Here is a 50,108-nt window from a genome sequence, read left to right as displayed (position 1 = left end):
CTCGTTGATGGCTGCGACCAGCACGGTCGCTTCGTAGCGGACGGCGAGCTTGTCGTATCTCGTGGCGACAGCGCGGTGGCGTTTGAGGCGGTTGATTCCGCACTCCACCGCGTGGCGCTCTTCGTAGTCGGCCTTGTCGAACGTGGGTGGCCGGCCCCCGTGGGAACCGCGCTTCTTGCGGTTGGCGATCTGGTCGCGTTTCTCCGGGATCGTGCAGCGGATACCGCGCTTGCGCAGGTAGGCGCGGTTCGCGCGGGAGCTGTACGCCTTGTCGGCGCGAACCCTGTCCGGCCGGGTGCGGGGGCGGCCGGGCCCGGGGACGACGCCTGCGCCTGGGCCGGGGGAGCGGCGGGCGCGGCGACGGGGGGCGCGGGAGGCGCAGCGGGAGCGGCGGACACAGTGTCAGCGGGCGGCTGCGTCGGCAGCGCCGCCGGGACCGGGCCGACCTCGTTCTCGGTGCTCACGGCTGTTCTCCTCGGATATGCGTTGTATGCCGTGCGTACGGTTACGGCTACGGTACGTACGACGACCGTCATGATGGACACAGCTTTTCCCACCGGGTGTCAGGCCGCCGTAAGCAGCGGCCGTTCCCGGCCCGGCGGATGGCACGATAGCCCGGTGACCGATCTCCGCGCGATCCAGGTCGTGGCTCACCGGGGAGCGTCCGAGGACGCCCCGGAGCACACGCTCGCCGCCTACCGGAAAGCCATCGAGGACGGCGCGGACGCCCTGGAGTGCGACGTACGCCTCACCGCCGACGGCACGCTGGTCTGCGTGCACGACCGCCGGGTGAACCGCACCTCCAACGGCCGCGGCGCGGTCTCCGCGCTGGAGCTGGCCGACCTCAGGACCCTGGACTTCGGCAGCTGGAAGGCGGAACCGGGAGCCGGACGCGCCGGCGGGGCGCGGCGGCGCCCGTCCGCGGAGCTGCGCTCCCTCCTCGACGCGGACGCCGAGGCCCCCGACCGCTTCGACGGCGACCCGGACGAGCTCAGCCGCGTCCTGACCCTGGAGCGGCTGCTGGAACTGGTCGCCGACACCGGCCGCCGGGTGGAGCTGGCGATCGAGACCAAGCACCCCACGCGCTGGGCGGGCCAGGTCGAGGAGCGCCTGGTGGAGCTGCTGGACCGGTTCGGGATGCTGTGGCCCGAGCCGGGCGAGCCGTCCCGGGTCCGCGTCATGAGCTTCTCCTCGCGTTCGCTGCGCCGGATCCGGATGGCCTCGCGCGATCTGCCGACCGTGTTCCTGATGCAGTACGTCCTGCCCCGGCACCGCGACGGCCGGCTGCCGGCCGGGGTGGGGATCGCCGGTCCGGGCATCCGCATCCTGCGCGCCAACCCGGGGTACGTGGAGCGACTGCACGAGGCCGGGCACCGGGTGCACGTGTGGACGGTGAACGAACCCGAGGACGTCGAACTGTGCGTACGGCTGGGCGTCGACGCCGTCATCACCAACCGCCCGCGGCAGGTACTGGCCCAACTCGGGCGCTGCTGAAGGGAATAGGGGCGATCGCCCGTCCCGGGCGGTGTGCACCGGCGCGTTCGGAACCTGTCCGATCGTTGTGTGTGCCCCAAGAGATCGCAGTTGGCCGGTTTCCGGCCCAGAACCAGAGGGCATCCATCCCGTGGCGTGGGGTGAAGGAGGTCTCGGGGGTGGCGTTGGTGGTGGCCCAGGAGGTGCCGACGTCCTCGACCATGGCCTTGCCTCATGGTCCGGCGGGCGTGGCCGAGGCGCGGCGCAGGCTGCGCAAGGAACTGTGCGCGCACGGGGTCGCGGACCCGGCCGTCGACGACGCGGTGCTCATCCTGTCGGAACTGCTCAGCAACTCCTGCCGGCACGCCCGGCCGCTGGGCGAGGACGCGCCGTCCTCGGGCGGCAGCGGCATCAGGGCCGCCTGGCGGATCGACGAGGACGGCCTGCTGACGGTGGAGGTCACCGACGGCGGCGGGCCGACCCGCCCGCTCCCGGCCAGTCCCTCGCTCACCGCCCGCGGCGGCCGCGGGCTGGGCATCGTACGGAACCTGTCGCTGCGCTGGGGCGTGCGCGACGCCCCCGGCGAGGTCACGGTGTGGGCGATGCTCGCGGTGCGCAGCCGGCACGCGCGACGCCACGACCTCGCTCCCCAGCTCGACATCCCGATCGACTTCGCGGACCCCTTCGACGACCTCCCGTAGGCCCCACCGGGCAGTTGCCCGGCCCGCACGGGCGCGACCTCCGATGAGGGCGGACGGCGTGGCGCTAGGCTCACGGCCGGAACACCGCCGTTACCGGGAGAGATCGAGCCATGGCGAAGAAGCGCCCGACGAAGACGAAGGCCCCCGCCCGTCCGCAGATCACCGACGGGGAGATCCCCGCGGTCGGTGCCCGGGAGCCCTGCCCGTGCGGCTCGGGGCGGCGTTACAAGGCGTGCCACGGCCGTGAGGCGGCACACGCGGTGACGGAGCTGGTGCGGCGTCCGTTCGAGGGCCTGCCGGGCGAGTGCGACTGGGTGGCGCTGCGCGAGCTGGTGCCCGCCGCCACGGCCGAGTTGACGCTCAAGGACCCGCTGCCCGAGGGCGTGCCGTCCGTCACGCTGGCGACCGTGCTGCCGATGGCCTGGCCGGGGCTGCGCCGCGACACGGGCGCGGTGCTGCTGGGCCTGCAGAACGACACCGCCTCCGGGGACATCAGCCGGGACCTGGCCGACACCCTGCTCCGCTCGCTGCGGGCCGAGCCGGGCAACCCGGTGGGCGGCGAGCGCCCGGCGCCCGACGGTCCGCGGCTGCAGGATCTGCTGGACCTGGGCGCAGCGTTCGAGCCCGTGGTGCACACCGGCTTCGAGTTCTGGCTGGAGCACGCGGAGTCCGCCACCGGTGAGGTCGCCGCCTCGCTGGAGCGGGCGAACGCCGCCGTGATCCCGACCGTTCGGCTGACCGGCGTCGACGCGGCGTACTGGTGCGAGACCCCGGAGAAGAACCACCTGCGCTGGGTCATGCCGCACCCTGAGGAGCAGTTGCTCGACGCGCTGGCCCGGCTGCACGCCGCGGGTGCCTCGTCGCTGGGCGAGGACACGCGGCTGGTGGGCTCGTTCCGGGCGCACGGGCTGGTCGTCCCGGTGTGGGACCTGCCGACGGGCGTTTCGGCGGACGAGGTGGAGAAGCCCGCGGCGGCCTTCGGCGAGCGGCTGGCCGAGGTGCTGGAGCGGACGGCCCCGCTCACGGCGGACGAACGGCGGGCGCGCAACGGTTTCACCAACCGGCAGATCACTTTGAGCTGACCGGTCTCCCGCGCCGGCAGCCGCAGTTCGGGCCGTGGTCCCGGCCGGACGATCCCGTCGGGTGATCCTGGTCACAGCCGCTGCCGGCCGGGCCCGGAACCCGGGCCTGAACCCGTACCCCGGATTTGCGTACGGGCGAAGTCTTGTTACCGTTTGAACAGTCCGGTCGCTGGTGCATCCCCCGTCGCCAGCGACCGGACGTTTCCATGTCCGGGTCAGTGCGCGGATCCGCTGCGCAGCAGCGGGTGTTCCCCGTCCCGCTCGGCGATCTCCGCCACGGCCGTGTACGGCTCCGCCGCCCCCTCCACCGTCGGCTCGCGCGGCGTCTCGCAGTTCCCGCTCCCCCGGTCCGCGGTGATGGCGCACCGCACCTGCACCGTGCGGCCGTCGGGCAGCATGAGGGTCAGCACACCGTCCAGGGGCCGGCCCGTGGCGTTGCTGTAGTACGTGCGCGCCCAGGTGTCGCCGTCCTCGCCGATGGTGCAGGTCTGCGCCTCCAGGCCCTGCGGTGAGGTGAGTTGGGGACCGCAGGATGCGGTCTGGCGTCCTGATCCGGCCAGCTTCGGCAGGCTGTCGAAGACACTGGAGTCGCTTGACAGCGGCTTGCCGTCGCTGATGGCCGTCGTCACGTCCACGGGCACGGCGGGGAGGACGGGCCCGGCGGTGGCGCCGGTCAGGGGCAGCATCGCGGCGACCGCCACGACCGTGGCGAGGGTGGCCATCCGCAGTTTCGGCGCACGCATCATGCACAGAACATAGCGGGAGAAACGGACATGGAGCGGGGGCCGTTGCCCGTTCCCAGGGCAACGGCCCCCGCTCTTACCCGAACGAGTGACGACCGACCGCGGCGAGGCCGTCACGCACCTCCTACGGGCCCCGCCACGGGGCACCGCTCAGTACGAGAGCCGACTGCCGTCCGGCGCCGTGCGCCCCGCCTGCACCAGGGTGTCGACGACCACCCGCACACTGGGCAGCCACGGTGCCCGGTCGCCCGGGTCCACCACCGGCCGCCGGACCCAGCGCGCCCCCGCGGTGCCGCCGGATCCGGCGGGGGAGGGCGGCAGGAGCAGGTAGCCGCCCTCGCCGTGGTACCGCAGCGAGGTCGGGACCCATTCGTGGCGGTCGAGCAACTCGCCCAGTTCCTCAAGGGAGTACGGCTCCACCAGTACCGCGAGGCGCGTGGGGGTGGCCACGACCGGGCCGGTGCGCACCCCCAGCTTGTCGAAGACGCCCAGCGCCCGTGCCCCCGCGACGGCCGGCAGGCTCACCGCCGAGACCCGGTCGCCCGTGGCGAGCACCAGCGGCTGGTCCGGCCGCCGCGTCCACCACCAGCGGACCATCCGTGGATCGCGGGTCGCCGCGAGCAGGCCCGGATCGTGCGGATGGGCGCCCGGCACCGGACAGTCGGGACGCAGACAGGCGCATTCGCCGCCCGCGTCCGTACCGGCTCCGGGTACCACGGGCCAGTGCCACCGTTCGGCGCAAGTGAGCGCCGCACGCAGCAGCTCGGGACTGCTCTTGCGTCGCTTTCCGAGGATCTCGCGCATCTGCGCTCGTTCCTTTCCGTTAGCGCTCAGGGATCTGCCCATGACACAACGTAATCTGGAACACACCGCTTACAAGGCAGCGCATCACGTCTCGAGCCGAGCGTGGAACCTGGCGGGGGGTGGCGCACACTGGCGCTTGTTCGTCCTGCGGAGTGCTGGGAACTGCTGCGTGTGCTTGCGTTTGCTGCTCTGTGCGGTCCCGCCGGCCGTGCAACAACCCCGCCACGGGGAGGGAGGGTCGGCCGTCTCCATCTACGACGCCCTGGCAGGGCGCCGGGTTCCTGAGGCCGCCAACTCCCATCCCGTACGTACCCACTGCGACGGATATGACGCGCTGTCGAACCCCTTCAGTCGACAACTAATTGTGGCACGCGGTGCCCTTTTTCGGCCATAGTCCAGCATCTCCTCGGACTCGCCGACACCAGCCCATCTACCTGGGCAATCCTGGACACACCCACGAGTAGGCGGTAGAAGGGAATCCCTTGACAGCGGCGCAGCACGAGCTTGGGGGTTTGCAATGCTATTGACGGAAATGCGCTGCTCTGCGGAGGCGTCGCCGCGTCACGACGAAGAGCGTGAAAGCCGGCGGCCATGAGCGCGGCGCGCCTACCGAAAGTGGCCGGAATCGACCCACCCATTCCGGCACCGGCGCACACTGCCTCCCCCACGGTCGAACAGCAATGCCCTCCGGGTGACCCGAACGCGCATCCCGGGACGCCGGATCCGGCCGACCGGCCCGCGGCCGCCCAGGACAGGCTGGCCTCCTGGGTCTCCGATCTGAGCACCCTGCACGAGCTCACCGGGCGGCTGGCCGGGACGGCGACGCTGCAGGACGCGCTGCGGGAACTGCTGCGCGCCGGCGGCGCCTTGGTCGGCGCCCGGCGCGGTCTGGCCGCCGTTTCCCCCGTCGACCGGCTGGGTCCGGCCACCGTCGTCGGTCTCGGTCTCGGACCGGCCGAGCTCGGCGCGCTGGAGACCGTCCCGCTGCCCGCCGTACCCGAGGCGGTGCCCGCGGAGGAGATCCACACCGACCTGTGCCGCGAGCCCGGGATCGGCCGGCGCCACCGCGAGGTCGCCCTGCGCCTCGGCTTCGGCGCCAGCTACGCCCTGCGCCTGTCCGCCGGCTCCACCGGCCGGCTGGGCTCGGCGCTGTGGTTCTTCGACGAGCCCGCCGAGCCCGCCGAGCGCCGGCGCCGCCTCATCGGCCTGTACTGCCAATACGCCGCCGAGCATCTCGCCCGGCTGCTCGAACTCGACCGAAGCCGCGCCACCGTCGCCACGCTCCGCGAGGAGCTGCTGCCGACCCGCCTGCCGCGGGTGCCGGGGGTCCGGCTGGCCGTGCGGCACCGCCCGGCCGCCGGAGGCGGCGGCGACTGGTACGACGCCCTCCCGCTGCCCGAGGGGGCACTGGGGCTGTCGGTCGGCGGGGTGAGCGGCGGCGGCATGAGCGCGGTCGCCGCGATGGGACGGCTGCGGGCCTCGCTGCGGGCGTACGCGGTGATGGAGGGCGAGGACCCGGTCGCGGTCCTCTCCGACCTGGAGCTGCTGCTGCGGCTGACCGAGCCCGCCCGGTCGGCGACGGCGCTGTTCGCCTACGCCGAGCCGGCCGCCCGGAAGGTCGTGGTCGCCGGCGCCGGGCACTGCCCCCCGCTGGTCGTCGGCGCGCACCGGGTCGAGTACGTGGAGACCTCTCTGTCCGCGCCGCTGGGCATGCTCAGCTGCTGGGAGGCGCCCAGCGTCGAGTTCCGGGCGCTGGCCGGCGAGACCCTGCTGCTCTACACCGACGGCCTGCTGCACCGCACCGGCGATCCCGTCGACCGCGCCTCCGCCCGCCTGCACGCGGCCGCGGCGTCCGCCCCGCGGACCGCCCGGGACGACCCGGCGCAGCTGGTGGAGCACGTCCTGCACACCATGCTCCCCGACGACCACGAGGACCCCCACCCGACCGAGGACGTCGTCCTGCTCGCCGCCCGCTTCGACTGAGCCCGGGCGGGACCGCCGCCGGCCGTCTTCCGCGCCCACTTACGATGGGGTGGTCTACAGCGAGGAGGCACGACGTGGTCGAGGACCGCGCTCCGGAGACCCCGGAAGGCGACGAGCCCATCAAGCAGCGGAAGAACGGCCTGTACCCGGCCGTCTCCGACGAGCTCACCGAGGTGATGAAGTCCGGCTGGGCCGACACCGAGCTGCGCGACCTGCAGCCGATCGAGCAGGCACCGTACGCCGCCAAGCGGCGCGCGGCGCTGTCCGCCCGCTTCCCCGGCGAGCGGCTGGTGGTCCCGGCCGGCAACCTGCGCACCCGCGCCAACGACACGGACTACCCCTTCCGTGCCGCCAGCGAGTACGTGCACCTCACCGGCGACCAGACCCAGGACGCCGTCCTGGTCCTGGAGCCCAACGGTGACGGATCTCACGACGCCACCGCGTACCTGCTCCCCCGCTCCTCCCGGGAGAACGGCGAGTTCTGGCTGGACGGCCAGGGTGAGCTGTGGACGGGCCGCCGCCACAGCCTGACCGAGGGCGAGGTCCTGCTGGGCCTGCCGTGCGCCGACGTCCGCGAGGTCGCCGGTGTGCTGCGCGAGGCCACCGGCCCGGTCCGGGTCGTCCGCGGCTACGACGCCGGCATCGAGGCCGCGCTGACCGACAAGGTCACCGCCGAGCGCGACGCCGAGCTGAAGGAGTTCCTGTCCGAGCTGCGGCTGGTCAAGGACGAGTGGGAGATCGGCGAGCTGCAGAAGGCCTGCGACTCCACCGCCCGCGGCTTCGAGGACGTCGTCCGGGTGCTCGACAAGGCCGAGGCGACCTCCGAGCGCTACATCGAGGGAACGTTCTTCCTGCGCGCCCGCGTCGAAGGCAACGACGTCGGCTACGGCTCCATCTGCGCGGCCGGCCCGCACGCCTGCACCCTGCACTGGGTGCGCAACGACGGCCCGGTCCGCTCCGGCGACCTGCTGCTGCTCGACGCCGGCGTGGAGACCCACACCCTGTACACCGCCGACGTCACCCGCACGCTGCCCGTCAACGGCACGTACACCGACATCCAGCGGAAGATCTACGACGCCGTGTACGACGCCCAGGAGGCCGGCATCGCCGCCGTCCGCCCCGGCGCCGCCTACCGCGACTTCCACGACGCCGCCCAGCGCGTGCTCACCGAGCGGCTCGTCGAGTGGGGCCTGCTGGAGGGCCCGGTCGAGCGCGTCCTCGAACTCGGCCTGCAGCGCCGCTGGACCCTCCACGGCACCGGCCACATGCTGGGCCTGGACGTCCACGACTGCGCCGCCGCCCGCACGGAGACCTACGTCAACGGCACGCTGGAGCCGGGCGTGGTCCTCACCGTCGAGCCGGGCCTGTACTTCCAGGCCGACGACCTGACCGTGCCGGAGGAATACCGGGGCATCGGCGTCCGCATCGAGGACGACATCCTCGTCACCGAGGACGGCAACCGGAACCTCAGCGACGGCCTGCCGCGCCGCTCCGACGAGGTCGAGCGGTGGATGGCGGCCCTCAAGGGCTGACCCCGCCAACCAGATGGACGGCCGGGGCCGCACGGATCTCCGTGCGGCCCCGGCCTCCGTGCGTCAGGAGACCTTGAGCAGCGAGTCGTCCCGCCACTTGAGGATCTTGTCGAAACTGACCACCGCCCCGTGCCCGGGACGGTTGTGGAAGTGGACGTGGTCCACCAGGGCCTCGATCAGGAAGAGTCCGCGCCCGTGCTCGGCGTGCTGGTCCTTCTTCGCCAGCGGGCGTACGGAGTGGTGCGTACGGCGCAGGTCCGGAGCGAAGCCCGGGCCGGAGTCCGCCACCTCGATGCGGCAACGGTCGCCCTCGATGCGGGCCGTCACCCGGTACTCGCCGTGGGCGGCGTGCTCAACGGCGTTGGCACAGGCCTCGGTGAGGGCGACGGACAGGTCGTAGGAGATGTCCGGGTCCACCCCGGCCGTCTCCATCGTCCCCAGCAGGAGCCGGCGGGCGAGCGGAACGCTCGCAGCCTCGCGCCGCAAGTGGAGGGACCACCAGATGCTCATGCTCAGCCTCCTGGCTGCGGCTCGACATACCGATACGTATTGCCCCGAAACACGGTCGGTAAGCGTGGCGTTGACGTGATGCCAGCCATACGGCGGATGCCCGCGCTCCACAGGCGGGTGTAGGAACGGCACCGGACGCCATAGCACAGACCGGCGTGTTCCGGGCCCCGCCGTTCGCAAGACGGGTGCGCGGTGAGAGGATGACGCCCGTCATGTCTTCTCCCGTGCGCGCCGGCGCCGATCTGCGACTGCTGCGGGCCGCGGTGTTCACCGCGGTCTGCGTCGTGTTGTCCGCGGGCGCGCACATGCTGGCGTCGGGGCACGGGGTACCCGGCTGGACGCTGGCGGCGGGCTGGCTCGCCGTCTTCGCCTTCGCCGTCCCGCTCGCCGGGCGGGAGCGCTCGACGCCCGCCATCGCGACCGGTCTCGCCGGCGGACAGCTCGTGCTGCACGTGCTGTTCAACCTGGGCGGGATCTGCGGCGGCGGGGTGGCCGAGATCGCCGGACGGCTGCTCTGCGACGAGCGGACGACCGAGCTGCCCGCCCACGTGCACACCGCGGCCGGAGCCGGCCACATGGCGGGCATGCCCGGGATGGCCGCGATGCCCGGCATGTCCCCCGTGACCGCCGAGAGCACGATGCTCTCCTACAGCCTTCCCATGCTGCTCGGGCACGCGGTCGCCGCGGTCACCGCCGGCTGGCTGCTGCGCCGCGGCGAGGCCGCGCTGTGGCGGCTGGTCGCGCTGTCGGTCCGGGGGCTGGCCGAGCTGTCGGGCGGCGCCCTGCGCCATGTCGTCGCGCTCGTACGCCTGCTGCTGACGGGCAGCCCGGCCGCGCCCTGCGCCGTCCCCGGCGCGGGCCGCACCGACGGCTCCGCCCCCGTGCCGCACACGGTGCTGCTACGGCACAGCCTGGCCCGGCGCGGTCCGCCGGCGCACGCCCTCGCGGCCTGAACGCGACCCGCTCCACCGACGTACGAGGGCGGGGTCGCGCGCGCCGCACGCGTGCCATCCGCCACTTTTCCTCCGTCACCGTGGAGTCTCCGCATCATGAACACCGTCATGCGCCGCGCCACCGCCCTCGCCGCCGTCACCGGGGCGGCCGTGCTCGCCACCGCCGTCCCCGCCTTCGCGCACGTGAGCGTCCAGCCCGGCAACGCCGCCAAGGGCGGCTACAGCACGGTCGCGTTCAAGGTCCCCAACGAGGACGACAAGGCGTCGACGATCAAGGTCGAGGTCAACCTGCCGGCCGACCACCCGCTCGCCTCCGTCTCCGTCCAGCCGGTGCCCGGCTGGACGGCGCAGATCACCAAGACCAAGCTCAAGACCCCGCTGAAGACCGGTCACGGCGACCTCACCGAGGCCGTCACGAAGATCACCTGGAGCGGCGGGAAGATCAAGCCCGGCGAGTTCCAGCAGTTCCCGGTCTCGCTGGGCCCGCTGCCCGAGGACACCGACCAGCTGGTCTTCAAGGCCCTCCAGACGTACGACGACAAGGAGGTCGTGCGCTGGATCGAGGAGCAGCAGAAGGGTGAGGAGGAGCCGGAGCACCCGGCGCCCGTGCTGACCCTGGCCGACGCCGCGGACGACGGCCACGGCCACGACGCCTCCACCTCGGACGACAAGAAGGACGACGCCAAGGCCGAGCCCGTCTCGGCCACCGGCGACGCCGCCACCGAGAAGGCCGCCTCCGCCGACGCCAGTGACACCACGGCCCGGGTGCTCGGCATCGCCGGCATCGTCGTGGGCGTGCTCGGCGTCGCCTTCGGCGTGGTGGCCGGCCGCCGTCGCGGCACCGGAACCCCGTCCGCCTGACGCACCATCGCCGGGGGGCCGCGCCGCGTACGCGCCGCGGTCCCCCGGCGCCGCACCGAATTCCTGGGGAACCCCTGATGCGTACCACCCTCAGGGCGGCAGTCTCGGCCGCCGCCGTCGCCGCCCTCGCCCTGACCCTCGCCGCCTGCGGCGGCTCGGACGGCGGAACGGACGCCTCCGGTGCCGGGCCCGTCGTCTCCGTCGACGCGACACCGAAGGCCGCCACCGTCCTCGACACGCCGTTCGAGAAGCCCGACATGATCCTCACGGACACACACGGCAGGACGTACGACTTCACCGAGCGGACCAAGGGCCGGCCGACCCTGCTCTTCTTCGGCTACACCCACTGCCCGGACGTCTGCCCGACGACGATGAGCGACATCGCCATCGCCAAGTCGAAGCTGCCCGCGGCCGAGCAGGACCGGCTCGTCGTCGTGTTCGTCACCACCGACCCCGAGCGCGACACCCCGAGGCGGCTCGGCAAGTGGCTGGGCGCGCAGGACACGTCCTTCGTCGGTCTCACCGGCGACTTCGCCACCATCCAGGCGGGCGCGCGCTCGCTCGGCGTGGACGTGGAGAAGCCGGTGAAGGAGAAGGACGGCAGCATCACCGTGACGCACGGCGCCCAGGTGATCGCGTACTCGCCGAAGGACGACAAGGCGCACGCGCTCTACATGTCGGGCACGACGTCCGAGGAGTTCGCCGCCGACCTGCCGAAGATCATCGCGGGACGGACCCCGTGACCCGTTCCCTGCGGCGGATCCCCGTGGCGGCGGCCCTGGTGCTGCTCGGCGCGACGGCCTGCTCCGGCCCGCCCGCCGGTCCCGAACTGAAGGTGAGCGGCGCCTACATCCCCCAGCCCGCGCTCGCGGACATGGCCGCCGGCTACTTCACCGTCGCCAACACCGGCGGCCGGGACGCCCGGCTGACCTCCGTCACCAGCGACCTGTCCGGCGACATCACCCTGCACAGCACCGAGGGCAACCGGATGCGCCGGGTGACGTCCTTCACCGTCCCCGCGGGCGGGCGGCTCACACTCGCGCTCGGCGGCAGCCACCTGATGCTGACGGACCTGGAGCACAAACCCGTGCCCGGCGAGCGGGTGTCGCTGCGGCTGCATTTCGACGACGCCGACACCATCGACGTACGGGTACCGGTCAAGCCCGCGGGCTACCGCCCGGGGGACTGAGGAGAGCGCCATGAGGGTGATGACGAAGTCCGCGCTGCGCCTGCTGGCCGTGCCGCTCGCCGTGCTCGGCCTGCTGTTCGGCACCGCGGCGCCGGCGTCCGCGCACGCCGCGCTGGTCGGCTCCGACCCGGCCCAGGGATCGGTCGTCAAGACCGCGCCGGCGCAGGTGCGGCTGACCTTCTCCGAGGGCGTGCTGCTGTCGAGGGACGCCATCCGCGTCCTCGGCCCGGACGGCGAGCGCGCGGAGACCGGCGACGCGAACGACGGCGGCCGGGGGAACACCACCGCGGCCGTCGCCCTGCGCCCGGGGCTCGGCAACGGCACGTACACCGTCGCGTGGAAGGCCGTCTCGGCCGACAGCCACCCGGTGGCGGGCGCCTTCACCTTCTCCATCGGCGCGCCCTCCAAGACCTCGGTCGCCCTGCCCGCGCAGGAGGTGGGCGGGGGCGCCGTCGGCGCCCTGTACGACATCGCCCGCTACGCCGCCTACCTCGGCTTCGCGCTGCTGGTCGGCGCCGCGTTCTTCATCGGCGTGTGCTGGCCGGACGGCGCGCGGACGCGGCCCATGCGGCGGCTGGTGGCCACCGGGTGGGCCACGATGGTCGCCGCGACGATACTGCTGCTGATGCTGCGCGCCCCCTACGCCAACGGGGGCACGCTCGGCGACGCCTTCGACCTCGGCGGCGTGCGGGACGTCCTGGACACCCGGCCCGGCGCGGCGCTGCTGTCCCGGCTGCTGCTGCTCGCGGCGGGCGCGGTGTTCATCGCGGTGCTCTTCGGCAGCTGGGCCAAGCGGGAGGACCCGGTCGAACGGCAGGACCTCGCCTGGGGCCTGGCCATCGGCGGCACGGTCGTGTCGGTCGGCCTGGCCGCGACGTGGGCGATGGCCGAGCACGCCTCGGTCGGCATCCAGGCGTCGGTGGCGATGCCCGTCGACATCGTGCACCTGCTGGCCGTGGCCGTCTGGCTCGGCGGCCTCACCGCGCTGCTGGCCGCCCTGTGGAGCGGGCAGCGGGTGGAGCGGGCCACGGTGCAGCGTTTCTCGAAGATCGCCTTCGGGGCGGTGGTGACCCTGGTCGTCACCGGCGTCTACCAGTCCTGGCGTCAGCTCGGCTCCTGGGACGCGCTGGTGTCCACCGGCTACGGGCAACTGCTGCTCGTCAAGGTCGGCCTGGTCATCGTGCTGGTGGAGCTGGCCTGGCTGTCCCGCCGCTGGACCGCGCGGCTCGGCGAGGCCGCGGTCCGCGGCAGGGCGGTCGCCGTCGCCCAGCCGGTGGCGGCGGGACGGAAGGGCGCGGGCGGCGGGGGCGGCGACGCGTCCGAGCGCGCCGGACAGCTGGCCCGGCAGGAGGCGGCGCTGGCCAAGGAGCGCGCCCGCAAGGAGCGCGACGGGGACGCCGAGCGCACCGGCCTGCGCAAGTCGGTGCTGGCGGAGGTGGCCGTCGCGGTCGTGGTGCTGGCCGTCACGACGCTGCTGACCGGCACCCAGCCGGGCAGGGCCGCCGAGGAGGGCGCCGCGCAGCAGGCCTCGGCACCGGTGGCCGAGGTGCCCGAGCCGCTGGACGTGAGGATCCCGTTCGACACCGGGGGCACCGACGGCAAGGGCGAGGCGGAGGTGACCATGGATCCCGGCGGCATCGCCGAGAACGAACTCCACCTGCTGGTCACCTCTCCCGACGGCCGGGCCTTCGACGTCCCCGAGGTGCAGATCTCCTTCACCCTGAAGTCCAAGAAGATCGGCCCCATCCCGGTGACGCTGGGGAAGGTCGACACCGGGCACTGGAGTGCCGCGAACGTCCAGATCCCGGTCCCCGGGGAGTGGACGATCGCCGTCACCGTCCGGACCTCGGACATCGACCAGGTCACCCGTACCAAGGTAGTGAAGATCGGCTCATGAACGACCGCACTCAGGACCTCTCGCGGCGCCGGCTGCTCGGCACCGCGGGCGCGGCGGGCGCCGCGGGACTGCTCGTGGGCGGCGCCTCCGGCGCCGTCACCGCGCACGCGACGCGGGACGAGGCCACCGCGCTGACCTCGGTCGGCGCCACGGCCGTCCCCTTCCACGGCACCCACCAGGCCGGCATCACCACCCCGCTGCAGGCCCGCGGCCACCTCGTCGCCTTCGACCTGGCCGCGGGGGTCGGCCGCAAGGGCGCCGCGGCCCTGCTGCGCCGCTGGTCCGCGGCGGCCGAGGCGATGACGGAGGGCAGGGCGCCCGCGGGCGACAACCAGGTCGCCCTGGACGCCGGGCCGTCCTCGCTCACCGTCACCTTCGGCTTCGGCCGCAGCTTCTTCACCAGGACCGAGCTGGCCGGACGGCTGCCGGAGGCCCTCGCCCCCCTGCCGGACTTCGCCTCCGACGCGCTCGACCGCCGGCGCAGCGACGGCGACCTGTGGATCCAGATCGGCGCGGACGACGCCCTGGTCGCCTTCCACGCGCTGCGTGTGCTGCAGAAGGAGGCCGCGGGCACGGCCTCCCTGCGCTGGCAGATGAACGGCTTCAACCGCACGCCCGGTACGACCGCCGAGCCCCGTACCGCCCGCAACCTGATGGGTCAGGTCGACGGCTCCAACAACCCCCGCCCCTCCGACCCCGACTTCGACGCGCGCGTCTTCGTCCCCGCCGGCGGTTCCCCCCGGTGGATGGCGGGCGGCTCCTACGTGGTCGTCCGGCGTATCCGCATGCTGCTGGACACGTGGGACAACCTTCCCCTGGAGCGCCAGGAGAAGGTGATCGGGCGCCGCAAGGCCGACGGCGCGCCGCTGTCCGGCGGCACCGAAGCGAGCAGGCCCGACCTCGACAAGATCGGCCCGGACGGCCGTGCCTTCGCGATCGCGGCCGACGCGCACGTCCGCGTCGCCGCCCCGGCCTCCAACGGCGGCGCGGCGATGCTGCGGCGGGGCTTCTCCTACCACGACGGCTACCGCGACGACGGCGCGCCCGACGCCGGGCTGCTCTTCGTGGCCTGGCAGGCCGACCCGCTGAAGGGATTCGTGCCGGTGCAGCGCAAACTCGACCGGGGCGACGGCCTGTCGCGCTTCCTGCGCCACGAGGCCAGCGGGCTCTTCGCGGTCCCGGGCGGCGCGGCACCGGGCGAATACGTCGGCCAGCGGCTGCTGGAGTCCTGAGGAAGGGCGCCGTCCCAGGGCCTAGGCTGACAGACATGTCGCCGGCGAGCCGTTACACCTATCTCGGCCCTGAGGGCACGTTCACCGAGGCCGCGCTCCGGACGCTTCCGGAGGCCGCCACCCGCGAGCTGGTGCCGATGGTCTCGGTGCAGGCGGCGCTCGACGCGGTGCGCTGCGGGGAGGCGGCGGCCGCCCTGGTGCCCATCGAGAACTCGATGGAGGGCGGCATCACCGCGACGCTGGACGAACTGGCGGCGGGCTCACCGCTGATGATCTACCGCGAGGTGCTGCTGCGCATCGCGTTCGCACTGCTGGTGCGACCGGGCACGGGGTTCGGCGACGTCAAGACGGTGACCGGTCACCCGGCCGCCCAGGTCCAGGTCCGCACGTGGCTGTCGGCGCACCTGCCGGACGCCGCCTGGGAGTCGGCGGCGTCGAACGCCGACGGCGCACGGCTGGTGGCGGAGGGCCGGTACGACGCGGCGTTCGCCGGTGAGTTCGCGGCGCCGACGTACGGGCTGGAGCCGCTGGCCACGGAGATCCACGACGCGGCGAACGCCGAGACCCGCTTCGTGCTGGTGGGCCGGCCGGCCCGGCCGGTCGCGCCGACCGGCGCGGACAAGACCTCGGCGGTGTTCTGGCTGGGCGACGACCACCCCGGCGCACTGCTGGAACTGCTGCAGGAGTACGCGGTGCGCGGGGTGAACCTGATCCGCATCGAGTCGCGGCCCACCGGTGAGGGGATCGGCCGGTACTGCTTCTCGGTGGACTGCGAGGGACACATCACCGAGCGCCGGGTGGGTGAGGCGCTGATGGGCCTGAAGCGGATCTGTCCGCAGGTGCGTTTCCTCGGCTCGTACCCGCGCGCGGACGAGGTGCCCCCGCAGCAGCGCAAGGGGACCACGGACGAGGAGTTCACGGCCGCGGCGGACTGGCTGGGCCGCGCCCTGGACGGGCGGGTCTGAGGCCGTTCGCGCACCGCTTCACGGGGCCTCCGGTGAACAACCGGTGGCTCCTTCGGTTGTCCACCGCGTTATCCACAGGCCCCTGCCGCAGGCTGGGGATAAGTCGACAGAACAAGTCGCCCAATGAACCGCCAGATCGACAAATCGGCACACTCATACCAAGTGGACCCACAGGACCACAGGTCATCATTCGTCATCCCAATGCATTCGAACAACTCGATAGAGGGAAGAGTTCTCACTCGAAAGTGAGTGTTAAGAGGGTTTGGACCGGGAATCCACGCCCCCGCACCCACCTCGCGGAATGATCAAGCCCATCTTCCACAGCCCATCCACACCCGCTGTGGACAAGCGACGGGGAGTCTCCTCCCCCTGTGGATAACCCTCCGCTCCGGACCTGCCCCAACTGCCCTTGTCCACAGGCCACATGCCCTCCCCGGAAGGACGCGAAGAATTCGGTTGACGGTAACCGACCCGCCATTACCGGCCGTCCGGCATTCCCCGCGGCCCTCTTTCGAAGCGGACATAATGCCTCATAAAGCACTTAAGTTGTCGCGTCGGCACCCGGCGCACCGGTAGCCTGTTCCCGTGATTGACCTTCGCCTGCTTCGTGAGGACCCCGACCGTGTGCGCGCCTCCCAGCGCGCCCGTGGAGAGGACGTCGCGCTCGTCGACGCCCTCCTCTCCGCCGACGAGCGGCGCAGGTCGTCCAGTACCCGCTTCGACGAGCTGCGCGCGGAGCAGAAGGCGATGGGCAAGCTCATCGGCAGGGCGCAGGGCGAGGAGAAGGCCGAGCTGCTCAAGAAGGCCGGCGAGCTCTCGGCCGCCGTCAAGGCCGCCGACGCCGAGCAGCACGAGGCGGCCGAGGAGGCGCAGCGCCTGCTGCTGCAGCTCGGCAACATCGTCCACCCGGACGTCCCCGTCGGCGGCGAGGAGGACTTCGTCGTCAAGGAGGTCGTCGGCAGCCCCCGCGACTTCGCCGGCGAGGGCTTCGAGCCCAGGGACCACATCGACCTCGGCGAACTGCTCGGCGCCATCGACGTCGACCGCGGCGCCAAGGTCTCCGGCTCGCGCTTCTACTACCTGACCGGCGTCGGCGCCCTGCTGGAGCTGGCCCTGGTCAACGCGGCCGTCGCGCAGGCCACCGCGGCCGGCTTCACCCCGATGCTGACCCCGACGCTGGTCAAGCCGGAGGCCATGGCCGGCACCGGCTACCTCGGCCAGGTCGAGGACGACGTGTACTACCTGGAGAAGGACGGCCTGTACCTGGTCGGCACCTCCGAGGTCCCGCTCGCCGCGTACCACATGGACGAGATCATCGAGGCGTCCAGGCTGCCGCTGCGCTACGCCGGTTTCTCGCCCTGCTACCGGCGCGAGGCGGGTTCGTACGGCAAGGACACCCGCGGCATCATCCGCGTCCACCAGTTCGACAAGGTGGAGATGTTCGTCTTCACCCGCCCCGAGGACGCCGAGGCCGAGCACGCGAGGCTGCTCGAGTGGGAGAAGCAGTGGCTGACCTCGCTCGAACTGCCCTACCGGGTGATCGAGCTGGCCTCGGGCGACCTGGGCTCCTCCGCGGCGCGCAAGTTCGACTGCGAGGCGTGGATCCCCACCCAGGGCAAGTACCGCGAGCTGACCTCCACCTCGAACACCACCGAGTTCCAGGCCCGCCGGCTGTCGGTGCGGCTGCGGGACGAGAAGGGCACCCGCCCGCTGGCCACGCTCAACGGCACGCTGTGCGCCATCCCGCGCACGATCGTCGCCATCCTGGAGAACCACCAGCAGGCCGACGGCTCGGTCCGCGTCCCCGAGGTGCTGCGCCCCTACCTGGGCGGCCGTGAGGTGCTGGAGCCGGTCGCCAAGTGACCTCCCCACTCCCCTACCGCCTGATCGCGACGGATCTCGACGGCACGCTGCTCGGCCCCGACCACACCGTCTCGGAGCGTTCCCGCAAGGCACTCGCCGCGGCCACCGCGGCGGGTGCCGCGCACATCGTCGTCACCGGGCGCCCGGTGGCCCGTACGGTGCGCGTCCTGGATGACCTCGGCTACGAGGGCCTGGCCGTCTGCATGCAGGGCGCGCAGGTCTACCACGCCGGCGAGCGCCGGCTGCTGACCTCGGTCACGCTGGACCGGCAGACCGCCCGGGCGGCGCTGGCCAAGATCGAGGCGGAGACCGGCCGGCTGGTCGTGGCGGCCGCGCTCGACGGCGTGGACGGCGACATCGTGCTCGGCCCCGGCTACCGGCTGTTCGACTCCGAGCTGCCGGTGGGCGGCACGGTGGACGACGTGGCGGGGCTGTGGGCCTCGCCCGTCAGCAAGCTCTACATCCAGTGCCCGGGGATGGGGGACGACGAGCTCGCGCAGGCCGCGACCGCGGCCGCCGGCGGCCTGGTCAGCGCCGTGATGTCCGGTACGGGCATCGTGGAGCTGCTGCCGCTGGGCCTGTCCAAGGCCCGGGGGCTCTCGCTGGCCGCGCGCCGGCTGGGCGTGACGGCCGCGGAGACCATCGCCTTCGGCGACATGCCCAACGACCTGCCGATGTTCGAGTGGGCCGGCCACGGCGTCGCGATGGGCAACGCCCACGCACTGCTCAAGGCGGCCGCCGACGAGGTCACGGCCTCCAACGGCGAGGACGGGATCGCCCTGGTCCTGGAGCGGCTCTTCCCCTGGGCGTGAGCCCGCGGCACGCGAGGCCGATCAGCAGGGCGATGACGTGCCCGAGGTCGGTGTAGGTGCGGCCCGGGGTCACCAGGGGATACGCGAGGAAGCCCGCGGCGGCGAGCAGGTAGGGCAGCCGCCAGGGCGGTCGCACACGGTGGGCGAGTACGCCGACGACCCCGGCGAGCCCGTAGCTGACCCCGATGTCGACGGTCCGGGCGAGCGAGGCCGGCAGCCGGCCGGCGTGGATGCCCAGCAGGACGGCCTGCTGGCTGAGGACGCTCGCCCCGGCATGGGCCAGGGCGGCGACACCGAGCCAGCGCCGGGTGCCCAGCCAGCGCTCGGCGGGTGCGTGGACGGCCTCGAAGCAGAGCGCGTACAGCCCGAAGGCCGCCGGCGACTCGGTCCACAGCGCGCTGCCGAGCAGCGCGCGGACCGGCCGGGAGCCCAGCTCCGCCAGGTTCGTGTTGTTCTGGTGCAGCAGGAAGGACCGCGGGTCCGGCGGGGCGGCCGCCATGACGCAGCTGGTCGCGGCGAGGACCAGCAGCCAGATGTGCGTCCCGGGGGTGGAGCGCACCCAGGCGCGCACGTCGGGGACGACGACCCGGGCCGCCGCGCCGCGCGGTGCGGAGCGGCGGCGCCCGGTGCCGGCGGGGCCGGCCGTCTCGTCCACTGCCATCCCCTCCATCGTGCGGCAGGGGAAAGGCGGCTTCAGCGGGTTCAGGCCGCCTTGATCGCGGAGATGTCGAAGGTCAGCTTGACCTTCTCGCTGATCAGGACGCCGCCACCCTCGAGGGCCGCGTTGTAGGTGAGGCCCCAGTCGGAGCGGTTGACGGTCGTGGAGCCCTCGAAGCCGACCCGGAGGTTGCCGTAGGGGTCGGTGGCCGAGCCGTTGTAGGTGAAGTCGATGGAGACCGGCTTGGTGGTGTCCTTGATCGTCAGGTCACCGTGCATGCGGTAGGTCTCGTCGTCGACCTGCTCGGCGGAGGAGCTCCGGAAGCGGATCTCCGGGTAGGTCGCGGCGTCGAAGAAGTCACCGGTGCGCAGGTGCTCGTCGCGCTGGGTCTGGTTGGTGTCGATGCTGACGACCTTGATCGTGACCTCGGCGGAGGAGTTGGCCGGCTTGCTGCCGTCCAGCTGCAGCTTGCCCTCGTACTCCGCGAACTGGCCGCGCACGGTGGTGACCATCGCGTGGCGCACGGAGAAGCCGACCTCGCTGTGGGTCGGGTCGATCGTGTACTCACCGGTCAGGTGCGCCAGGTCGGCGGACGGCGCGGTGGTGACGGCGGCGGTCGCGGTGGCTTCGCTCTTGCGGCTGAAGAGACCCATGATGAACTCCTTGGGGACGTGGTGGTTTACGATTCAACCTCCTTCACCGTAACGGCATTCCCTTGAATTTTCAAGGAGTCCTGTGACCTGGCCCACTTCCAGGGGAGGGGGACGAGGCGCCGCCGGCCCCGCACACGGGACCACAAGCGGCGGAGCCCGGCGGCGGAACGCGCGGCGACCGCGTCGACGCGGTGGGCCAGCTCCGGGCTGAACAGCGCGATGAGCAGGCCGAGGGCGGCCAGGAACACGCCCACGGCGAAGAGCAGCGGAGTCTCGGACATCACGCCGCAAATCTGACAATCCGATGTGTGGACGTCAGGGGAGCAGGGCCGCCCGGGCGGAAGAAGTCCACCCGGGCGGCTTACGGGACGACAGGCCTCAGGCCGGAACGATCACTCCTCGCCGGCCAGCGTCAGCGACCGCATCCGCTGCCCCGCGAAAGCGGTCGCGGCGAGGGTGACGCCGACGAGCAGCACCACCGCGAGCGGCAGCCCCACGTCGGAGGTCACCAGGCCCTCGCCGGCGATCTTCTGGGCCAGCGCCAGGGCCCACTGCTGCACGCTCAGCGTGCGTGCCCCCGGCACCAGGCTGCCGATCAGCGACTCCCAGATCAGCGCGTAGACCAGGCCGAAGACCACCGCCTGCCGGGTCACCACGCCCAGCAGCAGGAAGATCGCCGCGTACGTGACCGAGGCGACCGCCGCCGCCGCGGTGAACGCGAGCGCGATGCCCTGGCTGTTGCCGTTGAGGATGAACCCGGCGATCAGGGTCGGCACGGCCGAGAAGACCACCGACACCGCGATCGCGACCAGCAGCTTGGTGACGATGATCGTCGGCCGCCGCACCGGCTTGGCCAGCAGGTAGATGATCGAGCCGTCGTCGATCTCCGGCCCGATGGCGCCGGTGCCGGCGATCACGCCGACCAGCGGCACCATCGTCGCCAGCGCGAAACCGCCCAGCACCGAACTCGCGATGGAGTCGTCGGCGCCGACCAGCACCCGCACCGCCACGGAGATCAGGATCAGCAGCGCGGGCAGGGCGAACAGGACCAGGGCCCGGCGGCGGCCCAGCAGCCCCCGGTAGGTCAGCCTGGCCACGGTGGGATTGAACATCGGAGCTCCTTACAGCCGTGTGCCTACGCCGTGACCAGGTAGGAGAAGACGCTCTCCAGGGACTCGTCGGACGGCGAGACCGTGTAGAGCCGGATGCCCCGCTCCCGCGCGACGCGCGGCAGCAGCTCGGTGAAGCCGGCGAAGTCGATCGCCTGGATGCGCAGCGCCCGCTCCTTCCAGTCCAGCTCGATGGCGGCCGTGGACCCGTCGGCGATCAGCGCGGCGGCGAGCGCCCGGTCGTCGCTGGAGCGCACCAGGTAGCGGTGCGGCCGGTCCGTCATGAGCCGGCGGATCTTGCGGAAGTCGCCCGAGGCGGCGTGCCGGCCGGCGACGACCACCTCGATGTGGCTCGCCAGCTGCTCGACCTCCTCCAGGATGTGCGAGGAGAACAGCACCGTGCGGCCCTCGGCGCCCATCCGCCGCAGCAGGTCCATCAGGTGCAGCCGCTGCCGGGGGTCCATGCCGTTGAAGGGCTCGTCCAGCAGCAGCACCGACGGGTCGTGCACCAGCGCGGAGGCCATCTTGGCGCGCTGCCGCATGCCCTTGCTGTACGTGGCGACCGGACGGTCCTGGGCGAACTCCATCTCGACCGTGGCCAGGGCGCGCTGCGCCGCCGCCCCCGCGTCCGCCAGCCCGTGCAGCTCGGCGTTGGCGACCACGAACTCGCGCGCCGTCAGGAAGTCGTACATCGCCTCGCGCTCGGGGACGATGCCGATGTGCCGGTACACCTGCTCGTTGCGCCAGACCGTGGCGCCGTCGAGGGTGACCGTCCCGGCCGAGGGGGCGAGGAAGCCGCCCATCATGTTGATCAGGGTGGACTTGCCCGCGCCGTTGGGGCCGAGCAGGCCGGTGACGCCGGGACCGATCGTCATCGTCACGTCGTTGACGGCGACGACGTTGCCGAACCAGCGGGACACATGGTCGATGGACAGGGTGGTCACGACAGTACGGCCTTTCGGTAGCGGCGCATCAGCAGGCCGAAGGAGCCGGCGATCACGGCGAGGAGGACGAGGAGGTAGACCGTGCCGACGACCGCGTCCTTCGGACCCGCGCCCTCGGGGAAGCTGGAGGTCGCGCCCAGCCACCAGGTCTGCGCGCCGTCGATCAGCGTGATCGGCGAGAACAGGCCCAGCCAGCCGATCACGTCGGCGTTGCCGTTGATCGAGGCGACGCCCTGCACGCTGGTCACCGCGCCGTACGAGAGCGTGAACACCGCGATGACCGCGGCGACGCCGAAGCCCCGGCGCGGCGTCAGCGCCGCGATGACCAGGCCGATGCCCGAGAACAGCATCGACAGCAGCAGCGCGGCGAGCATCGCCTTGGCGAAGCCCGCGCTCTGGTCGCTCACGTCGAACTTGGCCAGCAGCGCCCCGATGTACATGACCAGCAGCGGCGTCCCGGTGAGGATGAACAGCGCCGTGGTCAGCGCCGCGAACTTCGACGCGACGTAGTCGACCGCCTCGATCGGACGGGAGAAGTACAGCGGGGTCGTCTTGAACCGCAGGTCCAGCGAGACGGACTGCGGGGCCTGGGCCGCCAAGTAGAGGCCGATGACCGCCTGCATGATGATCGCGTACTGGGTGTACTCGATCGGCAGCTTGGTCGCCTTGGTGCCGATCGCCACCGCGACCATGATCCCGGCCGGCACGCACATCACGGCCAGCAGGATCATCGGCAGCACCTTGGACTTCGCCGACCGGCCGAGCCCGTAGGCGCTGCGCAGGCTCTGCACGTACAGCGACTTGCGCGCGTAGCCACGGCCCAGCCGCGGGCCGTCGTAGTGCCGGTAGCCGATGTCGTGGATGACGTCGGCGGCGGGCGGCCTGCCCTCAAGCTGCGTCATGCTCGTCCCCTCCCCGGAAGATCTCGGCGATGCGGTGCCGGTGCTGCTCCATGCGCACCAGGCCCGTGCCGAGCTCCGCGACCGCGTCGCGGACCGCGTCGTACGTCTCGTCCCCGTCGATGTCGACCATGACCAGCCGGCCGTCCGCGTGCGCGTTGAGCCCGGCGGCGGTCAGCTTCTCGACCAGCTCGTCCTCGTGCTCGGTGACCTCGACGGTGAGCGAGGCGGTCGCCTGGGTGAAGTCGCTGGTCGAGGAGGAGCGCAGGAGGGAGCCGCCGTCGATGACGACGATGTGGTCGCTGGTGCGCTCCAGTTCACCGAGCAGGTGGGAGGTGACCAGCACGGAGATGCCGAACTCGGTGTGCACGCGGCGGATGAGTTCGAGCATGTCGTCGCGGCCGACGGGGTCCAGCCCGTTCGTCGGCTCGTCGAGCAGCACCAGCCGGGGATCGTGGACCAGTGCCTGGGCCAGCTTCACCCGCTGTTTCATGCCCGTGGAGTACCCGCCCATGGGGCGGTACCGCTCCTCGTACAGGCCGACGTGGCGGAGCGTGTCCGCGGTGCGCTCGCGCGCGGCGGACGGCGGCAGCCCCGAGATACGGGCCATGTGGACGACGAACTCCGTCGCCGACACGTCCGGGGGCAGGCAGTCGTGCTCCGGCATGTAGCCCACATGGGCGCGGATCGCCGCGCCCTCTGTCGCCACATCCATGCCCAGGACGGCGGCCCGGCCTTCCGTGGCCGGCGCCAACCCCAGGAGGATTTTGATCAGGGTCGACTTGCCGGCTCCGTTGGCACCGACCAACCCGGTCACGCCGGGTGCGATGTCGACGGTGAGCCGGTCCAGAGCGGTCACCCTCGGGTACCGCTTCGTCAGGCTTTCGGTAGCGATCACAGTCACGCCACGAACCTAGTGGCGCGCGCCACACCCCGTCGTCAGTCTGGGGGGCGGTTGTGCGTAGTCCTTCGGGTTGACTTCCCCGTAGGGGAGGCGGTGCGGTGCGTCCGTCTTGCCGGGATTCCTCCCGCGGGTCGCGCGGTTCAGCCGCGGCGGGGCGTCGTCCGGGAGCACGGTCGGCTCCACCGGTCCGCCCCGACGGGCCGGACCCCGCGATGGTGCCGCGTGGCGCTGCGTCGGGTCGTGGAGTGCGTGTACGGGTGCGCGTGCGGGTGCACGGGTGCGCGTGTGCCGCGCTCGCGCGGGGGGTGCGTGGGTGTGCGGTGCTCGGTCGTGGGGTGCGTCGGTGCGCGGTGCGGGCGGCGTGTACGTGTGCGGGTGCCCGCTTCGCCGTACGCGCGAACGGGGCGGTGACGACCGCCGTCGAGCACGGGCGGGCCGGCGACCGGACGGTCCGTGGCCCACGGGTGGGGCCAGGGCGGGCCGGTGGTGACCGTCACAGCCTCGGGGGTGCGGGGCGTCTCCGGCATCGTCGTCCTCGTGCTCTGGGTGGTGCTGGGGGTGGTGCTGGGGGTGGTGCCGGGGGTGGCGCTGGGCGTGGTGCCGGGGGTGGCGCCGGGGGTGGTGCTCACTGCCGTGCTCCGGCCCGGGGCCGTGAGTGCGCCCGTCGTCCGGGGCGTCCGGGCGGTTCCGCTGGAGCGGGCGCCGTGTCCGGCGCCGTGATGGTGCGTGGAATCCGGGGTCGTGGCGGCTTGACGGTCCGTCAACGGGGGCCGTGCGGCACGCCGTACCGGCTGGTCACGCGCGTCCGCGGCGGTCATGCGCAGAGCGCCCACTCGCGGCGCGGGGTACGGGCCGGGGCCTCGGTCATGTCGCTCAGCGCGGGGTCGAGGCCGGCGTCGCCGATCGGACGGGTGCGCACGCGGGCCACGGGCGAGGCGCCGTGGGCCTCGGCGCGGATGCGCTGCTTCATCGTCGGCGGCAGGGAGTGGGCGTCGGCGGCGGTGAGGCAGGGCGCCGGGACGAAGGGAACGGACGGCTCGGGCACGACGGGCTCGTTGCGGTACGGCGTGAGGGACGACGGACGCGGCGAGCGATGCGACGAGCTGCGGGACGCCTTGCGGGACGACGGGACCTCGGGTGTGCGTCCGCCGGGTTCGGCGCGAAGCCCTGGTTCGACACGCAGTCCCGGTTCGACACGCAGTCCCGGTTCGACACGCAGTCCCGGTTCGACACGCAGTCCCGGCCCGGACGCGGCGGCGCCCACGGCCACCGGTCGTGGTGCCGGTTCCGTTCGCGGAGCCGGTGCCCAGTGACGCACCGCCTCGGCGGTGGGCAGGAACCGGGTGCCGGGGAGGGCCTCCGGTCGCGGCGCGGCCGGAGCCGTGCTACGCGACACCGGGACGGCGAACCCGAAGTACGCGACCATCTTGAGCAGGAGCGTCACGAAGACGTCCCAGAACGTCCTGACATGGGTGTTGGCAGCCATGACCTCTCACTTCCTTCGGTGAGTCGGGAGCGACTAATCCGATGATGCGGAAGTGAGCACGAAATCCTCGGTGCCGCACCCCGGGGATGCCGATATTCCGATCAACACCACCCGGGTGGCCGAGCCGTGCCCCGGCCGGCCTCTTCGGCGACGACCTTTCGCCGGGGTGCTCCCCGAGTTGCGGCTCCCCACCACCGGGGGTATCGGCGCCGCAGGGAGCGACTAAGACCCGGCCGGCGGCGTCCGCGGGAGGTCCCAGGGTCCCCTGGCGTGCGGAGGCACCGGCCGGGCGGGCGCGGCTCGCCGACGGGTTTCCACCGGACGGCGGCTGCCGCCCCGATCGCCCCACCACTTCGGCCCGGGCGGCCGGAAGCCACCCCGTAGGGTGGGGAACATGCGCCTGAGCACTGTGATTCTGCCGATCTACCGCTGGCACGAGCAGGGGCGGAAGGTCTGGCGCCGGGCCGAGGAGCTCGGCTTCCACACCGCCTACACCTACGACCACCTGTCGTGGCGGAGCTTCCGGGACGGCCCGTGGTTCGGGGCGGTCCCGACGCTGACGGCGGCGGCCGCGGCGACGGAGCGGATCCGGCTGGGCACGCTCGTCACCTCACCGAACTTCCGGCACCCGGTGACGCTGGCCAAGGAGCTGATCACCCTCGACGACGTCAGCGGCGGGCGGCTGACACTCGGGATCGGCGCCGGCGGGGTGGGCTACGACGCGACCGCGCTGGGCCAGGTGGCGTGGACGCCGCGCGAACGGGCCGACCGCTTCGGGGAGTTCGTCGCCGTGCTGGACCGGTTGCTGACGGAGCCGGTGGTGAGTCAGGACGGCGAGTTCTACTCGGCGCACGAGGTGCGGAACATCCCCGGCTGCGCGCAGCGTCCGCGGGTGCCCTTCGCGGTGGCGGCGACGGGCCCGCGCGGACTGCGGCTGGCGGCCCGCTACGGCCAGGCCTGGGTGACCTACGGGGACCCGAAGGGCCCGGCGGACGTGCCGGTGGACAAGTGCCCCGAGGTCGTCTCGCGCCAGTACGACCGGCTGGAGATCGCCTGTGCCGAGATCGAGCGCGACCCGGGCGAGCTCGACCGCGTCCTGCTGACCGGGTCGACGGCCGAGCGCCCGCTGGAGTCGCTCGACGCCTTCGTCGACTTCGCGGGCCGCTACGCGGAAGCCGGCATCACGGAGATCGTGCTCCACTGGCCGGTGCCGGACTCCGTCTACGCGGCGGACGAGAAGGTCTTCGAGCGCATCGCGACCGAGGCGCCGGCCCAGCTCAGTTGAGCCGGCGGCGGGCGTTGCGCCGCCACTGGCCGAGCAGCACGGGCGACGCCGCGGGCGGCGGACCCGCGGGACAGACGTCGAAGTGGCTGATCCGGCAGGTGTCGGAGGGGACGGTGGCCCGCAGGTTGACCGCCGTGCCGTCACCCGCGACCCGCCAGCGCCGGCCGGCCGGGACGGCGCCCAGCGGCCACTCGCCGGGCTCGACCAGGATCCAGTGCCCGCCGGCGGTGCGGTGGCGGTACGCGGCGCAGGCGCACCGGCCGCAGGTCGTGGCGGTGCCGCCCGCCGGATCGGCGACGGGTATCCCGGCGCGAGCCGCCAGGCGGATGCCGTCCACGACCGTCGGCAAGGCGTCGGCCAGGAGCACCGGTTCCCGGTCGGGCTGCTCTTCACCACGCACAAGGGCCATGGCGTGATGGTGGCAGCCGGCACTGACAACGGCGACGGAGAGTGTGGCGGTCCTCGCACTCCGCACCCACCTGCTGTCATATGCATCCACATGGGGGACCATGGGTCGGTGACCTCAGCCACCCAGCATCCCCGGACCCCGGACGCCACCCTCGCGGCCCCCGCGCCGCGGCTGATCGCCACCGACCTGGACGGCACGCTCCTGCGCGACGACAAGACCGTTTCGGCCCGTACGATCGCCGCGCTGGCGGACGCGGAGGCCGCGGGCATCGAGGTCTTCTTCGTCACGGGGCGGCCCGCACGGTGGATGGACGTCGTCGCCGCGCACACCGCCGGCCACGGCATGGCGATATGCGCCAACGGCGCCGCCGTCTACGACCTGCACCGCGGCAGGCGGCTGCTGGCTGCCTACCCCCTCGACCCCCGGGACGCGCTCGCGGTCATCGCGGCCCTGCGCACCGCCGTCCCCGGCACGGCCTTCGCCGTCGAGCTGACCGGCGGCTTCGCGTACGAGCCGGACTACCCGCCGTACGCCCCCGCCCCCGACGCGGTCGTGGCCCCGGTACAGGATCTGCTCGACGGCGGGCGGCAGGGCCAGCCCGTGCTGAAGCTGCTGGCCAAGCACCCCTCCATCGACCCGGACGTCTTCCTGCGCACCGCGCGCGCGGTGGCCGGGGAGCACGCCGAGATCACCCGCTCCAGCGCGTCGGCGCTGCTGGAGATCAGCGGCGCCGGGGTCAGCAAGGCGACCACGCTCGCGCGCTGCTGCGCGGACCTCGGCATCTCCGCCGAGGAGGTGGTGGCCTTCGGGGACATGCCCAACGACCTCGCCATGCTGTCGTGGGCGGGCACCTCGTACGCCGTCGCCAACGCCCACCCCGACGTGCTGGCCGCCACGACGCACCGCACCGCGGCGAACGAGGAGGACGGCGTGGCCCGCGTCATCGAGCGGATCCTCGCCGCCCGCTGACCCCGGCGGGCCGGCTCACAGGGGCGCCTCCCAGGCGAGCACGGTGCCCTTGCCGTCAGGTCCCGGCCCGAAGGTGGACTCGCCGCCCAGCGACTCCGCGCGGCGGGCGAGGTTGCGCAGCCCGCTGCGCCGCCCGGTCTCTGGGATGCCGACGCCGTCGTCGGAGACGATGAGCCGCACACCCTCGCGGCCGTCGGAGAGCACGGCGGTGGCGTCGAGCACCACCTCGACCCAGGTGGCGCCGGCGTGCCGCTGCACGTTGGACAGCGCTTCGCGCAGCGCCGCCACGAGGTTGCGGGCGCTGAGCGCGCCGACCCGGTGGTCGACGGGTCCGACGAAGCGGACGGACGGCGGGAAGCCGAGGCCGCGGGCGGCGGAGCCGGTCTCGCGCAGCACCTGGGCGCGCAGTCCCGCGGGGGCGTCGTCCCGCGGCTCCTGCTGGAGCGCGAAGATCGCCGTCCGCACCTCCTGGATGGTGGCGTCCAGTTCCTCGACCGCGTGCGCGATGCCCTCCTCGGCGTCGGGCGGCAGCGCCTTGCGCCGCGCCGACTGGAGCATCAGGCCCGTCGCGAAGAGCCGCTGGATGACCAGGTCGTGCAGATCGCGGGCGATCCGGTCGCGCTCCTCGTACACGGCCAGCCGGTTGCGGTCCCGCTGGGCGCCGGCGAGCAGCAGGGCCAGCGCCGCCTGTGCCGCGAACTGGATGGCGACGAACCGCTCGTCCTCGGTGAAGCCCGGCACGCCGTGGGCCCTGGGCAGCGCGAGCGCCCCCATCACATGGCCGCTGCTCTGCAGCGGCAGCATCATGCAGGCCCCGAAGCGCGGGGCGATGGCCATGGTCATCCGGGCGTCGGTCGACGCGTCCTCCACGAACACCGGCTCGCCCGCCATCAGCGGCGCCACGGGCGGGCTGTCCGCCTCGAGCAGCGTGCCGACCAGGCCCGCGGGCTGTTCGGCCGAGACGGCGACCACTTCGAGACCGCCCTCGACGGTCGGCAGCAGAACCAGGCCCGCGTCGGCCCCCACGAGCGCGCGGGCCTGCTGGGCGACGACGTCGAGCGCGTCGTCGCCCGGTTGCTCGTCCGCCAGCAGCGCGCTGGTGACCGAGCCGACGGCGTCCAGCAGCCTGGCCAGTGGTTCTGCCATACGGCGAGCCTAGGACGGTGCCGCGTCCTACGCCGTGATCGACTCCGGCTCCGGCGCGTTCAGTGCGTCGGCCGCGCGCTCGCGGTCCAGGCTCCGGCGGAACGGGCCGTCGGCGGCGGCCAGCTCACGGTGCGTACCGCGCTGGACGACCCGGCCGTGGTCGAGGACGAGGATCTCGTCGACCTCCTCCAGACCGGTGAGGCGGTGGGTGATCAGCACGGTCGTCCGGCCCGTGGTCGCGGCCAGCAGATCGGCGGTCAGGGCGTCGGCGGTGGCCAGGTCGAGGTGTTCGGCCGGCTCGTCGAGCACCAGGACGGGGAAGTCGGCGAGCAGCGCGCGGGCCAGCGCCAGCCGCTGGCGCTGGCCGCCGGACAGGCGGGTGCCGTGCTCGCCGACCGGGAGGTCGAGGTCCAGGTCGAGCCGTGCGGCGGCGAGAGCCTTCCGCAGTTCCGCGTCGTCCGCGCCGGGGCGGGCCAGGCGCAGGTTCTCCCGGACCGTGCTGTCGAAGGCGTGCGCGTCCTGGGCGCACAGGCCGACCATGCGGCGCACCGCGTCGCCGTCGAGGGCCGTGGCATCGCTGCCCGCGAGGGTGTACGCGCCCTCCTCGACGTCCAGGAAGCGCAGCAGCACATGGGCGAGGGTCGTCTTGCCCGATCCGGAGGGACCGACGACGGCGATCCGGCGGCCGGGGCTCAGCTCCAGGCCGACGCCGTCCAGCGCGGGCCGGGGCTGCCCCGGATGGCGGGCGGTGAGTCCGCGCAGCACCAGGGGGTGGGGCCCGGCGGGCGCGGCCGCGGGGTGCGCGGGCTCCCGTACGGGCTCGGGGGTGTCGAGTACGTCGTACACGCGCCGCGCCGCCTGCCGGCTGCGCTGCCGGTACTGCGCCGCGAGCGGCAGGGCCGTCACCGCCTCGAAGGCGGCGAGCGGGGTGAGCACGACCACCGCGAGCGCGACCCCGGACAGGCCGCCGCCGGCCACCGCCCGCACGCCCGCCCAGGCGCAGACGGTGACGGTGAGTCCGCTGACCAGGGCGCCGAGCCCGGCCCCGAGCGCCGCGCCGGCCGCGGAGCGGGCCGCGATCCGGGTGAGCGCCCGGTCCGCCTCGGCCGCCTTGGCGCGGCGCCCGGGCAGGGCCCCGGCGACGGTCAGTTCGGCGGTACCGGTGAGCACCTCGACCACCTGGGCCGCGAGTTCGCCGCGGGCGGGGGCGAGAGCGCGTTCGGCGCGCCGGGCGAGCGCCGCGGAGGCGGCGGGCACGGCCACACCGGCGGTGAGCAGTCCCACCGCCAGGGCGGCTCCGGCACCGGGCAGCAGCCACACGGTGAACGCGGCCGCGGCGGTGCCGGAGAGTGCGGCGGCACCGGCCGGGAGCAGCCAGCGCAGGAAGTAGTCCTGCAGACCGTCCACGTCGGCGACGAGGCGGGAAAGCAGGTCCCCCCGCCGGGTGTCGCGCAGCGCGGCGGGCGCGAGCCGCTCCAGCCGCCCGTACACGGTGACCCTGAGGCCGGCGAGGGCGCGGAGGACGGCGTCGTGCGAGACCAGGCGCTCGGCGTAGCGGAAGACCGCCCGGCCGATGCCGAAGGCCCTGGTCGCGGTGACCGCGACCATCAGGTACAGGACCGGCGGCTGTTCCGAGGCCCTGGATATCAGCCAGGCCGAGGTCGCCATCAGGCCCACGGCACTCAGCAGGGCGAGGGCGCCGAGCAGCAGCGCGAGGGCGAACCGCGGCCGCAGCGGCGTGGCGATCCGGCGCACACGGGTCAGCGGCGCGGACCCCGTGGCCGACGCGGCGGACGAGGAGGACGAAGAGGACACGGCGGGGGCAGCACCGAGGGGTTCCGGGGCGGGCGTACCGGCCGCGGCCCGGGCCGGGGGCGCCGCTGCCGGCACGGCACGCGGCGGGCGGCCGTCGAGCCGCACCGTGCGGTCGGCCACGGCGAGCAGCGCGGGGCGGTGCACGACGAGCAGCACCGTGCGGCCGGCCGCGAGCCGCCGTACGGCGTCGACCACGGCCGCCTCGGTCTCGCCGTCCAGTGCCGCCGTCGGCTCGTCGAGCAGCAGCAGCGGCCGGTCGGCGAGGAACGCCCGGGCCAGCGCGACGCGTTGGCGCTGTCCGGCGGAGAGCCCGGCGCCGCCCTCCCCGAGGGCCGTCGCGGGGTCGAGGTCCGGGGCGCCGGCGTCCCGGAGCGCGGCGCGGACCTCGGCCGGGCTCGCGTCCGGCCGGGTCAGCCGTACGTTGTCGGCGATGGTCCCGGCGAACAGGTGCGGCCGCTGGGGCACCCAGGCGATCTGCCGGTGCCAGCCGGCCGGATCGTGGGCGGCGAGGTCGGCGCCGTCGGCCAGGACCCGTCCCGAGGTCGGTTCGGTGAAGCCGAGCAGTACGGAGAGCAGCGTGCTCTTGCCGATCCCGCTGGGGCCGGTGAGGGCGATCGTCTCACCGGGGGAGACCCGCAGGGAGACCGAACCGAGGCGGCCCTCGACGGCCACCTCGTCCAGTGCGACGACCGCGGTCCGCAGGTCGGGGGCCGGTGCCGTGCCGCGCCGGGGCGGCGCGGTCTCCAGGACGGCGAAGACCTCGTCGGCGGCGGCGAGCCCCTCTGCGGCCGCGTGGTACTGGGCTCCCACCTGGCGCAGCGGCAGGTACGCCTCGGGCGCCAGGACGAGGATGACCAGCCCGGTGTAGAGGTCGAGTTCACCGTGGACCAGCCGCATGCCGACGCCGACGGCGACCAGGGCGACGGAGATGGTGGAGAGCAGTTCCAGTGCGAAGGAGGAGAGGAAGGTGATGCGCAGCGTCCGCATCGTGGCGCGCCGGTGGTCGGCGGTGATGGCGCGGATGGACTCGGCCTGGGCCTTGGCCCGGCCGAAGACCTTGAGGGTGGGCAGGCCCGCGACGACGTCGAGGAAGTGGCCGGACAGCCGGGCGAGCAGCTGCCACTGACGGTCCATGCGGGTCTGGGTGGCCCAGCCGATCAGGACCATGAAGACGGGGATGAGGGGGAGGGTCAGGGCGATGGTGAGCGCCGAGATCCAGTCCTCGGTGACGATGCGGGCCAGGACGGCCGCGGGCACCACGACGGCCAGGCCCAGTTGGGGCAGGTAGCGGGCGAAGTAGCCGTCCAGGGCGTCGATGCCCCGGGTGGCGAGCGTGGTGAGCTCACCGGTCCGGCGCTCGGTGAGCCCCGCCGGGCCCAGGGCGGTGACCCGCTCCAGGAGCTGTGTGCGCAGCTGGGACTTGACTGCGGCGGAGGCGCGGTGGGCGCACAGCTCGGTGAGCCAGGAGACGGCCGCCCGGCCGGCCGCGACGCCGGCGAGCAGCAGCAGCGGTGTGCGCAGCGCCCCGGCGCCGAGACCGTCCTCGAAACCCCCGACGACGATCTCCGCGACGATCATCGCCTGCGCGATGACCAGGCCCGCGCCGACGAGGCCGAGCAGGACGGAGACGGCGAGGAACACACGGGTCGCGCGGGCGTACCGCAGCAGCCGCGGGTCGACGGGTTTCACGTGAAACAGCCCCTCGTGTCGCTCAGTGCGCTTCGGCGATGTGCTGGGTGCCGATCCGCTTGCGGAACACCCAATACGTCCAGCCCTGGTAGAGCACGACCAGGGGTGCCGCGATCCCCGCGCACCAGGTCATGATCTTCAGGGTGTAGGGGGTCGAGGACGCGTTCTCGACCGTCAGGCTCCACGCCGGGTCCAGCGACGAGGGCATGACGTCCGGGAAGAGCGTCAGGAAGAGCGTCGCCACGACGGCCACGACCGTGATCCCGGACAGGGCGAACGCCCAGCCCTCCCGTCCGCGCAGGTTCGCGCCGAGCGCCCCGAGCAGCGCCAGGACGGCGGCGATCGCGGTGGCCAGGCTCGCGGTGTCCCCGCCGTCGCCTCGCGTCCACACCAGGAACGCCGCCGCGAGCAGCGCGGTGACCGCACCGGCGCCGGTGGCGAAGCGGCGGGCCCGCGCGCGGATGTCACCGAGCGTCTTGAGCGCCGCGAAGACCGCCCCGTGGAAGGTGAAGAGGCTGAGCGTGACCAGGCCGCCGAGCAGGGCGTACGGACCGAGCAGGTCCCAGACCTGCCCGGTGTAGTCACCGGACCGGTCGATCGCCACGCCGTGCACGATGTCGGCGAAGACCACGCCCCACAGGAACGCGGGGATGAGGGAGGTCCAGAAGATGGCCCGTTCCCAGGTGGCCTGCCAGCGCTCGTCGGGGCGCTTGGCCCGGTACTCGAAGGCGACGACCCGGATGATCAGGCAGAGCAGGATCACCAGCAGCGGCAGGTAGAAGCCGGAGAAGAGGGTGGCGTACCACTCGGGGAAGGCGGCGAAGGTGGCGCCGGCGGCGGTGATCAGCCAGACCTCGTTGCCGTCCCAGACCGGGCCGATGGTGTTGATCAGCACCCGCCGCTCGGGGCGGTCGCGGGCGAGCAGCCGGGTGAGGACGCCGATGCCGAAGTCGAAGCCCTCGAGGAAGAAGTAGCCGGTCCACAGGACCGCGATGAGGACGAACCAGACGTCGTGGAGGTGCATGCCGTCTCTCCCTAGTACGAGAAGGCCATCGGGCGGTCGGCGTCGCCGCCGATCTTCGTGGGGGGATGGAGGTCGGCCTCGGTGAGCTCGGGCGGCCCGGCCTTGGCGTACTTGACCAGGAGCTTGACCTCGACGACCGCGAGGACGGCGTAGAGCGTGGTCAGGACGATCAGCGAGGTCAGCATCTCGGCGGTGGAGACACCGGGGGAGACCGCGTCCTCGGTGCGCAGCAGCCCGTACACGACCCACGGCTGACGGCCGTTCTCGGTGAAGATCCAGCCCCACGAGTTGGCGATCAGCGGGAAGCCCATGGTGAGCAGGCCGATCCGCCAGTACCAGCGGGACAGGGCCGGGGAGAGGGCGCTGTTCCTGGTGAGCATCAGGTGCGGTGGCTCGTCGTCGGCGGTGCGCCGGTCCTCGGCGAGCCAGAACCTGCGGCGGGTGAGCCACAGTCCCGCCAGGCCGACCGCGAAGGAGGTCATGCCGAAGCCGATCATCCAGCGGAAGCCCCAGTAGGCGACCGGGATGTTGGGGCGGTAGTCGCCGGGCCCGTACTTCTCCTGCTCGGCCTTGTTGACGTCGTTGATGCCGGGGACGTACGAGTCGAAGTCGTCGTGGGCGAGGAAGGACAGCAGGCCGGGGACCTCGACGGCCACGGTGTTGTGGCCCTTGTCGACGTCTCCGTAGGCGAAGATCGAGAAGGGGGCCGGGGACTCGCCGTCCCACAGGGCCTCGGCGGCGGCCATCTTCATCGGCTGCTGCTCGTACATGACCTTGCCCAGCCGGTCGCCGCTGATCGCGGTGAGCAGGCCGGCGACGACGGCGGTGACCAGGGCGAGGCGCAGCGAGGTCCGCATGACGGCGACGTGCTTGCGCCGGGCCAGGTGGTAGGCCGAGATGCCGATCATCAAGGCGGCGCCGGTCAGGAAGGCCGCCGTCAGCGTGTGGAAGACCACCACGAGGGTGGTGTTCTGGCTGAGCACCGCCCAGAAGTCGGTGAGCTCCGCGCGGCCGGTGACCTTGTTGTAGCGGTAGCCGACCGGGTGCTGCATCCAGGAGTTGGCGGCGAGGATGAAGTACGCGGAGAGGATCGTGCCCAGCGAGACCAGCCAGATGCAGGCCAGGTGGAGCTTCTGCGGGAGCTTGTCCCAGCCGAAGATCCACAGCCCGATGAAGGTCGACTCGAAGAAGAAGGCGATGAGCGACTCGAAGGCGAGCGGGGCGCCGAACACGTCGCCGACGAAGCGCGAGTAGTCCGACCAGTTCATGCCGAACTGGAACTCCTGGACCAGGCCGGTGGCCACGCCCATGGCGATGTTGATCAGGAAGAGCTTGCCCCAGAACTTGGTCGCCCGGAGGTACTTCTCCTTGCCCGTGCGCACCCAGGCCGTCTGCAGACCGGCGGTCAGGGCGGCCAGGGAGATCGTGAGGGGAACGAAGAGGTAGTGGTAGACGGTCGTGATGCCGAATTGCCATCGCGCGACGGCGACGGAGTCCAGTGCCAGGTCCACGTCACGCCTCCTAACTTGGCGAGCTTGTGAAAGTGAACGCATTCACAAGCTCAGTATGCCGCACACACTTTCGCCCCCTCACACCGGGGGGTGGAAGGGGGCGAAAGGGGGCGTGCTACGACGCCCCGTGGCACCCGGGACGCTGCGTGCGAACGGTCACAGCTCCTTGCGGAAGGCCTCCGCCGTACGGATCAGGACGTCGTTGGCGGCCTGCTCGCCGACCGTGATCCGCACGCCCTCCCCCGCGAACGGGCGGACGGTGACGCCGGCCCGCTCGCAGGCCGCGGCGAAGTCGGTCGTGCGCTCCCCCAGCCGCAGCCACACGAAGTTGGCGTGCGTCTCCGGCACCGTCCAGCCCTGCGCGGTCAGCCGGTCGAACACCCGGGTGCGCTCGGTGACCAGCGCGTCGACCCGCTCCAGCAGCGCGGCCTCCGCGCGCAGCGAGGCCACCGCCGCGTCCTGGGCGAGCTGGCTCACCCCGAAGGGGACGGCCGTCTTGCGCAGCGCCGCGGCGACCGGCTCGTGCGCGATCGCGAACCCCACGCGCAGCCCGGCGAGCCCGTACGCCTTGGAGAAGGTGCGCAGCACCGCCACGTTGGGACGGTCACGGTAGACCTCGACGCCGTCCGGGACCTCGGCGTCGCGGATGAACTCCCGGTACGCCTCGTCCAGCACGACCAGCACGTCCGGCGGGACGCGGTCCAGGAAACGCTCCAGCGCGTCCCGGCGCACCACCGTGCCGGTGGGGTTGTTGGGGTTGCAGACGAAGATCAGCCGCGTCCGGTCCGTGACCGCCGCGGCCATCGCGTCAAGGTCGTGCGTCTCGCCCGCGTCGAGCGGCACGCGCACCGAGGCCGCGCCGGTGATCTGCGTGATGATCGGATAGGCCTCGAAAGACCGCCAGGCGTAGACGACCTCGTCACCCGGGCCCGCGGTCGACTGCAGCAACTGCTGCGCGACGCCCACCGAACCGGTGCCCGTCGCGATGTGCTCCTCCGGCACGCCGAAGCGGTGCGCCAGCTCTGCGTGGAGCGCCGTGCACGCCATGTCCGGGTAGCGGTTGAAGTTCTCCGCGGCGGCGGTGGCCGCCTCCAGGACACCGGGCAGCGGCGCGTAGGGGTTCTCGTTGGAGGACAGCTTGTAAGCCGTCACTCCCTCTTCCACGGCCGGGGGTCTGCCCGGCTTGTACGTGGGGATGCCGTCCAGTTCGCGGCGCAGTTTGGGGCTCATGCCCCACACCATACGAGCGCCCGCCCGGCCGGGGGAGGGCTTGCGGCACACGGGCTCGCGGCAGGGGCTCACGGGGAAGGGGGCAGGTGGTGCGACGCACTGCGCGCCGGTGGCGCGCGCGGTGGCGCGCATCCCTCGTAGGGGTGAGTTGATGGCCGCGCGCTCCGCGCGGCGCGGGGCGGGCGGCACCCGGTAACGGGCCGGCAACCCGTGGTAGACACCCGCCACCACCTGGGCTTTCCCGGCCGCGCCCGGCGCCACGGGCGGGGAAACGTATCTGTCAACGGCTTCTCCGGCACCCCGCGAAAGGACGACCCGACCCCTACTATCACCACGCCATGACAGCAGCAGGGAAGCACCAGGCGAGCCGGCCCGTCGGACGCCGGCTGGGGCGGGCCGGCATCAGGGACGTGGCCGCCGCGGCCGGAGTCTCGATCACCACCGTCTCCGACGCGCTCAACGGCAAGGGCCGACTGCCCGACGCCACCCGCCGTCACGTCCGTGAGGTCGCCGACCGGCTGGGGTACCGCCCCTCCGCCGCCGCCCGCACGCTGCGCACCGGCAGGTCGGGGCTGATCGGCCTGACCGTGACGACGTACGGGGAAGAGCCCTTCACCTTCACCGAGTTCGCCTACTTCGCCGAGATGGCCCGGGCCGCCACCTCCGCCGCGCTCGCCCGCGGATACGCCCTGGTCATCCTGCCGGCCTCCTCCCGGCACGACGTGTGGAGCAACGTCGCGCTGGACGGCACGGTCGTGATCGACCCCTCCGACCACGACCCGATGGTGACCGAGCTGGTGCGGCAGGGCATCCCCGTGGTCAGCGACGGCCGCCCGACCGGCAGCCTGCCCGTCCAGGCCTGGGTCGACAACGACCACGAGGCCGCCGTGCTCGGCATCCTGGAGCACCTCGCCGAGGCCGGGGCCCGCAGGATCGGACTGCTCACCGGCACCAGCACCGACACCTACACCCGGCTGTCCACCTCCGCCTACCTGCACTGGTGCGAGCGGATCGGCCAGGAGCCCGTCGTCGAGGCCTACCCCGCCCACGACCCGTGCGCCGGCGCCGTCGCCGCGGACCGCCTGCTCGCCCGGCCCGACCGCCCCGACGCGGTCTACGGCCTCTTCGACCCCAACGGCACCGACCTGCTCGCCGCCGCCCGCCGCTACGGGCTGCGCGTACCCGAGGACCTCCTGCTGGTCTGCTGCAGCGAGAGCATGGTCTACGCGACGACCGAGCCGCCGATCACCACGCTCTCCCTCAAACCGGGCCGGATCGGCACCGCGGTCGTCCAGTTGCTCATCGACGCCATCGAGGGGGTGGACGCGGGCCGCCCGGTGCAGCAGGTCATGCCGACCGACCTGATCGTGCGCACGTCCTCCCAGCGGCGCCCGCCGCGCACCACCGTCAGCCCGCCCCGCGGGCCCGCGGGAAAATAGGAACGGGCGCTTCCGAGGCGAGAAGAGCCCGCCCCGGGCGGATTTGTCCGCGCGGGATGAAATCGCTATCAGCAGGTGTGTCACGCCACGACATCGTGATTCCTATGATGGGCGGATGGCGGCGCGACGGTGGAGGGGTCGATGACTCAGGGGGTAGGTCAGGGACCCATGCCCGGTACCTCGTACGGCTGGTCCCAGGACCTCGCGGAGGCGGTGGCGCACGGCGCGCCCATGACGCCGTCGGTGCACCCCGCCGACGCCGTCGGGGCTCCGCCCGGGCATCCGGCCGGGCACGAACAGACGATGATCGACGAGCACATGATGCCGCCGGAGTACACGCCCACACAGCGCGACCTCCCGGTGGTCACCGCGGCCGACACCCAGGCGCTCGGCCCGCTCTACGTCGTCGGCGACATCCACGGCTACGTGGACCGGCTGCACGAGGCCCTGTACGCGACCGGGCTGATCGACTCCGAGGGCCACTGGGCGGCTGGCAACGCCCGCCTGTGGTTCCTCGGCGACTTCACCGACCGCGGCCCCGACGGCATCGGCGTGATCGAGCTCGTCATGCAGCTGTCCGCGGAGGCCGCCGCGGCCGGCGGCTACGCCAGGGCCCTCATGGGCAACCACGAACTGCTGCTGCTCGGCGCCCACCGCTTCGGCGACACCCCGGTGAACTCCGCCGCGGGCACCGCCTCCTTCCTCGCCGCCTGGCGCCTCAACGGCGGCCAGACCAGCGACATGGAGCGGCTGCAGGACCACCACGTCGCCTGGATGTCCCGGCTGGACGCGGCCGCCCTCACCGACGGCCATCTGCTGCTGCACTCCGACACCACCGCGTACCTGGAGTACGGCACCACCATCGACGCGATGAACGACGCCGTCACCGGCATCCTGCAGCGCGGCGACGCCGACGAGTGCTGGGAGCTGTTCCGCAAGTTCACCCGGCGCTTCGCCTTCCGCGGCGAGTCCGGGCCGCAGGCCGCCCGCGAGCTGCTGGACACCTACGGCGGCCACCGCGTCGTGCACGGTCACAGCCCCATCCCGTACCTGCTCGGCGAGCCCGGCGCGGAACCCGGCACCGAGCAGCCGGACCGCTCCGCGGTCGTCGAGGGACCGCACGTGTACGCGGAGGACCTGGCGGTGGCCATGGACGGCGGGGTGACGATGGACGGCAAACTCCTGGTCGCACAGCTGCCGTTGTAGACCCCGAAACCCCCATTTTCCGGAAACACTCTGTCACCGCGTCACCTCCGCGCTCTACCATCGGGATATCCGTAGGCAGCTTCTCCTCCGCTTCCGCCCAGCCGGACCGGACCTTCGTCCTTCGTGAACCCCGGGAGGAACCGGAGACGGAGCATCGGGGGATGCACATGAACAGCGCTCCACACCTGCTGACCGAGGACCGCCCGGAATTCGAGCGCGCCCTCGACACGGCTCTGCACTCGGAGGGCACGCGGGCCGCCCTCGCCGAAGCGCGGAACCGCCTCAACGCCGAGCAGCTGCGCACCATGGCGCTCAACGCGGCCGAGCCCATCTCGGCCTGCGCCGCGCCCGAGTACGAGCAGTTCGTCAAGATCCGCGAGGCCTTCGCGGAACAGCGCCGGGAGGCACGCACCGCGACCGTGCCGGGCCTCGGCTACGCGGCCGCGGCGGCCCCGGTCGCCGCGGACGGCTCGGGGGCCGGGCTGTTCGCCGTCGTCGCCGTGCTCACACCGATCCTGGCGGGCACGGCCGCCGTCATCTTCCTCGTGCTCGGGTACGCCCTGCGCTTCGGGCACCCCGAACCGGCGATCGCCCAGCCGCTGCGGCAGGCCGGCTGGCTCTTCGCGGCCGTCGCCGTCTGCGGCATCGTCATCGGCATGGTCGGACTGCTGCTCACCGCGCTGCGCAACGGCTCGACCGCCCTCCACGACCCGCCCGGCGGCGAGCCCCGCGACGTCGCCCTCGCCCGCGAGCTGTGGCGCCGGGCCCTGGTGGAACGGGGACTGCAGCCCTTCCTCGACGACGCCCTCGCCAAGGCCGCCGGCGCGGCCCCCACCGCACCGGCCGCCCCCTCCGCGACCACCGGCGGCAACCCCCGCATGCCGCGGCTCGGTTACTCCCGCCCCGACTTCTCCAGCCCCGGCCACGAGTCCTCCCCCGAACCAGGGGACCGCTTCACCAGCCCCGACTTCACCAGCCCGGACTTCTCCAGCCCCGACTTCGGCGGCCCCGACCACAGACCGGACTGACCCGGCGGACGCGGGACGTTGTCGTACCCCGGTGCCACAGTGCGGGCATGGACACCGACCGTTTCTGGCAGCTGATCGACTCCGCGCGCTCCACGGCGGCGGCCGCCGGCGAGCCCTTCGACGAGGCGCTGGTGCGCCTGCTGACGGAACGGCCGCGTCAGGAGATCCTGGAGTACGCGGAACGCTTCGACGAACTGCACGACGCCCTGTACCGCTGGGACGTCTGGGCCGCCGCCTACCTCATAGGCGGCGGTTGCTCCGACGACTCCTTCATCGACTTCCGCGCCGGGGTGATCGCCCAGGGCCGCGACTGGTACGACCGCGTGGCGGCCGCGCCGGACAGCCTGGCCGGTCACCCCACCGTGGTCGCGGCCGCGCGGGACGGCAACGACGGCGCCCTCTTCGACGAGGACGTGAACTACGTGGCCGCCCAGGCATTCGAGCGGCTCACCGGCGACCGGGACTCCTTCTACACCGCCTGGGCCGCGCACCGCCCCGCCGGCGCCGAGGCCCAGGCGGGACCGGACATGGGCGAGGACTTCGACTTCGACGACGACACGGAGATGCAGCGCCGCCTGCCTCGCCTGGCCGGTCTGTACCTGGGCCCCGACGGCGCCTGGGGGCGGCCCGTGTAGCGGATCCCGCGGCGGCCCGCCGGTGCGGGCCGCCGCGGGATCACGGGTCAGTCGGCGATCGGGAGGTAGACGCGGTTGCCCGAGGCGGCGAACTCGCGGGACTTCTCCGCCATGCCGGCCTCGATCTCCTCGGGTGTGCCGCCGTGCCGGCGGCGGATGTCCTGGGAGATCTTCATCGAACAGAACTTCGGCCCGCACATGGAGCAGAAGTGCGCGGTCTTGGCCGGCTCCGCCGGGAGCGTCTCGTCGTGGAACGCCCGTGCCGTGTCCGGGTCGAGGGCCAGGTTGAACTGGTCCTCCCAGCGGAACTCGAAGCGTGCGTCGGAGAGCGCGTCGTCCCATTCCTGGGCGCCGGGGTGGCCCTTGGCCAGGTCGGCGGCATGGGCGGCGATCTTGTAGGTGATGACGCCGGTCTTGACGTCGTCGCGGTCGGGCAGACCCAGGTGCTCCTTGGGGGTGACGTAGCAGAGCATGGCCGTGCCCCACCAGGCGATCATCGCGGCACCGATGCCGGAGGTGATGTGGTCGTAGGCGGGCGCGATGTCGGTGGTGAGGGGGCCGAGGGTGTAGAACGGCGCCTCCTCGCAGATCTCCTGCTGGAGGTCGATGTTCTCCTTGATCTTGTGCATGGGGACGTGTCCCGGACCCTCGATCATGGTCTGCACGCCGTGCCGCTTGGCGACGGTGTTGAGTTCGCCGAGCGTGCGCAGCTCCGCGAACTGGGCCTCGTCGTTGGCGTCCGCGATGGAGCCGGGACGCAGGCCGTCGCCCAGGGAGTAGGTGACGTCGTAGGCGGCGAGGATCTCGCAGAGCTCCTCGAAGTTCTCGTAGAGGAAGCTCTCCTTGTGGTGCGCGAGGCACCAGGCGGCCATGATCGACCCGCCGCGCGAGACGATGCCGGTCTTGCGGCGCGCGGTCAGCGGGACGTACCGCAGCAGCACGCCGGCGTGCACCGTCATGTAGTCGACGCCCTGTTCGGCCTGCTCGATGACGGTGTCCTTGTAGATCTCCCAGGTCAGCTCCTCGGCCTTGCCGTCGACCTTCTCCAGGGCCTGGTAGAGGGGGACGGTGCCGATGGGGACGGGGGAGTTGCGCAGCACCCACTCGCGTGTGGTGTGGATGTTGCGCCCGGTGGACAGGTCCATGACCGTGTCGGCGCCCCAGCGGGTGGCCCAGGTCATCTTGTCGACCTCCTCCTCGATGGAGGAGGTGACCGCCGAGTTGCCGATGTTGGCGTTGACCTTCACCAGGAACCGCTTGCCGATGATCATCGGCTCGATCTCCGGGTGGTTGACGTTCGCCGGCAGGACGGCGCGTCCCGCCGCGATCTCCTCGCGCACGACCTCGGGGGAGACGTTCTCGCGGATCGCGACGTACTCCATCTCCGGGGTGGTCTCCCCCCGCCGCGCGTACGCCAGTTGGGTCACCGGCTGTCCGGGCCGGCCGCGCCGGGGGAGGCGGGGGCGTCCGGGGAAGACGGCGTCCAGGTTGCGCAGGCCGCCGCGCGGTGCGGTGTGTTTGAGGCCGTCGTCCTCGGGGCGGACGGGGCGGCCGGGGTACTCCTCGGTGTCGCCGCGGGCGACGATCCAGTTCTCGCGCAGCGGCGCAAGGCCGCGGCGGACGTCGGTGGTCACGTTCGGGTCGGTGTACGGGCCGGACGTGTCGTACAGCGTCACGTCCCGGCCGTTGGTCAGGTGCACCCGGCGGACGGGGACCTCGATGTCCGGGCGGGACCCGGTCACGTAGCCCTTGTGCCAGCCGATTTCGCGCGCGTGTGCATCCTGCATGGTCATGAGACCCACTCCCTACGCCGGCATTACCCGGTAACAGGTTCAGCGGTCGGCGCAGCTGGTGGCCCTTCGGCCGGTCAGCGCCCTCTCAGCCCGGTGCTCCGAGCTCCCGCGTTTGCAAAGGTGCCTCAACGCTAGCGGGTCCTCGCTGACGCACACCAGAGGGTGTTGCGATGATCGGGCCGTGGACTCCACTCACCCGCACTCGCAAGCCCATGGTCACGGACACGGACACGGGCACGGCCCGGTGCCGCCGGTCTCCCGGCACCTGCGCAAGGTCATCGCCGCCGTCCTGATCCCCTTCGTCGCCGCCGTGGTGGCCGGCCTGGTGGTGCTGTGGCCGGGCGGCGTGCCGAAGCACGAGCGCAGCGGCGTCGGCTTCGACCAGCAGACGCAGTCCGGGCGGGTGGTGAAGGTCGAGGAGGTCAAGTGCTCGGACGTCAACGCCGAACCGGGCACCGGAGCCGCGCCCTCCCCCGGCCCGACGTCGGCGCCGTCGGGTCCGGCGATCTGCGAGCGCGCGACCATCGAGGTCGCGTCGGGCAAGGACGCGGGCCGCACCTTCACCGAGATCGTGCAGCCGACCCAGACCCGGCACTACACGAAGGGCCAGAAGGTGCTGCTGGCGTACGCGCCGCAGGCGCCGCGCGAACTGCAGTACTCGGTGACCGACGTCGACCGGGCCTTCCCCCTGTGGCTGCTGGCCGGGATCTTCGCCGCGGTGGTGGTCGTGGTCGGGCGGCTGCGCGGGGTGCTGGCGCTGATCGCGCTGGTCATCAGCTTCGCGGTGCTGACGCTGTTCATCCTCCCGGCGATCCTGCACGGCAGCAATCCGCTGCTGGTGGCGGTGATCGGCGGCAGCGCCATCATGCTGATCGCGCTCTACATGTGCCACGGCCTCAACGCCCGTACCTCGGTCGCGGTGCTGGGCACCCTGTGCTCGCTGCTGCTGATCGGCGTCCTGGGCTCGGTCTTCATCGACTGGGCGCTGCTGAGCGGCAACACCTCCGACGAGACCGGGCTGATCCACTCCCTCTACCCGGGCATCGAGATCCGCGGCCTGCTGCTGGCGGGCATCATCATCGGTTCGCTGGGCGTCCTGGACGACGTGACGGTCACCCAGACCTCGGCGGTGTGGGAGCTGCGCGAGGCGGACCCGGGGACGAGCCGGCGGCGGCTGTACTCGGCGGCCATGCGGATCGGGCGGGACCACATCGCCTCGGTCGTCAACACCCTGGTGCTCGCCTACGCGGGCGCGGCGCTGCCGCTGCTGCTGCTCTTCTCCATCGCGGAGCGCGGGGTGCTGGCGGTGGCGGGCAGCGAACTGGTCGCCGAGGAGATCGTGCGGACCCTGGTGGGCAGCATCGGGCTGGTGGTGGCGGTGCCGCTCACGACCGCGCTGGCCGTCCTGGTGGTGTCGGCGGACCGCGGCAGCGGCGACACTGTTCTCGCGGGCACCGGTCGGGGGCACCGGCGCCGCGCCAAGTGAGCCGGGAGGGAACGTGGTCGGACTGCAGGGCCGGGTGACCGGAACGGTCGGGCCGGGGCTGGTCGGCGAGGTGATCGTGCACGTCCGGGGCGGTGCCGAGGCGTTCCTGGCGTACCCGGCGACGGCCGGCGAGCGCATCGAGAAGGGCACGGTCGTGGTGGTCGTGGAGCACCTGCCGCCGCGCACCGTGTACGTGGCGCCGGCGTACGGCTGAGCGGAGCGGTCCGCTCCGCGTCAAGAAAGCGACAAGGATCCGTCAGGACCTACCGCACCGTCATCCACAGGCGGACACTCCCGTACGCGGCCCCGATCGGGGCCATCCGTAAGGGGGCGTATGCCGATGCTGATCGGCGTTGCGGCGGGCGGGGCGCTCGTCGCGATCATCATTCTGGTCGGCCTGTTCAAACTGATGTGGCGGGTCGCCGAGCCCAACGAGGCACTGGTCATCTCCGGCTCCAAGCACCGCACGGACGGTGTGGGGGAGGGGATGGGGTTCCGCATCGTCACGGGACGGGGGACCCTGGTCATGCCCGGGGTCCAGGCGGTGCGCAGGCTCTCGCTCGACCTCAACGAGGCCGAGCTGAACGTGGACTGCGTCACCCAGCAGGGCATCCCGCTGAAGGTGCACGGCGTGGTCATCTTCAAGGTCGGCGACGACATGGTGTCGATCGCCAACGCCGCACGGCGTTTCCTGGACCAGCAGAAGTTCATGCCCGAGCGGGTGCACAACGTCTTCGCCGGTCATCTGCGCTCCATCGTCGGCGGGCTGACGGTGGAGCAGATGATCCGGGACCGGGAGCGGCTGACCGCCGAGACCCGTGCCGCCTCGGGCTCGGAGATGGAGAAGCTCGGCCTGATCATCGACTCGCTGCAGATCCACGAGATCGTCGACCCGACCGGCTACATCAACAACCTGGCCGCGCCGCACGCCGCGGCCGTCCAGCGGGACGCCCGCATCGCGCAGGCGGAGGCGGACCGGCTGGCCACCGAGGCCGAGCAGCAGGCCGCGGCCCGCATGGCCGAGGCGACCCGGGACAGCCAGATCCTGCAGGCGGGTTACATGGCCGAGCGGGACAAGGCCACCGCGTCCTCCCGGCAGGCGGGCCCGCTCGCGGAGGCGGCGGCCCGGCAGGAGGTCGTCGTCCAGGAGACCCGGGTCGCCGAGCTGGAGGCGCAGCGGCGCGAGCAGCAGTTGCAGGCGGACGTCCGCAAGCCGGCCGACGCCTCCGCGTACGAGAAGCGGACGCTGGCCGAGGCCGAGCGCGACGCGCGCATCTCGGCGGCCGAGGCGAAGGCCCGGGAGACCGAACTGGCCGCCGCCGCCGAGGCGAACCGCGTCAAGACGGCCGCGGCGGCGCAGGCGGAGCAGACCAGGGTCAGCGGTGAGGCGAATGCCGCGGCCACCCGGGCCACGGGTGAGGCCGAGGCCGCCGCGACGCAGGCGCGGGGTCTGGCGGAGGCCGAGGCCGCGAAGGCCAGGGGCCTGGCCGAGGCGGAGTCGATCAAGGCGCGGGCCGCCGCCCTGGCGGAGAACCAGGAGGCCGTCGTCGCCCAGCAGTTGGCGGAGAACTGGCCGGAGATCGTCCGGGCGGGCGCCGAGGCCTTCGGCAACGTGGACCACATGGTGCTGCTCAACGGCGCCGACGGGATGTCGGAGATGTTCGCCAAGGCGCTGACCATGGGCGGCACCGGTCTGGGCCTGGCCCGTCAGCTGCTCGCCCAGATGAACGGCGCGACCGGCGCCGGCGGCGACGCCCCACCGAACGGTGCGGCGCCGCGGATCCCCGAGCGCGTCCGGCTCCAGGACTGAGCGGCGCACGTCCCGTGGGGCCCGGCGACCGGGCCCCACGGGGTCACCACTTGTCGCGGGAGTCGGACGAGGACGAGGTGAACTTCTTGACCACGTACACCAGGCCGCCGACCAGCGCCACGAAGACCAGCACCTTGAACAGCAGCCAGAACAGGAACCCGATCGCGCTGGCGATCATGCCGCCGAAGACCACGATCGCGATCACCGGCACCGCGACCCACTTGACCCACCAGGGCAGGCCCTCGAAGAGCTTCACCGTTTCCTCCTCCTTGTCGTCCTTCCGCTCCCAGGCTAGGGCCGCGGCGGTCCCCTGCGGAGGCCTCGCGGTCCCCATCCGTCCCTGACCCGCCCCCTACGGGAACCGGGGGCGAAGGCCCTCAGGCCTCGGGGGGCGAGAAGACGACCAGGACCTTCAGGTCCTCGGTGACGTGGTGGAAGCGGTGCGGCGCCCCGGCCGGGACGTAGACCACGCTGCCGCGCGCGACATGTGTCGTCTCCTCCCCCACGGTGATCAGCGCCCGGCCGCTCACGACCAGGTAGATCTCGTCCTGTGCGTGCGGTTTCTGCGGGTCGAGTTCCCCGGCCCGCAGGGCGTAGAGCCCGGCGGACATGTTCCGCTCGCGCAGGAAACTGAGGTACGCGCCCTCGTTGGCGGCCCGCTCGGCCTCCAGATCGTCCAGCCGGAACACCTTCACTTGGCCGCTCCCTCAGCTCTGTGCCTGTGCGATCACTTCTGCGACGATCTCAGCCATGATGAACTTCGTCGTCAAGACGCTCGCGAACGCCGGGGCCCTGCTGGTGGCCATCTGGCTCGTGGGCAACATCACGCTCACCGGTGACGACACCGGGCACAAGGCCCTCACCCTCATCCTCGTCGCCCTGGTCTTCGGCGTGGTGAACTGGCTGGTGAAGCCGCTGGTGAAGCTGCTGTCGCTGCCCCTGCTCGTGCTCACCCTCGGGTTGTTCACGCTGATCGTGAACGCCCTGATGCTGCTGCTGACCTCCTGGATCTCCGGCAAGCTCGACCTCGACTTCCACGTCGAGGGCTTCTGGGCGGCGTTCCTCGGCGGCCTGATCATCAGCATCGTCTCCTGGGCCCTGAACATGGTCCTCCCGGACGAGGACTGACCCGGGGGCTGCATCATGGAGCCCATGAGCGCTCCGTCCTCCCGCACACCGCTGCGGGTGTGCTTCGTCTGCACCGGCAACATCTGCCGTTCGCCGATGGCCGAGTCCGTCTTCCGCGCCCGGATCGAGGAGGCCGGGCTCGGCGCCCTGGTCGTCGCCGACAGCGCGGGAACGGGCTCCTGGCACGAGGGCGACGGCGCCGACCACCGCACCGTGGCCGTGCTCCGCGCGGGCGGCTACGGGTACGAGCACATCGCGCGCCAGTTCCAGCCCGAGTGGTTCGCCGGGCTCGACCTGGTGATCGCTCTCGACTCGGGCCACCTGCGGGACCTGCGCCGGCTGGCGCCCACCCCGCAGGCCGCCGCCAAGGTGCGGCTGCTGCGCTCCTACGACCCCGCCGCGGACGCCGGAGCGGACGGCCGCGGCCTGGACGTGCCCGACCCCTACTACGGGGACCTGAGCGGCTTCGAGGAGTGCCTGGAGATGTGCGAGGCCGCCGCCGACGGCCTGCTGGACGCCGTACGCGACGCCCTCGGCCGCGAGCCCGCGCCCGCGCCGTGACCGCCGCGGCCCGGCTCGCCGACCGGGTCGCCGCCCTGCTGGGCGAGCCGGTGACCGAGGCCGGCCCGGTGGGCGGCGGATCCATCTGCCGGGCCGTACGGCTGCTGCGCCGATCAGGCGGCACGGTCTTCGCCAAGGACCTCCCGGACGCGCCGCCGGGCTTCTTCGCCGCCGAGGCCGCGGGCCTGCGGCTGCTGGGCGGCACCGGGACGGTCGCCGTTCCGGAGGTGCTGGCCGCCGACGACCGCACGCTCGTCCTGGAGTGGGTCGAGCCCGGTCCGGCCACCCCCGCCGCGGCCGAGCGCCTCGGCCGCGAACTCGCCGCGCTCCACCGGGTCCCCGCCCCGGGGTACGGGACGGCGCACCCGGCCTTCATCGGTTCGCTCCCCCTGCCGCCGCCCGGCACCGGGCAGCACACGTCCGGCTGTCCCGCAAACTGGCCCGCCTTCCACGCCGGACGGCGGCTGCTGCCCTTCCTGCGGCAGGCCGCCGACAGCGGCGCCATGGCACCGGAGGACGTCCGCGCGGTCGAGCGGGTCTGCGAGCTGCTGCCGCGGATCGGCGGCCCCGCCCAGCCGCCCGCGGTGATCCACGGCGACCTGTGGTCCGGCAACGTCCTGTTCGCCGCCGACGGCCGCCCCCGTGTCGTCGACCCGGCGGCACAGGGCGGGCACCCCGAGGCCGACCTGGCGATGCTGGAGCTGTTCGGCTGCCCGCATCTGGAACGGGTGCTCGCCGCGTACGAGGAGGTCCGGCCGCTGCCCGGCCGCCGGGAGCGGGTTCCCCTCCACCAGTTGCACCCCCTGCTGGTGCACGCCGTCCTGTTCGGGGCGGGTTACGGGGCCGCCGCTGGTCGCGCCGCCCGCGAGGCTCTGGCGTCCGCCTAGCGGACGGCCGTGTTCGTTGGCCCGTACACCGGTATCTTCCGCCTGTACGTTCGCGAAGACGGGGAGAGGCGAGGAGAGGGCGATGACGGAGTACGAGAGCAGGCCCGGGGACAGCACCCGCAGCGTGCACGCGGGCCGCCCGCCGGCCCGGGCCCACGAGCCGGCGCTGCCCGGACCCGTGTTCGCCGCGCACTTCCACCTGCCGGGCGACGTCACCGGCCCGTACACCTACGGCCGCGACGAGAACCCCACCTGGACCCGGCTGGAGGAGGCGATCTCCGCGCTGGAGTCGCCCGGCACCCCTGCCGAGACGCTGGCCTTCTCCTCCGGCATGGGCGCCATCTCCTCCGTGCTGTTCTCCCAGGTGCGTTCCGGCGACACCGTGGTGCTGCCCTCCGACTGCTACCAGGCCACCCGCTCCCTCCAGGGCCGCCTCGAGGACTACGGGGTCTCGGTGCGCCTGGCGCCCACCGCGGGCGACGCCCAGATCGAGGCGCTGGAGGGCGCACGGCTGCTGTGGATCGAGACGCCGTCCAACCCCGGCCTGGACGTGTGCGACATCCGCCGGCTCGCCGACGCCGCGCACACCGCGGGCGCGCTCGTCGCGGTCGACAACACCCTCGCCACCCCCCTCGGCCAGCGTCCGCTGGACCTGGGCGCGGACTTCTCGGTGGCGAGCGGCACCAAGGCGCTGTCCGGCCACGGCGACCTGCTGCTGGGCTATGTGACCACCCGTCGGCCCGAACTCGCCGCCGGGGTGCGGATGTGGCGCAAGACCGTCGGGGCGATCCCCGGCCCCATGGAGGCCTGGCTGGCGCACCGTTCGCTGTCCACGCTCGCGCTGCGGGTGGACCGGCAGGCCGCCAACGCCCTGGAGCTGGCCGCCGCGCTGCTCCAGCGGCCCGAGGTGACCGACGTGCGTCACCCCGGCCTCGCGGACGACCCGGCGCACTCCGTCGCGACCGCGCAGATGACCCGGTTCGGCAGCGTGGTGTCCTTCACGCTCCCCGACAAGGAGCACGCCGAGCGCTTCCTGTCCGAGCTGCTGCTGACGACCGAGGCCACCAGCTTCGGGAGCGTGACCAGCACCGCGGAGCGCAGGGCGCGCTGGGGCGGCGACGCGGTCCCCGAGGGCTTCATCCGCTTCTCGGTCGGGGTGGAGGACGCCGCCGACATCGTGCGGGACGTGACGCAGGCCCTGGACGCCGCCGCGCGCTGACCCCACACGTTCATCTGGAACAGATATATCTACGTAGACGGCCCTACGCAGAATGGGTGGCCCGAGCCTCCCCCCTCGTGGCTCGGACCACCCTGGCTTTACGCGCGGAGATCCGCCCGAACAAGGCTAGTTGACTCTGCGTCAGTGTCCAATCACGGTTTCGATACAGACCTATCGATATATTTATATGTTGCGGTAGTACCGGTGGGTGGGAGGGACGGCTCCATGGATCTGGCGCTGCTGCGCACGTTCGTCACCGTGCACCGGGCCGGTTCCTTCACCAGGGCCGCCCAGCTGCTGGGACTGTCCCAGCCGGCCGTCACCAGCCAGATTCGCAGCCTGGAACGGCAGGTCGGCCGCCCCCTGTTCCTGCGCCTGCCGCGCGGTGTCGCCCCGACCCCCGTCGGCGACGACCTGGCCCACCGGGTGGCCCCGCACCTCGACGCCCTCCTGGAGATAACCGAGACGGACCTCGACGAGGAGTCCGGCAACCGCACCCTGCACCTCGCCGGTCCGCCCACCTTCACCTCCCTGCGCGCCCTCCCCGCCCTCGCCCCGCTGGTCGCCGAGGGCCTGCAGCTGCGC

General features: G+C 72.8%; 48 protein-coding genes and 2 pseudogenes (1 of these 50 only partly in view). 29 read left to right on the top strand and 21 right to left on the bottom strand.

Annotation, left to right across the window (positions count from 1 at the left end; all coding sequences use genetic code 11):
- Positions 1–309 (bottom strand): annotated as a pseudogene (locus tag PV342_RS11615) (transposase); the annotation flags it as partial.
- Between the two features lie 309 nt (positions 310–618).
- Here PV342_RS11615 and PV342_RS11610 point away from each other — a divergent pair.
- The 3 genes from PV342_RS11610 to PV342_RS11600 all read left to right on the top strand — a co-directional run bounded on the left by PV342_RS11610 (position 619) and on the right by PV342_RS11600 (position 3,256).
- The gene (locus tag PV342_RS11610; protein ID WP_018558227.1) at positions 619–1,494 is read left to right on the top strand and encodes a glycerophosphodiester phosphodiesterase; all 876 of its coding nucleotides are present in this window, start codon (positions 619–621) and stop codon (positions 1,492–1,494) included.
- A 158-nt stretch (positions 1,495–1,652) separates the two neighbouring features.
- Positions 1,653–2,174 (top strand): ATP-binding protein, encoded by a 522-nt coding sequence (locus tag PV342_RS11605; protein WP_500316860.1) that lies wholly within the window; start codon positions 1,653–1,655, stop codon positions 2,172–2,174.
- A 110-nt stretch (positions 2,175–2,284) separates the two neighbouring features.
- Positions 2,285–3,256, top strand: coding sequence for a DUF5926 family protein (locus PV342_RS11600; RefSeq protein ID WP_386989901.1), 972 nt, complete (start codon positions 2,285–2,287; stop codon positions 3,254–3,256).
- Between the two features lie 215 nt (positions 3,257–3,471).
- Here the strand turns inward: PV342_RS11600 and PV342_RS11595 are convergent, their stop codons facing one another.
- Positions 3,472–4,002: a hypothetical protein gene (locus tag PV342_RS11595; RefSeq protein WP_400799570.1), complete on the bottom strand. Its 531-nt coding sequence runs from the start codon at positions 4,000–4,002 to the stop codon at positions 3,472–3,474.
- 147 nt (positions 4,003–4,149) lie between these two features.
- The gene (locus tag PV342_RS11590; RefSeq protein ID WP_361002465.1) at positions 4,150–4,803 is read right to left on the bottom strand and encodes a bifunctional DNA primase/polymerase; all 654 of its coding nucleotides are present in this window, start codon (positions 4,801–4,803) and stop codon (positions 4,150–4,152) included.
- 615 nt (positions 4,804–5,418) lie between these two features.
- Here PV342_RS11590 and PV342_RS11585 point away from each other — a divergent pair.
- Both PV342_RS11585 and PV342_RS11580 read left to right on the top strand, forming a co-directional pair.
- Positions 5,419–6,786 (top strand): PP2C family protein-serine/threonine phosphatase, encoded by a 1,368-nt coding sequence (locus PV342_RS11585; RefSeq protein ID WP_400799574.1) that lies wholly within the window; start codon positions 5,419–5,421, stop codon positions 6,784–6,786.
- A 74-nt stretch (positions 6,787–6,860) separates the two neighbouring features.
- Complete coding sequence (locus tag PV342_RS11580; protein ID WP_391576870.1) at positions 6,861–8,318, top strand: aminopeptidase P family protein; 1,458 nt, start codon at positions 6,861–6,863, stop codon at positions 8,316–8,318.
- A 63-nt stretch (positions 8,319–8,381) separates the two neighbouring features.
- Here the strand turns inward: PV342_RS11580 and PV342_RS11575 are convergent, their stop codons facing one another.
- The gene (locus tag PV342_RS11575) at positions 8,382–8,828 is read right to left on the bottom strand and encodes an ATP-binding protein (RefSeq protein WP_018558220.1); all 447 of its coding nucleotides are present in this window, start codon (positions 8,826–8,828) and stop codon (positions 8,382–8,384) included.
- A 212-nt stretch (positions 8,829–9,040) separates the two neighbouring features.
- On the opposite strand from PV342_RS11575, the gene PV342_RS11570 reads away from it, so the two are divergent.
- The 9 genes from PV342_RS11570 (at position 9,041) to PV342_RS11530 (ending at position 18,600) form a co-directional block, all read left to right on the top strand.
- Positions 9,041–9,781 carry a hypothetical protein gene (locus PV342_RS11570; RefSeq protein ID WP_500316858.1) on the top strand — a complete coding sequence of 247 codons (741 nt, stop codon included), beginning with the start codon at positions 9,041–9,043 and terminating at the stop codon, positions 9,779–9,781.
- A 96-nt stretch (positions 9,782–9,877) separates the two neighbouring features.
- The gene (locus PV342_RS11565; RefSeq protein ID WP_361002476.1) at positions 9,878–10,642 is read left to right on the top strand and encodes a YcnI family copper-binding membrane protein; all 765 of its coding nucleotides are present in this window, start codon (positions 9,878–9,880) and stop codon (positions 10,640–10,642) included.
- A gap of 77 nt (positions 10,643–10,719) precedes the next feature.
- Positions 10,720–11,385: an SCO family protein gene (locus PV342_RS11560; RefSeq protein ID WP_500316857.1), complete on the top strand. Its 666-nt coding sequence runs from the start codon at positions 10,720–10,722 to the stop codon at positions 11,383–11,385.
- Positions 11,382–11,831, top strand: coding sequence for a copper chaperone PCu(A)C (locus PV342_RS11555; protein ID WP_386989914.1), 450 nt, complete (start codon positions 11,382–11,384; stop codon positions 11,829–11,831). The genes PV342_RS11560 and PV342_RS11555 overlap by 4 nt, the downstream gene beginning before the upstream one ends.
- A gap of 10 nt (positions 11,832–11,841) precedes the next feature.
- Positions 11,842–13,728: a copper resistance CopC/CopD family protein gene (locus tag PV342_RS11550; protein ID WP_500316855.1), complete on the top strand. Its 1,887-nt coding sequence runs from the start codon at positions 11,842–11,844 to the stop codon at positions 13,726–13,728.
- Positions 13,725–14,960 (top strand): iron uptake transporter deferrochelatase/peroxidase subunit, encoded by a 1,236-nt coding sequence (efeB, locus tag PV342_RS11545; RefSeq protein WP_500316854.1) that lies wholly within the window; start codon positions 13,725–13,727, stop codon positions 14,958–14,960. Before PV342_RS11550 ends, efeB begins: the two co-directional genes overlap by 4 nt.
- A 35-nt stretch (positions 14,961–14,995) precedes the next feature.
- Positions 14,996–15,925: a prephenate dehydratase gene (gene pheA / locus PV342_RS11540; RefSeq protein WP_018558213.1), complete on the top strand. Its 930-nt coding sequence runs from the start codon at positions 14,996–14,998 to the stop codon at positions 15,923–15,925.
- Between the two features lie 585 nt (positions 15,926–16,510).
- Complete coding sequence (gene serS, locus PV342_RS11535) at positions 16,511–17,788, top strand: serine--tRNA ligase (RefSeq protein ID WP_400799595.1); 1,278 nt, start codon at positions 16,511–16,513, stop codon at positions 17,786–17,788.
- The gene (locus PV342_RS11530; RefSeq protein WP_500316851.1) at positions 17,785–18,600 is read left to right on the top strand and encodes an HAD family hydrolase; all 816 of its coding nucleotides are present in this window, start codon (positions 17,785–17,787) and stop codon (positions 18,598–18,600) included. The genes serS and PV342_RS11530 overlap by 4 nt, the downstream gene beginning before the upstream one ends.
- On the opposite strand, the gene PV342_RS11525 is transcribed toward PV342_RS11530, so the two are convergent.
- From PV342_RS11525 to PV342_RS11495, 7 genes are all read right to left on the bottom strand, one after another.
- Positions 18,536–19,261, bottom strand: a complete 726-nt coding sequence (locus PV342_RS11525) for a rhomboid-like protein (RefSeq protein ID WP_400799600.1) — start codon at positions 19,259–19,261, stop codon at positions 18,536–18,538. The two genes, PV342_RS11530 and PV342_RS11525, sit on opposite strands and share 65 nt — an antisense overlap.
- Positions 19,262–19,302: 41 nt before the next feature.
- A complete protein-coding gene (locus tag PV342_RS11520; protein WP_018558209.1) occupies positions 19,303–19,911 on the bottom strand; it encodes a YceI family protein in 609 nt (202 codons plus the stop codon).
- Positions 19,912–19,937: 26 nt separating this feature from the next.
- Complete coding sequence (locus PV342_RS11515; RefSeq protein ID WP_400799604.1) at positions 19,938–20,195, bottom strand: hypothetical protein; 258 nt, start codon at positions 20,193–20,195, stop codon at positions 19,938–19,940.
- A 108-nt stretch (positions 20,196–20,303) separates the two neighbouring features.
- Positions 20,304–21,023 (bottom strand): ABC transporter permease subunit, encoded by a 720-nt coding sequence (locus PV342_RS11510; protein ID WP_018558207.1) that lies wholly within the window; start codon positions 21,021–21,023, stop codon positions 20,304–20,306.
- A 23-nt stretch (positions 21,024–21,046) separates the two neighbouring features.
- Positions 21,047–21,964 carry an ABC transporter ATP-binding protein gene (locus tag PV342_RS11505; protein WP_018558206.1) on the bottom strand — a complete coding sequence of 306 codons (918 nt, stop codon included), beginning with the start codon at positions 21,962–21,964 and terminating at the stop codon, positions 21,047–21,049.
- The gene (locus PV342_RS11500) at positions 21,961–22,866 is read right to left on the bottom strand and encodes an ABC transporter permease (protein ID WP_018558205.1); all 906 of its coding nucleotides are present in this window, start codon (positions 22,864–22,866) and stop codon (positions 21,961–21,963) included. The genes PV342_RS11505 and PV342_RS11500 overlap by 4 nt, the downstream gene beginning before the upstream one ends.
- Positions 22,853–23,767: an ABC transporter ATP-binding protein gene (locus PV342_RS11495; protein ID WP_026250815.1), complete on the bottom strand. Its 915-nt coding sequence runs from the start codon at positions 23,765–23,767 to the stop codon at positions 22,853–22,855. The genes PV342_RS11500 and PV342_RS11495 overlap by 14 nt, the downstream gene beginning before the upstream one ends.
- A gap of 486 nt (positions 23,768–24,253) precedes the next feature.
- On the opposite strand from PV342_RS11495, the gene PV342_RS11490 reads away from it, so the two are divergent.
- Positions 24,254–24,487, top strand: coding sequence for a hypothetical protein (locus PV342_RS11490; protein WP_400799610.1), 234 nt, complete (start codon positions 24,254–24,256; stop codon positions 24,485–24,487).
- A gap of 94 nt (positions 24,488–24,581) precedes the next feature.
- Here the strand turns inward: PV342_RS11490 and PV342_RS11485 are convergent, their stop codons facing one another.
- Positions 24,582–25,253, bottom strand: a complete 672-nt coding sequence (locus PV342_RS11485; RefSeq protein WP_400799613.1) for a DUF6344 domain-containing protein — start codon at positions 25,251–25,253, stop codon at positions 24,582–24,584.
- Positions 25,254–25,647: 394 nt separating this feature from the next.
- Between PV342_RS11485 and PV342_RS11480 the strand changes: the two genes are divergently transcribed.
- Positions 25,648–26,538 (top strand): LLM class flavin-dependent oxidoreductase, encoded by an 891-nt coding sequence (locus tag PV342_RS11480; RefSeq protein WP_386989933.1) that lies wholly within the window; start codon positions 25,648–25,650, stop codon positions 26,536–26,538.
- Here the strand turns inward: PV342_RS11480 and PV342_RS11475 are convergent.
- The gene (locus tag PV342_RS11475; RefSeq protein WP_400799619.1) at positions 26,531–26,947 is read right to left on the bottom strand and encodes a DUF6083 domain-containing protein; all 417 of its coding nucleotides are present in this window, start codon (positions 26,945–26,947) and stop codon (positions 26,531–26,533) included. The genes PV342_RS11480 and PV342_RS11475 overlap by 8 nt on opposite strands.
- 108 nt (positions 26,948–27,055) lie before the next feature.
- Here PV342_RS11475 and PV342_RS11470 point away from each other — a divergent pair, with 108 nt between their 5' ends.
- Entirely contained in the window at positions 27,056–27,916 is an 861-nt protein-coding gene (locus PV342_RS11470; RefSeq protein WP_361002517.1) for an HAD family hydrolase, read from the top strand.
- Positions 27,917–27,931: 15 nt separating this feature from the next.
- Here PV342_RS11470 and PV342_RS11465 read toward each other — a convergent pair.
- The 5 genes and pseudogenes from PV342_RS11465 to hisC form a co-directional block, all read right to left on the bottom strand.
- Positions 27,932–29,044, bottom strand: a pseudogene (locus tag PV342_RS11465) (GAF domain-containing sensor histidine kinase); the annotation flags it as partial.
- A gap of 45 nt (positions 29,045–29,089) precedes the next feature.
- Positions 29,090–32,566: a thiol reductant ABC exporter subunit CydD gene (cydD, locus tag PV342_RS11460; RefSeq protein ID WP_500316846.1), complete on the bottom strand. Its 3,477-nt coding sequence runs from the start codon at positions 32,564–32,566 to the stop codon at positions 29,090–29,092.
- Between the two features lie 22 nt (positions 32,567–32,588).
- On the bottom strand, positions 32,589–33,590 hold the full coding sequence (gene cydB / locus PV342_RS11455; RefSeq protein ID WP_400799625.1) for a cytochrome d ubiquinol oxidase subunit II: 1,002 nt from the start codon (positions 33,588–33,590) through the stop codon (positions 32,589–32,591).
- An 11-nt stretch (positions 33,591–33,601) separates the two neighbouring features.
- On the bottom strand, positions 33,602–35,101 hold the full coding sequence (locus PV342_RS11450) for a cytochrome ubiquinol oxidase subunit I (RefSeq protein ID WP_400799628.1): 1,500 nt from the start codon (positions 35,099–35,101) through the stop codon (positions 33,602–33,604).
- 156 nt (positions 35,102–35,257) lie between these two features.
- A complete protein-coding gene (hisC, locus tag PV342_RS11445) occupies positions 35,258–36,331 on the bottom strand; it encodes a histidinol-phosphate transaminase (RefSeq protein ID WP_386989942.1) in 1,074 nt (357 codons plus the stop codon).
- Positions 36,332–36,669: 338 nt separating this feature from the next.
- On the opposite strand from hisC, the gene PV342_RS11440 reads away from it, so the two are divergent.
- From PV342_RS11440 to PV342_RS11425, 4 genes are all read left to right on the top strand, one after another.
- Positions 36,670–37,770, top strand: a complete 1,101-nt coding sequence (locus tag PV342_RS11440; RefSeq protein WP_400799632.1) for a LacI family DNA-binding transcriptional regulator — start codon at positions 36,670–36,672, stop codon at positions 37,768–37,770.
- A 168-nt stretch (positions 37,771–37,938) separates the two neighbouring features.
- Positions 37,939–38,976 (top strand): metallophosphoesterase, encoded by a 1,038-nt coding sequence (locus PV342_RS11435; RefSeq protein ID WP_400799635.1) that lies wholly within the window; start codon positions 37,939–37,941, stop codon positions 38,974–38,976.
- Positions 38,977–39,137: 161 nt separating this feature from the next.
- Entirely contained in the window at positions 39,138–40,004 is an 867-nt protein-coding gene (locus PV342_RS11430) for a hypothetical protein (RefSeq protein ID WP_400799638.1), read from the top strand.
- 47 nt (positions 40,005–40,051) lie between these two features.
- A complete protein-coding gene (locus PV342_RS11425) occupies positions 40,052–40,639 on the top strand; it encodes a DUF4240 domain-containing protein (protein WP_500316842.1) in 588 nt (195 codons plus the stop codon).
- 47 nt (positions 40,640–40,686) lie between these two features.
- On the opposite strand, the gene thiC is transcribed toward PV342_RS11425, so the two are convergent.
- Positions 40,687–42,432 (bottom strand): phosphomethylpyrimidine synthase ThiC, encoded by a 1,746-nt coding sequence (gene thiC, locus PV342_RS11420; protein WP_361002539.1) that lies wholly within the window; start codon positions 42,430–42,432, stop codon positions 40,687–40,689.
- 181 nt (positions 42,433–42,613) lie between these two features.
- Here thiC and PV342_RS11415 point away from each other — a divergent pair, with 181 nt between their 5' ends.
- The 3 genes from PV342_RS11415 (at position 42,614) to PV342_RS11405 (ending at position 45,728) form a co-directional block, all read left to right on the top strand.
- A complete protein-coding gene (locus PV342_RS11415) occupies positions 42,614–43,918 on the top strand; it encodes a YibE/F family protein (RefSeq protein WP_500316840.1) in 1,305 nt (434 codons plus the stop codon).
- 13 nt (positions 43,919–43,931) lie between these two features.
- Positions 43,932–44,132 (top strand): NfeD C-terminal domain-containing protein, encoded by a 201-nt coding sequence (locus tag PV342_RS11410; RefSeq protein ID WP_018558188.1) that lies wholly within the window; start codon positions 43,932–43,934, stop codon positions 44,130–44,132.
- Between the two features lie 120 nt (positions 44,133–44,252).
- Positions 44,253–45,728 carry a flotillin family protein gene (locus tag PV342_RS11405; RefSeq protein WP_500316838.1) on the top strand — a complete coding sequence of 492 codons (1,476 nt, stop codon included), beginning with the start codon at positions 44,253–44,255 and terminating at the stop codon, positions 45,726–45,728.
- Between the two features lie 43 nt (positions 45,729–45,771).
- On the opposite strand, the gene PV342_RS11400 is transcribed toward PV342_RS11405, so the two are convergent.
- Together PV342_RS11400 and PV342_RS11395 are read right to left on the bottom strand one after the other, a co-directional pair.
- Positions 45,772–45,984, bottom strand: coding sequence for a DUF5326 family protein (locus PV342_RS11400; protein ID WP_018558186.1), 213 nt, complete (start codon positions 45,982–45,984; stop codon positions 45,772–45,774).
- A gap of 121 nt (positions 45,985–46,105) precedes the next feature.
- Complete coding sequence (locus PV342_RS11395; protein ID WP_018558185.1) at positions 46,106–46,423, bottom strand: cupin domain-containing protein; 318 nt, start codon at positions 46,421–46,423, stop codon at positions 46,106–46,108.
- A gap of 55 nt (positions 46,424–46,478) precedes the next feature.
- On the opposite strand from PV342_RS11395, the gene PV342_RS11390 reads away from it, so the two are divergent.
- The 5 genes from PV342_RS11390 to PV342_RS11370 all read left to right on the top strand — a co-directional run.
- Positions 46,479–46,856, top strand: coding sequence for a phage holin family protein (locus tag PV342_RS11390; protein ID WP_018558184.1), 378 nt, complete (start codon positions 46,479–46,481; stop codon positions 46,854–46,856).
- Between the two features lie 24 nt (positions 46,857–46,880).
- Entirely contained in the window at positions 46,881–47,417 is a 537-nt protein-coding gene (locus tag PV342_RS11385) for a low molecular weight protein-tyrosine-phosphatase (protein WP_500316835.1), read from the top strand.
- Positions 47,414–48,304 carry a fructosamine kinase family protein gene (locus PV342_RS11380; RefSeq protein ID WP_500316833.1) on the top strand — a complete coding sequence of 297 codons (891 nt, stop codon included), beginning with the start codon at positions 47,414–47,416 and terminating at the stop codon, positions 48,302–48,304. Before PV342_RS11385 ends, PV342_RS11380 begins: the two co-directional genes overlap by 4 nt.
- Before the next feature lie 82 nt (positions 48,305–48,386).
- Positions 48,387–49,523: a cystathionine gamma-lyase gene (locus PV342_RS11375; protein WP_391576845.1), complete on the top strand. Its 1,137-nt coding sequence runs from the start codon at positions 48,387–48,389 to the stop codon at positions 49,521–49,523.
- Positions 49,524–49,748: 225 nt separating this feature from the next.
- Positions 49,749–50,108 carry the 5' end (the start) of a LysR family transcriptional regulator gene (locus tag PV342_RS11370; protein ID WP_361002559.1) on the top strand. The gene runs 537 nt beyond the window's last position, so 360 of the gene's 897 nt are visible here — the first part of the coding sequence; the start codon lies at positions 49,749–49,751; the stop codon falls past the right edge of the window.

Origin of the sequence: Streptomyces sp. PA03-3a, from assembly GCF_033792735.1 — a bacterium.
GTDB lineage: Bacteria > Actinomycetota > Actinomycetes > Streptomycetales > Streptomycetaceae > Actinacidiphila.
This window is presented reverse-complemented; position numbering and strand designations above follow the sequence as displayed.

Coding starts and splice junctions, on each gene's coding strand:
- PV342_RS11475 (WP_400799619.1), bottom strand. CDS start 26,947: ATGGCCCTTGTGCGTGGTGAAGAGCAGCCCGACCGGGAACCGGTGCTC.
- PV342_RS11430 (WP_400799638.1), top strand. CDS start 39,138: ATGCACATGAACAGCGCTCCACACCTGCTGACCGAGGACCGCCCGGAA.
- PV342_RS11375 (WP_391576845.1), top strand. CDS start 48,387: ATGACGGAGTACGAGAGCAGGCCCGGGGACAGCACCCGCAGCGTGCAC.
- PV342_RS11590 (WP_361002465.1), bottom strand. CDS start 4,803: ATGCGCGAGATCCTCGGAAAGCGACGCAAGAGCAGTCCCGAGCTGCTG.
- PV342_RS11480 (WP_386989933.1), top strand. CDS start 25,648: ATGCGCCTGAGCACTGTGATTCTGCCGATCTACCGCTGGCACGAGCAG.
- efeB (WP_500316854.1), top strand. CDS start 13,725: ATGAACGACCGCACTCAGGACCTCTCGCGGCGCCGGCTGCTCGGCACC.
- PV342_RS11500 (WP_018558205.1), bottom strand. CDS start 22,866: ATGACGCAGCTTGAGGGCAGGCCGCCCGCCGCCGACGTCATCCACGAC.
- PV342_RS11485 (WP_400799613.1), bottom strand. CDS start 25,253: ATGGCTGCCAACACCCATGTCAGGACGTTCTGGGACGTCTTCGTGACG.
- thiC (WP_361002539.1), bottom strand. CDS start 42,432: ATGACCATGCAGGATGCACACGCGCGCGAAATCGGCTGGCACAAGGGC.
- hisC (WP_386989942.1), bottom strand. CDS start 36,331: ATGAGCCCCAAACTGCGCCGCGAACTGGACGGCATCCCCACGTACAAG.
- PV342_RS11440 (WP_400799632.1), top strand. CDS start 36,670: ATGACAGCAGCAGGGAAGCACCAGGCGAGCCGGCCCGTCGGACGCCGG.
- PV342_RS11565 (WP_361002476.1), top strand. CDS start 9,878: ATGAACACCGTCATGCGCCGCGCCACCGCCCTCGCCGCCGTCACCGGG.
- PV342_RS11405 (WP_500316838.1), top strand. CDS start 44,253: ATGCCGATGCTGATCGGCGTTGCGGCGGGCGGGGCGCTCGTCGCGATC.
- PV342_RS11600 (WP_386989901.1), top strand. CDS start 2,285: ATGGCGAAGAAGCGCCCGACGAAGACGAAGGCCCCCGCCCGTCCGCAG.
- PV342_RS11595 (WP_400799570.1), bottom strand. CDS start 4,002: ATGATGCGTGCGCCGAAACTGCGGATGGCCACCCTCGCCACGGTCGTG.
- PV342_RS11570 (WP_500316858.1), top strand. CDS start 9,041: ATGTCTTCTCCCGTGCGCGCCGGCGCCGATCTGCGACTGCTGCGGGCC.
- PV342_RS11510 (WP_018558207.1), bottom strand. CDS start 21,023: ATGTTCAATCCCACCGTGGCCAGGCTGACCTACCGGGGGCTGCTGGGC.
- PV342_RS11385 (WP_500316835.1), top strand. CDS start 46,881: ATGAGCGCTCCGTCCTCCCGCACACCGCTGCGGGTGTGCTTCGTCTGC.
- PV342_RS11525 (WP_400799600.1), bottom strand. CDS start 19,261: ATGGCAGTGGACGAGACGGCCGGCCCCGCCGGCACCGGGCGCCGCCGC.
- pheA (WP_018558213.1), top strand. CDS start 14,996: ATGTCGCCGGCGAGCCGTTACACCTATCTCGGCCCTGAGGGCACGTTC.
- PV342_RS11575 (WP_018558220.1), bottom strand. CDS start 8,828: ATGAGCATCTGGTGGTCCCTCCACTTGCGGCGCGAGGCTGCGAGCGTT.
- PV342_RS11550 (WP_500316855.1), top strand. CDS start 11,842: ATGAGGGTGATGACGAAGTCCGCGCTGCGCCTGCTGGCCGTGCCGCTC.
- PV342_RS11390 (WP_018558184.1), top strand. CDS start 46,479: ATGATGAACTTCGTCGTCAAGACGCTCGCGAACGCCGGGGCCCTGCTG.
- PV342_RS11520 (WP_018558209.1), bottom strand. CDS start 19,911: ATGGGTCTCTTCAGCCGCAAGAGCGAAGCCACCGCGACCGCCGCCGTC.
- PV342_RS11435 (WP_400799635.1), top strand. CDS start 37,939: ATGCCCGGTACCTCGTACGGCTGGTCCCAGGACCTCGCGGAGGCGGTG.
- cydB (WP_400799625.1), bottom strand. CDS start 33,590: ATGCACCTCCACGACGTCTGGTTCGTCCTCATCGCGGTCCTGTGGACC.
- PV342_RS11425 (WP_500316842.1), top strand. CDS start 40,052: ATGGACACCGACCGTTTCTGGCAGCTGATCGACTCCGCGCGCTCCACG.
- PV342_RS11560 (WP_500316857.1), top strand. CDS start 10,720: ATGCGTACCACCCTCAGGGCGGCAGTCTCGGCCGCCGCCGTCGCCGCC.